Below are 56965 nucleotides of genomic sequence, written 5' to 3' on the forward strand. Positions count from 1 at the left end.
CGCATCGCGTCGTCGGCGCCGGGCTCCCCGGGATGGAAGTCGAGCCGGTCGAGCTCCTCGCCGAACGCGGTGATGTCCTCGTCGACGACCACCCGCAGCTTCTCCAGCGCGGCCCGCTGCTCCTCCTCGTGGCGGCGCCGGTTGCGGCGGACCATCGCGTAGGCGCCTGCGCCGCCGGCCGCCGCCAGGGCGCCGATGGTGACCAGGCCGCCGACCGGCACGTCGGTGCCCGAGCCGTCGCTCCAGCTGCTCGGCGCCGAACCGCCCACGTTGCGCAGGGCGTCGTCGACGAAGTCGTTCAGCTGGGCCTTGGTGTCACCCGCGCCCTGCACCGCCGTGACCAGGTTGGACACCGCCTGCCTGCTCATCACGGAGCTGTCGGCCCGGGCGTCGAACCGGTCACCGAGGTGGATGCCGTACAGGCCGGTGATGCCGGTCTCCGTGCGGAGGTTCCGGAAGAGGTCCTGCGTGGGGTAGCCGGCCGGGAGGACCGCCACGAAGACGGGCTTGTCGGCGTCCTTGATCTTGTCGGCGAGCGCCTGCGCGTCCGACGCCGCGAGCTGCCCGGAGGCGGCCGGATCGACGTAGACGGGGCTCTCGCGCAGCTCCCGGGCGACCTGGGAGAGGTCGGTGGCCGCGTGCGCGCCCGGCGCACCGGCCAGCAGCACCGCCAGTACGGCGGCGAACGGCACGATCAGCAGACGTACGACGGTACGCACCAGTGCGGCCCTCATATGTTCGAAAGTACCTGAAACGGCGCAGAAAGGGTTATCCGTCGAGGCGGGGATTTGTCGGCGCGGCTGCGCCTAGGATGCCCCTGGCCATCCAGGAGGGCGGGAGCGGGACATGTTCGGACGACGCAGGGCTGCAGACATGACGGTGTCCGAACTGACCGAGCTGGACCGGTCGCGTACGCGCGCCGACCTGCTGTGGGAGCTGTTCCGGCACGCCGAGGCGGAGGTGACGTCGGCGATCGGCTGGTATCTGGCCCGCCGCAGGGGGCCGTCGCTGTGGTCGCGTTCGCTGCGGGCGCTCGCCACACTGCTGGGCATAGTCGGCACGATCACGCCGCTGGTGCACGCGGCCTCGCCCACGACCGTGCAGCCCGAGTGGGGGTTCGTGTTCCTGGCCGGCGGCGCGGGCTGTGTGCTGTTCGACCGGATCTTCGGGTTCTCGGCGTCCTGGACCCGCTACATCCGCGCGGAGATGGCGCTGCAGCAGATCCTGAAGAAGGCGCAGTCCGACTGGGCGCAGGCGTTCCTGAGGACCACCGACTCCCCCAGCGACAAGGAGCAGGCCGCCCTGCTCGGGGTGATCGAGCGGCTGCGGACCGACGCGCAGCGGATCATCGAGGACGAGGGCGCGGCGTGGGTCGGCTATCTGGCCGACGGCGTCGAGGAGCTGACCCGCTCCACCAGTACCGCCACCGGCCAGCGCTCCCACACCGCGGGCCTCTTCCGTCTCGAGCGGACCCCGGGCCGCGACCGCGGCGGCGAGGTCCCGGGGCCGCGATCCCGGGACACCGCGATGTGACACGCGCCCCGGGCTCCCGGCCGGCCCGCTGCTACTGCGCCGGATCGACCCCCGCGCGCAGCAGCCCGTAGGTGTACGCGTCCTCCAGGGCCTGCCAGCTCGCGGCGATGACGTTCTCCGCGACGCCGACCGTCGACCACTCCCCCGCACCGTCGGACGTGGAGATCAGCACGCGGGTCGTGGAGTTGGTGCCGTGCTTGCCCTCCAGGATGCGGACCTTGTAGTCCACCAGCTCCAGCTTGGCGAGCTGCGGGTAGATCTTCTCCAGGCCCACGCGCAGGGACCGGTCGAGGGCGTTGACCGGGCCGTTGCCCTCTGCGGTGGCGACGATGCGCTCGCCCTTGGCCCACAGCTTGACCGTGGCCTCGTTGGCGTGGGAGCCGTCGGGCCGGTCCTCGACGATGGCCCGCCAGGACTCGACCTCGAAGTAGCGCAGCGGCCTGCCCTGGACCTCGGCGCGCAGCAGGAGTTCGAAGCTCGCGTCGGCGGCCTCGTAGGTGTAGCCCTCGAGTTCGCGCTCCTTCACCCGCTCGACCACCCGGCCGACCAGCTCGCGGTCGCCGCCGAGGTCGACGCCGAGCTCCTTGCCCTTGAGCTCGATGGACGCCCGCCCGGCCATGTCGGAGACCAGCATCCGCATGGTGTTGCCGACCGTCTCGGGGTCGATGTGCTGGTACAGGTCCGGGTCGACCTTGATCGCCGAGGCGTGCAGTCCGGCCTTGTGGGCGAAGGCGGAGAGGCCGACGTAGGGCTGGTGCGTGGAGGGGGTGAGGTTGACGACCTCGGCGATGGCGTGCGAGATGCGCGTCATCTCACGCAGACGGCCCTCGGGCAGGACCTTCTTGCCGTACTTCAGCTCCAGGGCCGCCACGACCGGGAAGAGGTTGGCGTTGCCGACGCGCTCGCCGTACCCGTTGGCCGTGCACTGCACGTGCGTCGCGCCGGCGTCGACGGCGGCCAGGGTGTTGGCGACCGCGCAGCCCGTGTCGTCCTGGGCGTGGATGCCGAGCCGGGCGCCGGTGTCGGAGAGGACCGTGGCGACGACCGCCTGGATCTGGGCGGGGAGCATGCCGCCGTTGGTGTCGCACAGGACGACGACGTCCGCGCCGGCCTCCGACGCCGTACGGACGACCGCCTTGGCGTACTCGGGGTTGGCGCGGTAGCCGTCGAAGAAGTGCTCGCAGTCGATGAAGACCCGGCGGCCCTGCTCCTTGAGGAAGGACACGGTGTCGCGGACCATCGCCAGGTTCTCGTCCAGGGTGGTGCGCAGCGCGAGCTCGACGTGGCGGTCGTGCGACTTGGCGACGAGCGTGATCACCGGTGCGCCGGACTCCAGGAGCGCCCTGACCTGAGGGTCCTGGTCGGCGGTGGTGCCGGCGCGGCGGGTGGAGCCGAACGCGACGAGCTGGGCGTGCCGGAAGTCGATCTCCTGCTGGGCGCGGGCGAAGAACTCGGTGTCCCGGGGGTTGGCGCCCGGCCAGCCGCCCTCGATGAAGCCCACGCCGAAGTCGTCCAGGTGCCGTGCGATGGCCAGCTTGTCCGCGACGGTGAGGTTGATGCCCTCCCGCTGGGCGCCGTCGCGCAGGGTGGTGTCGAAGACGTGGAACGAATCGTCGAGCTCGCTGGTTTCGGTCATGGTCTCAAGGCTCCTGAGATGGGATCTCGGTCGTACCGGAATGACCGGCTCCACCGCCCTCACATACTCCCTCGCGCTCTCGCCTCCGGCTGTGGGTGGGCCAGAAATGCGAAAAACCTCTCGCGGGTGCGAGAGGTCTGCGCGCGGGTCGAGGACGACGGTGTCCACCCGTACCTGGTCGTACGTGATGGTCACTGCGGACCGGCGCGCCTGCTGCCAATAATCATGGCGAACGAGAGCACGGGGGAAGTCTGGCACACCCCCCGCGCTCCGCTCACCACCGTCTCAGGATGCGGTCGGTCACCCCAGGTGACGGACGTAGATGTGCGAGGTGTCGTAGGTGTCGCCGGGGACGAGGTCGGGCGAGGAGCTGCCGAAGGCGAGGGTGCGGCCGTCGCGGTCGATCACCGGGGCGGACACACTCTGGTCGTTCGGGCCGCCCTGCGCGTCCGGGCTGGCCAGGGTGGTGCGACCGGTGCGCAGGTCGCGGACGTAGGCCCGGGTCGTGCGGTTGGTGTCGCCCGGGTCGGCCGAGGCGAAGGCCAGGTGGCGGTTGTCGGCGCTGAGCTGCGGATACGCGGTGAAGGCGGCCGGGTCGCCGGCGTCGATCCGGCGCAAAGCGCCCGTCTTCAGGTCGCGTACGAAGACGTTGTGCCCCCGGTTGGTGTCGCCCGGGGTGAGCCGTGAGTCGAGCGAGTTGAAGACCGCGTACCGGCCGTCCGCGCTGATCTGCGGGAACTCGGTCTGCCCGTCGGAGGTCAGGCCGTCCGGGGCACGGTCGGCCTGGATCAGCTCGCCGCTCGGGACGTCGCGGACGTATGCGTCGCTCCAGTCGCCCGAGGCGGGGTGCGGGACGAAGAACTGGTAGCCGACGCGCTTGCCGTCGGCGCTGATGGACGGATTGGTGGCGGCGGTCTTGCGCTCGCCCCCGGCGGGCACCTGGCTGATGCGGACGGCCTTGCCGGTGGTGCGGTCGACGCGGTAGACGCGGCCCCAGCGGTCCTCCCCCTCCGCGGGTGCGGACCGCTCGGCGACGAAGGCGACGTAGCGTCCGTCGGCGCTGATGGCGGGCCGCCGGCCGGCGTCGTAGCCCGGGGCGACGGTGTCCTCGATGCGCTGTACGGCACCGGTCCTGAGGTCCTCGACCCAGATGTGGCTCAGTCCGTCGCCGGGATCGATGACGCTGAACGCCAGGTACCGGCCGTTGCCGCTCAGCGCGACATCGTCGACGGAGCCGTCCACCGAACCGCCGGCCCTCCGGGTCGTGCCGGTCGTCAGGTCGCGTACGAACGCGTCGGCCGCGCCGTCGGTGTCCCCGGCGACGAGGTTGTCGGCGTGGGAGACGAAGGCCAGACGGCGGCCGTCCGCGCTGAGGCTCGGCCCCCGGGACGGGGCGTTGCCGTCGGTGCCGTCCGGGGCGACGCTCGCCTTCTCGGTGCGCGGCGGCGCCGGCGCGGCGGTCGCGGGCAGCGCGGCGGCCATGCCGAGCGTGACGGCCAGGGCCACGCCGAGCACGCCGGACGTGGCCCTCATGGTGCTGGTCATGTGCTGTTTCCCCCTGTTGTTCCCGGGGCGCGCCCGAGGCCTGAGCCCCGGTGTTCCCCGTGGACGCTTCTCCCCCGGCCCCGCGCCGAGGGCTGCACAGAGCCAACATCACCACGGGCCAGAGGGTCAATCCACCGTATTGAGTACAACCCGGGCGTGCGTTCAGCCGTCCGCGAGGAGGCTGTCGGCAAGGAACTCGCCCACGTGCAGGAGGATCTGCGCCCGGTCGGTGCCGCGCAGGCCGATCGCCACGTGGATGGCGAAGCCGTCCAGCAGGGCCCGCAGCCGGGCGGCGAACCGGTCCGGGTCGACGCGGCGGAACTCGCCCCGCGAGATGCCCTCGGCGAGCAGGGCGACCAGGTCGCGGTGCCATGCGCCCTCGATGGCGGCCTGCCGGTCCCGGGCGTCCTCATCGGCGTTCTGCGAGCGGTTCCAGACCTCCAGCCACAGCGTCCAGTGCGGGTCGCGGTGGCCGTCGGGGACGTACAGGTCGACATAGGCGTCGAGGCGTTCGCGGGCGGGCGCGGTCCGGGTGAGCAGCCGCCCCCGCTCGACCCCGAGCCGGCCTTCGCTCCACTCCAGGGTGCGCAGCAGCAACTCGTCCTTGGAGCCGAAGTAGTAGAGCAGGTGGCCGCTGCTCATCCCGACCTCGCGGCCGAGCGCCGCCATGGTGAGCTTCTCCAGGCCGCGCTCGGCGATCATCTCCATGGCCGCGGCGAGAACGTCCTCGCGGGGCGGGGCCTGCCGTCGCCCACCGGCCATGTGTGCTCCTAGATCCTCGGTTGCTGCTGCGTGATGCAGTGGATGCCGCCACCGCCCGCGAAGATCGTACGGGCGTCCACCAGGGTCACGGTGCGCTCGGGGAACAGGCGGCGGAAGATGCCGGCCGCGATCTCGTCGCGCGGGTCGTCGAAGCCGCACAACACCACGCCGCCGTTGCAGAGGTAGTGGTTGATGTAGGAGTAGTCGGCCCAGTGGCCGTCGGCCTCCAGGACGGTGGGGGCGGGGACCTCGACGACCTCCAGTCGCCGTCCGCGCGCGTCCGTCTGCGATCCCAGCAGGCCGATGACGTCCTTGGTCACCTCGTGGTCGGGATGGGCGGGGTCCGGCTGGGAGTGGGCGACGACGACGCCCGGGCGGGCGAAGGCCGCGACGATGTCGACGTGGCCGAGGGTGCCGAGCCCATGGGGAGGATAGTCGCCGGTCAGACCGCGCGGCAGCCAGATCGCCTTGCGGGTGCCGAGCCGGGCGTGGATCTCGGCCTCGACCTGCTCGCGGGACCAGCCCGGGTTGCGCTCCGGGCCGAGCTGGACGGTCTCGGTCAGCAGGACGGTGCCCTCGCCGTCGACATGGATCGCCCCGCCCTCGTTGACGAGCGTCGAGGCGTACGTCCGTGCCCCGGCGAGGTCGGCGACGTGTGCGGCGATCTTCGCGTCGTGCTCCCAGCGGGCCCACTCCTGGGCGCCCCAGCCGTTGAACGTCCAGTCGACGGCGGCTAGTTCACCCTTCCCGTCGGTCAGGAAGGTCGGACCGATGTCGCGCATCCAGGCGTCGTCGAGCTCCCGCTCGACCATGTCGACGCCCTCGCCCAGCAGCGCCCGCGCCTCGCCCGACTGCCCCGGCCCGCACACCACCGTCACCGGCTCGAAGCGGCGCACGGCCCGGGCCACCGCGGCCCAGGCGACCCGGGCGGCGGCCAGCTCCCCGGGGTCGTCGAAGGTCTGGTTCGGGCCCGGCCAGGCCATCCAGGTGCGCTCGTGCGGAACCCATTCGGCGGGCATGTGGTAGCCGTCGGCGGCTGCGGACATCGTTGATCCTCAGAGGAAGTAGAGACGGTTGAGGGAGACGGACTCGGCCGGTTCGGAGCGCAGCGGCTCGCCGTCGAGGGTGACGAGGCCGGTGCGCTGGTCGACGTCGACGGCTCCGGTACGGGAGTTGAGGCGCAGGTCGGCCGGGCCGATACCGCGGGTGCCGCGCACGGCGACCCTGCGCCGCCGGGTCGGCATGGTGTCGTTGCCCTGGTCGAGCGCGGCCTGCGCGACGAACGCCACCGAGATGTCGGCCGGTGTCGCCCCGTGCGCGCCGAACTGCGGCCCGAGGACGAGGGGTTCGCAGGTGTCGGTCGCCGCGCCCGGGTCGCCGACCACGCCGTACGCGGGGAAGCCGGCCTTCAGCACCAGTTGCGGTTTGGCGCCGAAGTACTCGGGCCGCCACAGCACGATGTCGGCGAGCTTGCCGGTCTCGATCGATCCGACCTCGTGCGCGAGGCCGTGTGCGAGGGCAGGGTTGATGGTCAGCTTGGCCATGTAGCGCAGGACGCGCTCGTTGTCGTGCTCGTCGTCGGGGGCGCCGAACTCGGCCTTCATCTTCCCGGCCATGGCGAACGTACGACGGACCGTCTCGCCCGCGCGCCCCATGCCCTGCGCGTCCGACGAGGTGATGCCGATGGCGCCGAGGTCGTGCAGGACGTCCTCGGCGCCCATGGTGCCGGACCGGATGCGGTCGCGGGCCATGGCGGCGTCGCCGGGCAGGTCGGTCTTGAGGTCGTGGACCGAGACGATCATGCCGTAGTGCTCGGCGACGGCGTCCCGGCCGAAGGGCAGGGTCGGGTTGGTGGAGGAGCCGATGACGTTCGGCACGCCCGCCATCTTCAGGACGTTGGGGACGTGCCCACCGCCGCAGCCCTCGATGTGGAAGGCGTGGATGGTCCGGCCCTCCAGCACGCGCAGGGTGTCCTCCACCGACAGGCACTCGTTCAGCCCGTCGCTGTGCAGGGCCACCTGGACGTCGTGCTCCTCGGCGACGCGCAGGGCGGTGTCCAGCGCCCGGGTGTGGGCGCCCATGTCCTCGTGCACCTTGAAGCCGCTCGCCCCGCCCTCGGCGAGGGCCTCGACCAGGGGCGCCTCGCGGGAGGAGGAACCCCGGCCCAGGAAGCCGATGTTGACCGGCCAGGCGTCGAACGCGTTGAACGCGTGCCGCAGCGCCCAGGGCGAGTTGACGCCGACACCCCAGACCGGCCCGAACTCCTGCCCGATGACCGTGGTGACGCCGGAGGCGAGCGAGGCCTCCATGATGCGCGGCGACAGCAGGTGGACGTGGGTGTCGACCGCGCCGGCGGTGGCGATGAGGCCCTCGCCGGAGACGATCGAGGTGCCCGTGCCGACGACGACGTCGACCCCGTCGAGGGTGTCGGGGTTGCCGGCCCGCCCGATCGAGCAGATCCGGCCCTCGCGGATGCCGATGGACACCTTCCGGACGCCCTGCACGGCGTCGATCACCACGACGTTGCTGATCACGACGTCACAGGTCTCCCGGACCGCGGCGGCCTTGAGATGCAGCCCGTCGCGGGCGGTCTTGCCGAACCCGGCGAGGAACTCGTCGCCGTGGAGCTGGGAGTCGGACTCGACCCGGACGACCAGCCCCGAGTCACCGAGACGGAGGCGGTCACCGGCGCGCGGCCCGTGGGTGGCGGCGTACTCGTGCGGGGTGAGGCGGCGGGCCTCGGCGGGGTGGCCTCCCGGGCGGCTCATCGCTCCACCTCCTGATCGGCTGTTCGCGGTACACCGAGGTAGCCGCAGGCGGCGGCCCGCCGCAGCGCCTCCTCCTTCACGCCAGGCGCGTCCAGCGGCCCGTCGACGAGCCCGGCGAACCCGATCGCGATCCGCGCGCCCCCGATCGGCACCAGTGCGACCTCGGCGCTCTCCCCCGGCCCGAACCGCACGGACGACCCTGCGGGCACGGCCAGTCGCATGCCGAAGGCCCGGCCGCGGTCGAAGTCGAGACGGGGGTTGGCCTCGAAGAAGTGGAAGTGGGAGGTCACCGAGACGGGCACGGTCGCGGTGTTGGTGACCGTGAGCCGCTCGGCCGGCTCGGTCTCGGGACGGTCCGGCCCGGGCAGCAGGGCGCCCGGGGCGTCCGGCCCCGAGCCGCCGCCGATGGGGTCGGAGACCACCGCGAGGCGGGAACCGTCGTCGAAGACGGCCTCGACGTGCACCTCGGTGACCACGTCGGCGACGCCGGGCAGCACGTCGTCGGGCCCCAGGACGGACCGGGCCGCCTCGACCGCCTCCGCGAGCCGCCTGCCGTCCCGGGCGGCCTCGCACACCGTGTCGGCGATGAGCGCGGTCGCCTCGGGGACGTTGAGCCTCAGCCCTCTGGCCCTGCGGGCGCGGGCGAGCTCGGCGGCGCCGAAGAGCAGCAGCCGGTCGCGTTCGGTCGGGGTCAGCCGCATGTCACTCCCTCCTTTTAGAGCAACACTCTAAACATAAATTTCCCACGCCCGGAAGGTTGACGCCAGACCTGCTCGCCCAGCACATTGAACGTCGCTCTAACCGAGGGAGACCAGCATGCCGATCGAACAGCGCGGAGTCGACACCATCCCGGAGGGGGAACGCACGAGCGGGCCGCGGGATCTCGTCTCGATCCTGCTCGGCTCCAACCTCTGCCTGGGCGTGATCGTCTTCGGCTGGCTGCCGCCGTCCTTCGGCCTGGACTGGTGGTCGTCGGTCGGCGCGGTGCTCGCGGGCACGGTGGTGGGCGTGCTGTTCACGGCCCCGCTGGCACTGGTCTCGCTGCGCACCGGCACCAACCTGTCGACCTCCTCCGGCGCCCAGTTCGGGGTGCGCGGGCGGCTGGTGGGATCGGTGGTCGGGCTGCTGCTGGCCCTCGGCTACACCGCGCTGACGGTGTGGATCGGCGGGGACGTGATGGTGACTGTGCTGGGCCGGCTGGCCGGACTGCCGCAGGGCGGGATCTCGTACGGCGTGATCTACGGGCTGCTCGCCGCGGCCACCGTCGCGGGCGCCGTCCACGGCTACCGGGTCCTGCTGGCGATGTCACGCGTGCTGGCGTTCGGCATGACGGCCCTGCTGGCGCTCGGCGTGATCGCCTACGCCCCCGGCTTCACCGCCGCCGCACTGCCGGAGACCGGCGGCTATCTGCTCGGCGGGTTCTGGCCCACCTGGCTGCTCGCGGCCGTGGTCGCCACGGTGTGTGTCTTCGCCGGGCACTACTACTCGACCGCTCAGGACGCGATGACGTCCTTCGTGCTGCTCCTGACCGCCATCGGCACGCCCTGGGCGGTCATCACCCTCATCGGCTTCGCCCGCTGCGGCGGGGTCTACGACGCGGACGCCCTCCAGGTCTTCAACCGCCGCGCCCGGGGCGGCGTCTACTGGTACCGCTCCGGCTGGAACGTCCCGGCGACCCTCTCCTGGGCGGCCGGGGCGACGGTGGGCGTCCTGGCGGTGTCCCTGCCGTCGTACGAGGGGCCGCTGCTGGCACTTACCGGCGGGGTGGACTGCAGTTTCCTGCTGTCGGGGGTGGTGGGAGGGGTGGCGCACGCGCTGACGGCCCCGGGCTCGCCCGTGGAGGAGCCCGGGGCCGGTGAGGCGACGGCCGCTTCTCGCCCGATCGATTCGCGCCCCGCGTCCTGACGGACCGGGTTTCCCGACGTGGCGAAGGTCCGGCTTCCTGGCCGACCGAGTCGCGCGGTGGGTGGGCATAGGCCCGGGGGTCCGGGGGCGGAGCCCCCGGGGGCCAGGGGCGCTCACCCCAGTCGGTGCATCCAACCGTGGGCGTCCGAGGCCGTACCCCGCTGAATGTCCAGCAGTGCGCGGCGCAGCCGCAGCGTGACCTCGCCCGGCTCTCCCCCGCTCTGCTTCCACTCCGCCCCGGCCCGCTTCACCGTACCGACCGGAGTGATCACCGCGGCCGTACCGCAGGCGAAGACCTCGGTCAGCGAGCCGTTCTCCGAGTCCCGCTGCCACTGGTCGACCGAGACCCGGCCCTCCTCGGCCTCGTACCCGAGGTCACGGGCGACGGCGAGCAGGGAGTCGCGTGTGACGCCCTCCAGGATCGACCCGGTGAGGGACGGCGTGACGATCTTGTTCCCGTACACGAAGTACAGGTTCATGCCGCCCAGCTCCTCGACCCAGGTGTGCTCCACGGCGTCGAGGTAACAGACCTGGTCGCAGCCCTTCGTCGCGGCCTCGGCCTGCGCGAGCAGGGACGCCGCGTAGTTGCCGCCCGTCTTCGCGTCGCCCATGCCGCCGGGGACGGCGCGGACGCGGTCCTCGGAGACCCAGATGGACACAGGCTTCACACCACCGGGGAAGTACGCCCCGGCCGGAGAGGCGATCACCAGGAACAGGTACTCGTTGGCCGGCTTCACACCCAGCCCGACCTCAGTGGCGATCATGAAGGGGCGCAGGTAGAGGGACTCCTCACCGCCGTGCGCCGGCACCCATGCCTTGTCCTGCTGCACCAGGACGTCGCACGCCTCGATGAACATCTCGACCGGCAGCTCGGGCATCGCGAGCCGGCGGGCGGAGCGCTGGAACCGCTCGGCGTTCTTCTCGGGGCGGAAGGTGGCGACGGATCCGTCGGGCTGCCGGTAGGCCTTCAGTCCCTCGAAGATCTCCTGTGCGTAGTGCAGGACGGTGGTGGCGGGGTCGAGGGAGATCGGCGCGTACGGCACGAGCTGACCGTCGTGCCAGCCCCGGCCTTCCGTCCACTTGATCGTCACCATGTGGTCGGTGAAGTGGCGGCCGAACCCGGGGTTGGCCAGGATCTGCTCGCGTTCGGCGGCGGAGAGCGGGATGGCGGAGGGCTTGAGCTCGATCGTGGGCGTCGTCATGGGTTGATGTCCTTCACCGGTTGTAGTGACGGGCCGCGCTCGGTACTGCTCTGATGGTGACCAGTGCTAGGACGTCCGAGCATTCCCTCATGTCGCGGCCTCGCGTTCGATTATCGCCCGGGGGCGGCGGCGGAAGGAACGGGGTGACTGCGGCCCGGTGGTCGATGGTGGCACCCGGCGGGAACATGCGGAAGCCGCCGGGCGCGGTTGCGACCCGGCGGCCTGCGGAAAGCAGCGGCGGGTCAGCCGGCTACGCGTACGGCGAGCGCGTCGCCGATCTCCGAGGTGGAGCGGGCGGGCTTGCCGGTGCGCTCGCCGAGGTCGGCGGCGACCGCCTCGTCGATGCGGGCGGCCTCGGCCTCGTAGCCGAGGTGGCGCAGGAGCAGGGCGACGGACAGCACGGTGGCGGTCGGGTCGGCCTTCCCCTGCCCGGCGATGTCCGGGGCCGAGCCGTGCACGGGCTCGAACATGGACGGGAAGTCGCCGGAGGGGTTGATGTTGCCGGAGGCGGCGACGCCGATGCCGCCGGAGACGGCCGCGGCCAGGTCGGTGACGATGTCGCCGAAGAGGTTGTCCGTGACGATCACGTCGAAGCGCTCGGGCTGCGTGACGAGGTAGATCGTCGCCGCGTCCACGTGCATGTACTCGGTGGTGACCTCGGGGAACTCCTCGGCCACCTTGTTGAAGACGTTCGTCCACAGGTGACCCGCGAAGGTCAGCACGTTGTTCTTGTGGATCAGCGCGAGCTTCTTGCGGGGGCGGGCCTGGGCACGGGCGAAGGCGTCGCGGACCACGCGCTCGACACCGAAGGCGGTGTTCACGGAGACCTCCGTGGCGACCTCGTGCTCGGTGCCCTTGCGGATGGTGCCGCCGTTGCCGGTGTACGGGCCCTCGGTGCCCTCACGGACCACGACGAAGTCGATCTGCGGCTCGCCCGCGAGCGGGGTGGCGACACCCGGCAGGAGCTTGGAGGGACGCAGGTTGACGTGGTGGTCGAAGGCGAAGCGCAGCTTGAGCAGGAAGCCGCGCTCCAGGACGCCGGAGGGCACGCTCGGGTCGCCGATCGCGCCGAGCAGGATGGCGTCGTGCCGCTTCAGGGCGTCGAGGTCGGCGTCGGTGAGGGTCTCACCGGTGGCGTGGTAGCGCCGGGCGCCGAAGTCGTACTCCTCGGTCTCCAGCTTCACATCCTGCGGAAGGACGGCGGAGAGGACCTTCAGACCTTCGGCCACGACCTCCTGGCCGATGCCGTCACCGGGAATCACTGCGAGATTGATGCTGCGAGACATGCGGGCACCCTACTCCTCGTCCCATGGGATGACACACGATGTCCGTGATGCGGACAGACCCGAGGCGCCCACTCGGGGGACGGCACGCGGCCGTCGGGTGCCGTTCACCCGTACGTGGTGCGGTCGTCGGCCTTTGCTGGGAAGTTCTCGGGACATGGAGATCCCCCACTTCGGCATCCCGCCCGAGCTCGCACGCCGGATGAGCATGGCGGAGCAGCACGAGTACCTGCGGACCCGGCTGTCGCGGCGGCGCACCCTGGTGACCGCGGGCGCGGTGGCGAGCGGGCTGCTGACCGGCTGCGGCTCCGGCTCGGGCTCCCGTTCCGGGCAGGGCGGCGCCACGGCGTCCGGGAGCCCGTCGCCCGCCACGTCGAAGGCACCTGGCTCCCTGGTCATCCCCTTCGGTCGTCATCTGGCCTTCGGCGCCGATCCGAAGACTCAGATGCGGATCTCATGGCAGGTGCCGCTCGCGGTGAAGAAGCCGTACGTCCGGGTCGGCCTGCGCCCCGACGACCTCGGCCGCAAGGTCGAGGCGGAGCTGCGCGACCTGCACACCCCGGAGCTGAAGGGCATCCGGGCGGCGGTCGAGCAGTACTACCTGCACGCGGCGCTGGACGGGCTGCGCCCGGGCACGACGTACTACTACGGCGTCGGCCACGAGGGCTTCGACCCGGCCTCCCCGCGGCACCGGTCGACCGTCACGTCCTTCCGCACGGCACCGGCGAGCCCGCCCGAGCGTTTCGTGTTCACCGCGTTCGGCGACCAGGGCGTCGGTGACGAGGCGGCCCTCAACGACCGTACGCTGCTGCGCCGCGAGCCCGCCTTCCATCTGCACGCCGGCGACATCTGCTACGCCGACCCCACCGGCAAGGGCAAGGAGTCGGACGTCTTCGACGCGAGCCAGTGGGACCGGTTCCTCAAGCAGACCGAGTCCGTGGCCCGGTCGGTGCCGTGGATGGTGACGACCGGCAACCACGACATGGAGGCCTGGTACTCACCGGACGGCTACGGCGGCCAGCTCGCCCGGTTCTCCCTGCCGGACAGCGGCTTCGACGCGCGTACGGCACCGGGCGTGTACGCCTTCACCTACGGCAACGTCGGTGTGGTCGCGCTGGACGCGAACGACGTGTCGTACGAGATCCCCGCCAACTTCGGCTACACGGAGGGCCGGCAGACGAAGTGGCTGGATGAGAAGCTCGGCGAGCTGCGGTCCTCGAAGGACGTCGACTTCATCGTCGTCTTCTTCCACCACTGCGCGTACTCGACGTCCACGCACGCCTCCGACGGCGGGGTGCGCGCCGAGTGGCTGCCGCTGTTCGCCCGGCACGAGGTGGACCTGGTGATCAACGGACACAACCACGTCTACGAACGCACCGACGCGATCCGGGGCGGTGAGGTGGGCAGGCCGGTGCCGGTCGGCGGGACGACGGATCCGAGGCGGGACGGGATCGTGTACGTCACCGCGGGCGGCGGCGGCAAGGAGCTGTACGGCTTCCCCGACGGCGTGAAGGAGAGCTACGAGGGCAACACCGCCGACCACGAGCCGGTCGCCACGTTCCGGTGGACCAAGTCCCAGGACACGAGGGCGGAGTCGGCACAGTGGTCACGGGTGCGCTACCGCGGTTTCTCGTTCCTCTCGGTGGAGGCGGTCAGCGGCGCCGGTCCGAGGCTGAAGGTGTCGGCGCTGGCGTCGAACGGTGAGCGGATCGACCACTTCGAGGTGCGGCGCGGGGCGTGAAACCCCGCACCGCGCCTCGTCGGGCGGCTCCCGGTCTGCGGTGACGCTGCGGCTCAGTGGCCGCTGGATCCGCCGTTGTCCCTGCGGTCGAGGGCGCGCTGGAGCGCGGCTGCGGCGTTCTTCCGGTCGGACTCGGTCGTACGGGAGACGTGACGGACTCGGCGGCGGACGGTCGTCTCGGCCATGGGAAATCGACTCCTTCGACAGCACGGAGTGCACAGGGAGGGTTACGAGACGCCGGAAGGGGCGGGGAGCGGTGCCGCAGGGGTTGCCTGCACGGGGCCCGGCTCACGACCGCCATTCGCTTGGTCGAGCGAGACGTTCGGCTCCTACAAAGCTAAGGGAGCGCGGAGCGTCTGTCTCCACAATTACTCGGACTTCCTACTATCTGAGACGGTGGATTGGGTCACACCGCGCTGACCTGCGGTGATTCCTAAAGCACGTCGCCGTCACGCCAGTCGAAGACCAGCTCGTGCCCGGGGTCGAGAGAGCCGGCCAGGGCCGCACGGACGTAGCAGTCGCCCTCCTCGTCCGGCAGGCGGACGATGCCGTCCCGGGGGCTCAGGGCGTGCACCTGACCGGTCCACCGCTCCCAGCCGCGGGAGGTGTAGAGCCGGGCCCCGTCGTCGCTCGCGGACAGGGCGCCGAGGTCGTAGGCCCGGTCGACGGCACGTTCCAGCTCCGCCATGACCCGCCCGCCGAGACCGCCGCGACGGACATCGGCACGGACTGCGACGTTCTCGACGTACCCGGCCCGCAGCCACCGCCCGCGATACCCCACCCGGCGCATCACGACCGCCCCGTGCGCGGCGAGCCCGGATCCGTCGTGCACGAGGACGTGCAGCCCGCCGAGACCGTGGTCCCAGTCCTCGTCGCCGAAGTCCCCCTCGAACGCGGCCTCCAGCAGGCCACGCACGGCGCCGAGTTCGGCGGGGGTCAGATCGGCGGTGTGGGCGGTGCGCACGCGGATGGTCATCGGCCCAGTCTTCCCCCGGGCATGCCGACGGGCCAGGTCTTTTCGGCCTGGCCCGTCGGTTCACCCAGCGGGATGTCAGCCCATGTGCGGGTACGTGTAGTCGGTCGGCGGGACCAGCGTCTCCTTGATGGCGCGGGTCAGGGTCCAGCGCATCAGGTTCTGCGGGGCGCCGGCCTTGTCGTTGGTGCCGGAGGCACGGCCGCCGCCGAAGGGCTGCTGGCCGACGACGGCGCCGGTCGACTTGTCGTTGATGTAGAAGTTGCCGGCCGCGTAGCGGAGCTTGTCGGCCGTGTAGGCCGCCGCCGCGCGGTCGTTCGCGATGACCGAGCCGGTCAGGGCGTAGTCGGAGACGGACTCCATCTGGGTCAGCATCTCGTCGTACTTGTCGTCCTCGTAGACGTGTACGGCGATGATCGGGCCGAAGTACTCGGTGCGGAAGACCTCGTTCTCCGGGTCGGTGCACTCGATGACGGTCGGGCGGACGAACCAGCCCACGGAGTCGTCGTAGGTGCCGCCCGCGACGATCGTGCAGGAGGCGTCCTCCTTGGCGCGGTCGATGGCGGCCTTGTTCTTGGCGAAGGCACGCTCGTCGATGACGGCGCCGATGAAGTTCGACAGGTCGGTGACGTCACCCATCTTGATGCCGTCGACCTCGGCGGCCAGCTCCTCCTTGAAACCGGAGTTCCAGATCGAGGCGGGGATGTACGCCCGGGAGGTGGCACTGCACTTCTGGCCCTGGAACTCGAAGGCACCGCGGGTGAACGCCGTCTTCAGGATCGCCGGGTCGGCCGACGGGTGGGCGACGAGGAAGTCCTTGCCGCCGGTCTCGCCGACCAGACGCGGGTAGGTGCGGTACTTCTCGATGTTGTTGCCGACCGTCTTCCACAGGTACTGGAAGGTGGGCGTCGAGCCGGTGAAGTGGATGCCGGCGAGGTCGCGGTGCTCCAGGGCGACCTTGGAGACCTCGATGCCGTCACCGGTGACGAGGTTGATGACGCCCTTGGGCAGGCCCGCCTCCTCCAGCAGCTGCATCAGCAGCACGGCGGCGTGGGTCTGCGTCGGGGAGGGCTTCCAGACGACGACGTTGCCCATCAGGGCGGGGGCCGTCGGGAGGTTGCCCGCGATGGCGGTGAAGTTGAAGGGCGTGATCGCGTAGACGAAGCCCTCGAGCGGGCGGTGGTCCAGACGGTTCCACACACCCGGGGAGTTCGCCGGCGGCTGCTCGGCGAGGAGGTTGCGGGCGTAGGAGACGTTGAACCGCCAGAAGTCGATCAGCTCGCAGGGCGTGTCGATCTCGGCCTGCTGGGCGGTCTTGGACTGGCCGAGCATGGTGGAGGCGGCGAGCGTCTCGCGCCAGGGGCCGGACAGCAGCTCGGCGGCGCGCAGGATGATCGCCGCGCGGTCGTCGAAGGACATCGCACGCCAGGCGGGGGCGGCGGCGAGGGCCGCGTCGATGGCGTCCTGGGCGTCCGCCTGCGTGGCGTTGCGGTACGTGCCGAGCACCGCCTGGTGGTTGTGCGGCTGGACGACCTTGAAGGCCTCGCCGCCGCCCATCCGCTTCTCGCCGCCGATGGTGCAGGGCAGGTCGACGGGGTTGTCGGCCAGCTCCTTCAGCCGGGCCTCCAGCCGGGCCCGCTCGGGCGAGCCGGGGGCGTAGCCGTGCACCGGCTCGTTGACGGGGGTGGGGACCTGGGTCACAGCGTCCATTTTTTCCGTAACTCCTAACTGAGCGGTGTTTCGGTCTCGGCCCTTGACGGGCTCTCGTCCCTGGTCGGGCTCTCAGCCCGTGACGGGCTCCGGGCCCTTGAGGGCTCTCAGCCCTTGGTGAGCATCGAACGGGCGAAGAAGCGCAGGTTGGCCGGCTTCTCCGCGAGACGGCGCATGAAGTAGCCGTACCAGTCGGTGCCGTACGCGGTGTACACGCGCATCCGGTGGCCCTCGGCGGCCAGCCGCAGGTGCTCCTCGGTGCGGATGCCGTAGAGCATCTGGAACTCGTACTCGTCGAGCTTGCGCCCGGCCTGGCGGGCGAGTTCCTGGCCGATCGCGATCAGGCGCGGGTCGTGGGACCCGATCATCGGGTACCCCTCCCCCTTCATCAGCGTCCGCAGAATGCGGACGTACGCCCGGTCGATCTCGTGTTTGTCCTGGTACGCGACCGAGGCGGGCTCCTTGTACGCGCCCTTGACCAGGCGGACCCGGCTACCGCTCTCCGCGAGGCGGCGGGCGTCGGCCTCGGTGCGGAACAGGTAGGCCTGGATCACACAGCCGGTCTGCGGGAAGTCCTTCCGCAGCTCCTCGTGGATGGCGAACATCGAGTCGAGGGTGGTGTTGTCCTCGGCGTCGAGCGTGACCGTGGTGCCGATCTCGGCGGCGGCCTCGACGACCGGGCGGACGTTCTTCAGGGCCAGCTCGTGGCCGTCGTCCAGCGCCTGCCCGAACATCGACAGCTTCACCGACATCTCGGCGCGGGTGCCGAGCTCCAGCGGCTTGAGGCGGTCGACGAGCTCCAGGTAGGCATCCCGGGCGGCGGCGGCCTGCACGGGGTTGGTGATGTCCTCGCCCACGACGTCCATCGTGAGTTCGAGGCCGTTGTCGGCGAGGTTCCGGACGACGGGGACGATGTCGTCGACGTCCTCGCCCGGGATGAAGCGGTCGACGACCTGCTTGGTCACCGGGGCCGCCGAGATCAGGCGTCGCATCCGGTCGCTGCGAGACGCGGCGAGAATCACGGGACCCAGCACGGGGCACCTCCAAGCACCAGCAACGTGAAGGCCGGACCCCTCGCGGACGACGCGTCGGGTACGGCACGGAGAACCACCGTGAAACCTAAGGATCCCTCCGATCGTGGGCCATCGACAGCTGTCACGCATCCGTGCCGCAGATCTCAGACAGATGTATGAAGGGCTCCGGGAAGTGCGCGACAATGCCCGGGTGACGTCGGAACACAGGGGCGACTACGAGGAGCTGGTCGACGAGATCTCGGAGCTGCTCGGCGCGCCCGCGACCCTGGAGAACCGGGACTTCGAGCTGATCGCCTTCGGGGCCTACGACAGTGAGGGCGACCTCGATCCGTCGGCCCTGGACCCGGTGCGCACCCGCTCGATCCTCACCCGCCGTTCGACGGCGGCGGTCCGGGCCTGGTTCGAGGGCTTCGGCATCACCCGGGCGACGGCCCCGGTCCGTATCCCTCCGACACCGGAGGCCGGGGTCTACCGGGGCCGGATCTGCCTCCCCGTCCGCCACCGGGGCGTGGTGCACGGCTATGTCTGGCTTCTGGACGACGATCCCGGCCCGAGCGAGCGCCAGCTCACCGCCGCCATGCGGGTCACGCCCCGCATCGGCGCCCTGCTCGCGGACGAGGCGCAGCACGGCGCCGACCTCAGCCGCGAGCTTCGGGCCGTCCTCACCGCCGAGCCCGGCTGGCAGAGCGACATGGCCGTCGCCGAGCTCCGCACCGCCCTCGGTCCCCGCGCCGACGGCCTCCACGCCCTGATGTGCGTCGCCCCCTGGCCCTCGGCCGATCCGGACGACGCTCCGTCGGTCCGCGCGGTCCCCGGTGCGACGGCGCTGTGCACCCTGCCGTGGGGGGCTACGGCCCAGTGCCTGGCGGTGCTGATCCGGCTGCGCTCCCCGGACGTCCTGACTCCGGCGACCACGGCGGCGGGGCGGCTGCTGGAGAGGGCGCGCGGCGCAAGCGGCCCGGAAGGCGGGAGGAGCGGAGCGAGCGGGACCAGCGCAGCAAGCGGAGCGAGCGGGGCGAGCGGGGCGAGCAGGCCGAGCGGGACCAGCGGGGCGAGTGGGAGAAGCGGGAGTGGGCCGAGCGGGGCAAGCGCACCGAGCGGGACCAGGTCAGCGAGCGCACCGAGCGGGAAGAGCGGCGGCCCGGGCTCGGCCGTTGCCGGTATCGCCACCCCCCGCTCCGGCCTCGCCGAGTCGGCGACCGCCTGGCGGGAGGCGTCGGCGGCCGCTCGGGCGGCACTGGCCGAGGCGCGTTTCGGGCCGGTCGCGCAGTGGGCGTCGATCGGTCCGTTCCGGCTGCTCACGGCCCTGCCTCCCGAGGTCGCTCACGACCCCGTCGCCCGCGCACTGCTCACGCCGGTCCACCAGGAACTCGCCCGGACCGCCGAGGTCTACCTCGACTGCGCCGGCCAGGCCGCCCGGGCCGCCGCCGAGCTGGGCATCCACCGCCAGACCCTGTACTACCGCCTGTCCCGGATCGAGAAGCTCACGGGCCTCGACCTGGATGACGGTGAGGACCGTCTGCTGCTGCATATGGCCCTCAAGGCACACCGACTGTGAGGACGGCCCGTTCATGCCCCTGCTGCTGCTCGACCTCGACAACACCCTGATCGACCGGGACGCCGCCTACCGCGCCACGCTGCTGGACTTCCTGGCCGAGCACGGGCTGCCCGAGGACGAGATCGAGTGGCTCATGACCGTCGACGCCAGTGGGTACACGCCGCGCCCGGAGGTCGCCCGGGCCATGCACGGGCGGTACGGCGACCGCGTCCCCCGGGACGCGGTCCGCGCTCTGCTCGATGGGGGCGCGGCCGATCGTGCCGTGCTGTCCACGCCCGTCCGCACCGCACTCGAGGAGGCCACCGCCGCGGGCTGGACCCTCGCCATCGTCACCAACGGCCGTACCTCCCAGCAGGAGAGGAAGATCCGCACCACCGGTCTCGACGCGCTGACCCACGGCTGGGCCGTCTCCGAGGCCGTCGGCCACACGAAGCCCGCGCCGGAGATCTTCCACGCCGCTGCCGCCGCCGTCGGCGCCACGCTCGACGGCGCCTGGGTGATCGGCGACTCCCCGCACGCCGACATCGCCGGTGCGGCCGGCATCGGCGCCCGCAGCGTCTGGGTGTCGGCGGGCCGCCCCTGGACCGGGACGGCACTCACCCCCACCCGGACCGCCCCCGACACCGCGTCCGCCATCGACTCGGTCGTCGGCGCACCCGGGTGAGGCGTCACTTCCCCCCGGCTGCCTCGATCACCCGGCGGAGCCCCGCTGTGAGCTGCTCGGCCTCCGGAGCGTGCTCCGGGTCGAAGGTCCACTGGGCCATCAGGCCCATCATCATGGTCAGGTAGAAGTACCCGACGGTGTCCACCTGCTCGTCGGTCACGTCGGCCTCGTGCCCGCCGAGGAAGAGGGGCAGGATGCCGCGCGCGCCCTCGCGCTGGGCCCGTGCGAGATGCTCCCGCACCTCCGGCAACTGGTCCCCCATGGCCACGATCTCCAGGCTGAGCCGCCACATCGAGCCGGGCTCCCGCATGGTCCCGATGATGTTCGCCCAGACGTCGGTGAAGCGCTCCAGCGACCCCGGCTCCCCGCGCAACTCACCGCCGCCCTCGAAGGCGTCGGACATGCCCTCCACCATCTCCACGTACGCCTGTGCCAGCAGCGCGTCCTTGGAGCCGTAGTGGTAGCCGATCGACGCCAGGTTGGTCCCCGACTCCTTGACGATGTCGCGCGCGGTCGTGCGCAGGAAGCCTTTCGCCAGCAGGCAGCGCTTGGCGCCCTCCAGCAGATCCTCACGGTGTCCCATGGCACGCCACCCTAACCCGGAATCCAGACGGACGTATTAAACAGACGTACTAGACAAGCGTTTAATACGCTCGTACAGTCCTGCCCATGACGACGAACCCACCACCTCCCTCCCTCGCCGGCCGCCGCGAATGGACGGCCCTCGGCGTGCTGATGCTCCCGCTGCTGCTGGTCTCGATGGACGTCTCGGTCCTCTACTTCGCGATCCCCGCGATCAGCGCCGACCTGGAGCCGAGCGCCACCCAGCAGCTGTGGATCTTCGACATCTACGGCTTCGTGCTGGCCGGCCTGCTGATGACGATGGGCTCCCTCGGCGACCGCATCGGCCGCCGCAGGCTCCTGCTGATCGGCGCCGCCGCCTTCGGCACGGCCTCGCTGGTCGCGGCCTACGCCACCAGCGCCGAGACCCTGATCGCCGCCCGCGCGGTCCTCGGCATCGGCGGCGCGACGCTGATGCCGTCCACGATGGCGCTCGTGCGCACGATGTTCACCGACCCCGTACAGCGCACCAAGGCGATCGGTGTGTGGTCGGGGGTGATGACGGCCGGCATCGCGCTCGGCTCGGTGATGAGCGGGGTGCTCGTCGAGCACTTCTGGTGGGGCTCGGTCTTCCTGGTCAACCTGCCCGCGATGCTGCTGCTCCTGGTCCTCGGCCCCGTCCTGCTGCCCGAGTCGCGCACGCCGAACCCCGGCCGCTTCGACCTGCTGAGCGTCCCCCTGTCGATGGCGGCGGTGCTCCCCGTGATCTACGGCCTGAAGGAACTCGCGGCCGAGGGCTGGAACGTGCGGTACGTGATGTCGGTGACCGTCGGCCTGCTCTTCGCCGCGTTGTTCGTCCACCGCCAGCGCACGGCGGCCTCCCCGCTGATCTCGCCGGACCTGTTCCGGGCCCGCGGCTTCAGCCCGGCCGTCGTCCTCAACCTCGCCGCCGCCTTCGGCATGATGGGCTCGGCGTACTTCACGACCCAGTACATCCAGTCGGTCCTGGACAAGGGCCCCCTCGAAGCGGCGCTGTGGAGTCTGCTGCCGTCGGTGCCCATCGGGCTCGCGGCCCCGATCTCCGCACAGCTCGTGCAGCGGGGCGTTCCCCGCGCGCACGTCGTCGGCGGCGGCTTCGCGGTCGCCGCGTGCGGCTACGTGATGCTGGCCCTGGCCGGTACGGACTCCCTCTGGCTGCTGCTGGCCGCGTGCGCCGTCCTGGCCTGCGGCATCGTGGCCGTCATGTCGCAGGTGGCGGACCTGGCCCTGAGCGCGGCTCCCGTGGAGAAGGCGGGCGCCGCGTCGTCCCTGCTGGAGACGGGCACGGAGTTCGGCGGCGCGCTGAGCATGGCGTTCCTCGGCTCCATCGGCACGGCCGTCTTCCGGCACGAGATCCCGGCCTCGGCGCCCACACCGGCGCGCGAGACCCTGGGCGGCGCCCTGGCCGTGGCCGACCGGCTCCCGGGGCGCGCGGGGGACGCCCTGGCGACGGCGGCGCGCGAGGCCTTCACCAGCGGCATGCACGCGGCGGCCGTCACGGGCGCGGTGCTGCTGGCCTGCGCGGCGGCAGCGGCGGTGCCGACCCTGCGGCGGGTGGGGGTAGGGAAAAACGCCGGACGGGCTGATCAGCTCAGCCCGTCCGGCGTCTGAGGACGAGCCCGTTCAGGACGAACGGGCGCCCCGGGGGCGCGGCCCCCCGGGAAGGTCAGGCCAGGTTCACCGACCGGGCCGAGGTCGCCCCGATCTCCGCGGCCACCTCGGCCAGCACGTTCGCGGTCACCGTGTCGTCCACGGTCAGTACCGCCAGCGCCTCGCCGCCGGCCACCGAACGCGACACCTGCATGCCGGCGATGTTGAGGCCCGCCTCACCGAGGATGCGGCCGACCGTGCCGACGATGCCGGGGCGGTCCTCGTAGTTCAGGACCAGCATGTGGTCGGCGAGCGCGAGGTCCACGTCGTAGTCGCCGACCGCGACGATCTTCTGGATGTGCTTGGGGCCGGCCAGCGTGCCGGACACCGACACCTCCTCGCCGTCGGCGAGGGTGCCGCGCACCGTGACGACGTTGCGGTGCTCGGTCGCCTCGGAGCTGGTGGTGAGGCGCACCTCGACGCCGCGTTCCTGCGCGAACAGCGGCGCGTTGACGTAGGAGACCGTCTCGTCGACGACGTCCTCGAAGACACCCTTGAGCGCGGACAGCTCCAGCACCTTCACGTCGTGCTGGGTGATCTCGCCGTAGACCTCGACGTCGAGGCGGACGGCGACCTCACCGGCGAGCGCGGTGAAGATCCGGCCCAGGCGCTCGGCGAGCGGCAGACCCGGCTTGACGTCCTCGGCGATGACACCGCCCTGCACGTTCACCGCGTCCGGAACGAGCTCACCGGCGAGCGCGAGGCGCACCGAGCGGGCCACGGCGATACCGGCCTTCTCCTGCGCCTCGTCGGTGGAGGCGCCGAGGTGCGGGGTGCAGACGACCTGGTCGAACTCGAACAGCGGGGAGTCCGTGCAGGGCTCCTTCGCGTACACGTCGAGACCGGCACCGGCGACCCGGCCCTCCTTGAGGGCGGAGTACAGCGCCTCCTCGTCGACGATCCCGCCGCGCGCGGCGTTGACGATGCGCACGCTCGGCTTGACCTTGCGCAGCGCCTCGTCGCCGATGAGGCCGACGGTCTCGGGGGTCTTGGGGAGGTGCACGGTGATGAAGTCGGAGACCTCGAGCAGCTCGTCCAGCGACAGCACCTTCACGCCCATCTGGGCGGCGCGGGCGGGCTGGATGTAGGGGTCGTAGGCGACGACCTTCATGCCGAACCCGGACATGCGCTGGGCGACCAGCGCGCCGATGCGGCCGAGGCCGACGACACCGAGGGTCTTCTCGGCCAGCTCCACGCCCGTGTACTTGCTGCGCTTCCACTCGCCGTTCTTCAGCGCGGCGTTGGCCTGCGGGATGTGGCGGGCGGTGGCGACGAGGAGACCGCAGGCCAGCTCGGCGGCGGTCACGATGTTCGAGGTGGGGGCGTTGACGACCATCACGCCGGCCTTGGTGGCGGCGGAGACGTCCACGTTGTCCAGGCCGACGCCGGCTCGTGCGACGACCTTCAGCTTGTTCGCGGCGGCGATCGCCTCGGCGTCGACCTTGGTGGCCGAACGGACCAGGATCGCGTCCACATCGGCGATGGCCGGGAGCAGCTCGGCCCGGTCCGCGCCGTTGCAGTGGCGGATCTCGAAGTCCGGGCCAAGGGCGTCGACGGTGGCGGGCGACAGCTCTTCAGCGATGAGTACGACGGGTTTCGAGCTCACGTGAGTCCTCACAAGTCCAGTGCTGCGGACGGCCGTCCCGACGGCCGCAGGCGGTGGAGGGGGGCTAGCCGCGGAAGACGCACGACGCTGTGGGCCTGACGCGTATGTGTGCAGCAGTCTAGTGGCGCCTGAGGCGTCGTCCTGTGCCGCTGCGGAAGGATCACCCGTCCGTGGCCGGACGGGATGGACAACGCCGTACCACCGACGTTACCCGGGGTTCGCCGAGGGGGCCGGAGCGGGTCCGCTCCGGCCCCCTCGGGCGGCGGCTTACGCCTCCTCGTCGACCCAGCTCATGAGCTTGCGCAGCTCCTTGCCGGTGGTCTCCAGCAGGTGCTCGGAGTCCTGCTTCTTGTACTCGTTGTACTTCTTCAGACCGCCGTGGTACTCGTCCATCCACTGCTGCGCGAAGGTGCCGTCCTGGATCTCGCCGAGGACCTTCTTCATCTCGGCCTTGGTGGCGTCCGTGATGATCCGCGGGCCGGTGACGTAGTCGCCCCACTCGGCGGTCTCGGAGATCGACCAGCGCATCTTCTCCAGGCCGCCCTCGTACATGAGGTCCACGATCAGCTTCAGCTCGTGCAGGCACTCGAAGTAGGCGATCTCCGGCTGGTAGCCGGCCTCGGTCAGGGTCTCGAAGCCCGCCTTGACCAGCGCCGCGGTGCCACCGCAGAGGACGGCCTGCTCACCGAACAGGTCGGTCTCCGTCTCCTCGGTGAAGGTCGTCTTGATGACGCCGGCGCGGGTGCCGCCGATGCCCTTCGCGTACGACAGGGCCAGCGCGAAGCCGTTGCCCGTGGCGTCCTGCTCGACGGCGGCGATGCAGGGAACGCCGCGGCCCTCCTCGTACTGGCGGCGGACCAGGTGGCCCGGGCCCTTCGGGGCGACCATGCAGACGTCCACGCCGGCCGGGGGCTTGATGAAGCCGTAGCGGATGTTCAGGCCGTGGCCGAAGAACAGCGCGTCGCCGTCCTTCAGGTTGTCCTTGATGTGCTTCTCGTAGACCTCGGCCTGGATCGGGTCCGGGACGAGGATCATGATGACGTCGGCCTCGGCGGCGGCCTCCGACGGGCTCACCACGCGCAGGCCCTGCTCCTCGGCCTTGGCCTTGGACTTGGAGCCCTCGTGCAGACCGACGCGGACGTCGACACCCGAGTCACGGAGCGACAGCGCGTGGGCGTGGCCCTGGCTGCCGTAACCGATGACCGCGACCTTGCGGCCCTGGATGATGGACAGGTCGGCGTCGGCGTCGTAGAACAGCTCGGCCACTTTGGGTTCTCTCCTCGGGAGTGCAGGTGTTGCGTCCCACCGTATGACGGGGGGCGGAAGGGAAGTCTGCGGGTCTCGGAATACGGGCGGCCGACGGCACGCCGACCGCCCGCTTCAGGGTCTTAGGCCGACCGGTCCAGGGCGCGCAGCGACCGGTCCGTGATCGAACGGGCACCGCGGCCGATCGCGATCGTGCCGGACTGGACGAGCTCCTTGATGCCGTACGGCTCCAGCATCTTGAGCATCGCGGTCAGCTTCTCGCCGGATCCGGTGGCCTCGATGGTCACGGCCTCCGGGGAGACGTCGACGGTCTTGGCGCGGAACAGCTGGACGATCTCGACGATCTGGGAGCGCGTCTCGTTGTCGGCGCGCACCTTCACCAGGACGAGTTCGCGCTGCACCGCCTGCGCCGGCTCCAGCTCGACGATCTTCAGCACGTTGACGAGCTTGTTGAGCTGCTTGGTGACCTGCTCCAGCGGCAGGTCCTCCACGCCGACGACGATGGTGATGCGGGAGATGTCGGGGTGCTCGGTGACGCCCACCGCGAGGGAGTCGATGTTGAAGCCGCGGCGGGAGAACAGGGCGGCGATCCGGGCGAGGATGCCGGGGGTGTTCTCCACCAGGACGGAGAGCGTGTGCTTGGACATGATCTTTTACGTCTCTCTCGCTCAGTCGTCTTCGTTGTCGCCGAAGTCGGGGCGGACGTCCCGGGCGGCCATGATCTCGTCGTTGGAGGTGCCGGCGGCGACCATCGGCCACACCATCGCGTCCTCGTGGACGATGAAGTCGACGACGACCGGGCGGTCGTTGATCGAGTTCGCCTCTTCGATGACCTTGTCGAGGTCGTCCGGGGACTCGCAGCGGATGGCGTAGCAGCCCATGGCCTCCGACAGCTTCACGAAGTCGGGGACGCGGGTGCCGCGGGCCGTGGGGTTGACGTCGTCCGGGCCGGAGTGCAGGACGGTGTTGGAGTACCGCTGGTTGTAGAAGAGGGTCTGCCACTGGCGGACCATCCCGAGGGCGCCGTTGTTGATGACGGCGACCTTGATCGGGATGTTGTTCAGGGCGCAGGTGGTCAGTTCCTGGTTGGTCATCTGGAAGCAGCCGTCGCCGTCGATGGCCCAGACGGCCCGCTCGGGCGCTCCGGCCTTGGCGCCCATGGCGGCCGGGACGGCGTAGCCCATCGTTCCGGCGCCGCCGGAGTTGAGCCAGGTGCCCGGCTTGTCGTACTCGATGAAGTGGGCGGACCACATCTGGTGCTGGCCGACGCCCGCCGCGAAGATCGTGCCCTCGGGGGCGAGCTGTCCGATGCGCTCGATGACCTGCTGCGGGGAGAGCGAGCCGTCGCCGGGCTGGTCGTAGCCGAGCGGGTAGGTGTCGCGCCAGCGGTTCAGGTCGTTCCACCAGGCGCTGTAGTCGCCCTGGTGACCTTCAGCGTGCTCCTTCTGGACGGCCTGGATCAGGTCGGCGATGACCTCGCGGGCGTCACCGACGATCGGCACGTCGGCGGCGCGGTTCTTGCCGATCTCGGCCGGGTCGATGTCCGCGTGGACGATCTTGGCGAGCGGGGCGAAGCTGTCCAGCTTGCCGGTGACGCGGTCGTCGAAGCGGGCGCCGAGGGCGACGATCAGGTCGGCCTTCTGCAGTCCGGTGACGGCGGCGACCGAGCCGTGCATGCCGGGCATGCCCAGGTGCTGCGGGTGCTTGTCGGGGAAGGACCCGAGCGCCATCAGCGTGGTGGTGACGGGGGCGCCGGTGAGCTCGGCGAGGACCTTCAGCTCGGCGGTGGCCTTGGCCTTGAGCACGCCGCCGCCGACGTACAGCACGGGCCGCTTGGCCTGGGTGATCAGCTTGGCGGCCTCGCGGATCTGCTTGGCGTGCGGCTTGGTCACCGGGCGGTAGCCGGGCAGGTCCATGGCGGGCGGCCAGAAGAAGGTGGTCTTCGCCTGGAGGGCGTCCTTGGCGATGTCGACCAGGACCGGGCCGGGGCGGCCCGTGGAGGCGATGTGGAACGCCTGGGCGATGATCCGCGGGATGTCCTCGGCCTTGGTGACGAGGAAGTTGTGCTTGGTGATCGGCATGGTGATGCCGACGATGTCCGCCTCCTGGAAGGCGTCCGTGCCGATCGCCTTCGACGCCACCTGGCCGGTGATCGCGACCAGCGGCACGGAGTCCATGTGCGCGTCGGCGATCGGGGTGACCAGGTTGGTGGCGCCGGGGCCGGAGGTGGCCATGCAGACACCGACCTTGCCGGTGGCCTGGGCGTAGCCGGTGGCGGCGTGACCGGCGCCCTGCTCGTGGCGGACCAGGACGTGGCGCACCCGGGTCGAGTCCATCAGTGGGTCGTAGGCCGGGAGGATCGCACCGCCGGGAATGCCGAATACCGTGTCGGCGCCGACCTCCTCGAGAGAGCGGATGAGGGACTGCGCGCCCGTCACCTGCTCGGGGGCGGAGTGTCCTCCGGATCGGGGCCGGGGCTGCGGGTGGTGGGCCCCGGTGGCCTGCTCGGTCATCGGCATTCTCTTCTCAGATGCTGAGGGTTTTTGCGAGGTTTATGCGGTCTTCGGCTGTTGCACGAAAGGCGCCTGTGCAACAAAAAACCCCTCGTGCCATAAGGCAAGCGAGGGGAGCGCGCCGGGTGGGGTCGCTGAGCGGTCGAGGCTCAGCGTCAGCCGACGCGCTTTCCAAGTACGAGAATTCGGGTGCGCATGGCACTGACCCTCCCCCCGGCACGCACTCACTGTCAAGTGGGTGGGACGGGAGTCTCATTATGTGAGCGCAGTGTCGCGCCGCCTCCGATGACGGCGGACACGCCCGAGCTGTACACCCGCGGGGCGCCGCCCGCGAACGCCGGTTCGGACGGCCCGTTCGGCACCGGATAGTGGCCGGCGGCGAGCGCCCGGCGCAGCCGGTACTCGTCGAGCGGCCCGGAGAACGCCATGCCCTGCCCGTGCGTGCAGCCCATCGCGCGCAGGGCGATGACCTGCTCGGGCAGATCCACCCCCTCCGCCACGGACTTCAGCCCGAGGTCGCCCGCGATGCGCAGCAGCCCGCTGGTGATCTTGTGCAGGCGCGCGGACTCGACGACGCCCTCGACCAGACCGCGGTCGAGCTTCAGCACGTCGACGGGGAGCCGCCGAAGGGCCGTGATCGCCGCGTAGCCACTGCCGAAGCCGTCGAGCGCGATCCGCACACCGACGCGCCGCAGGGCGCCCAGACGCCGCTCCAGCTCGTCCAGCGAGACCCTCGGGTCGGCGTCCGACAGCTCGACGATCAGCGAACCCGGCGGCAGCCCGTGCCGCGTGAGCAGTGCCTCGATCGAGCCGAGCGGCATCGAGCGGTCCAGCAGCCGGCGGGCGCTCATCCGCACGACGACCGGCACGGACAGCCCGGTCGCGTGCCGCTCGGCGGCCTGCTCGACGGCCTCCTCGATCATCCACCGGCCCAGCTCGGCGGTCTTGTCGCCGTCCTCGGCCACGCGCAGGAACTCCGCCGGGGTGAAGAGCACCCCCTGCGAGGAGCGCCAGCGCGCCTGCGCGGACACCGACGAGATCCGGCCGTCCTCCAGGGACACCACCGGCTGGTGCAGCAGGGCGAACTCCCCGTCGTGCAGCGCGGCCCGCAGCCGGGTGGCGAGCTCGGCCTTGCGGACGACGTCCTGCTGCATCTGTGGCTTGTACAGCTCGACGCGGCCCTTGCCGCCGGCCTTGGCCCGGTACATGGCGAGGTCGGCGTTGCGCAGCAGTTCACCGGCGCCGAGGCCGGACTCGGCGAAGGCCACGCCGATGGAGGCGTTGACACGGACATCGTTGCCGTCGATGAGGTAGGGCTGGGACAGCGTCGTCCTGAGGCGGTCGGCGAGCTCCACTATGTGCCGCTCGCGCGCGTCCCGGTCGCGCGTGTTGTCCCCGGCGATCAGGGCCGCGAACTCGTCTCCTCCGAGCCGGGACGCGGTGTCGCCGTGCCGGACGGAGTCCTGGAGCCTGCGGGCGGCCTGGACCAGCAGCTCGTCCCCGGCCTGGTGCCCGATCGTGTCGTTGACGGCCTTGAAGCCGTCGAGGTCGATGAACAGCACGGCCGTGTTCCGCAGGGCCACGCCCCGGTCGGAGGCGCGGCGACCCGAGAGGGCGTGCTGGACGCGCTTGGTGAACAGGGCGCGGTTGGGCAGGTCCGTGAGCGGGTCGTGCTCGGCGTTGTGCTGCAACTGGGCCTGCAGGCGCACCCTTTCGGTCACGTCGCGGCTGTTGAAGATGAGGCCGCCGTGATGACGGTTGATGGTCGACTCCACGTTCAGCCAGCCTCCCCCACTCTCGGCTTCGCTCGAGCGGGAGGTGCCCCCACCGCCCGAGCGGAAGCGGCACTCGATGCGTGTGGTGGGTTCCTCGACCGGGTCGGCGGCGAGGAACCGGCGCACCTCGTGCACGACGCAGCCCAGGTCCTCGGGGTGGATGAGGTTGGCCAGTTCCGTACCCACCAGCTCCTCCGCCGAGCGGCCGTACACACCGGCGGCGGCCGGGGAGACGTACCTCAGGACGCCACTGGGTGCGGCGATCATGATGACGTCGCTGGAGCCCTGCACCAGGGAGCGGAAGTGGTTCTCCTTCTGCGCCAGTTCCTGGGTGAGGGTGATGTTGTCGAGCAGCATGATGCCCTGGCGCACGACGAGCGCGAGGACCACCGTGCCCCCGGTGAGCAGGACCACGCGGTCGACGCTGCGGCCGTTGAGGACGTTGTAGAGGATCCCGAGGGTGCACACGGCGGCCGCGAGATACGGCGTGAGGGCGGCGAGGGAGCCGGAGATGGGCCGGGCGGTCGGATACCGGCTGTGCTCGGCGCCGGGCAGGGGGGCGTGGTGGTGGGTGCCGCCGCGCTGCCCCGGCACGTGCTCGTGCACCACGCGGGTGTGCCCGGCGGCGTGCCGCTCGGAACCCTGCCGGTCGCCCTCCGCGCGCGTCCCCGCCCACGGGGCGTACGCCAGGAGCAGCGAGCCGGCGAACCAGCCCGCGTCGAGCAGCTGTCCGGAGCGGTAGTCGTGGTGCATGAGCGGTGAGGTGAACAGGGCGTCGCACATCACGGTCAGGGCGAGGGCGCCGATGGCGGTGTTCACCGCGGAGCGGTTCACCGCGGACCGCCTGAAGTGCAGGGCGAGGACCATGCTCACCAGGGCGATGTCGAGCAGCGGGTAGGCCAGCGACAGCGCGATGTGCGCCACGCCGGGCCCTTCGGATTTCGCGGCCTGGGCGAGGGCGAGGCTCCAGGCCAGCGTCAGCAGCGAGCCGCCGATGAGCCAAGCGTCCAGCCCGAGGCAGACCCAGCCCGCCTTGGTCACCGGCCGTTTGGCGAGCACGAGCAGTCCGACGATCGCGGGCGGCGCGAAGCAGAGGAAGAACAGGTCGGCGTAGCTGGGACTGGGCACGGGCAGGCCCAGCACCACCTCGTACCACCCCCAGACGAGGTTGCCCAGGGACGCCATGGCCGAGGAGAGGCCGAACAGCAGCCAGGCGGATCGAAAGCGGGTGCGGCGGCTGCGGGCGTACAGGAGGCACGAGACGGCGGCGGTGCCGGCTGCGGCGCTCAGCCCGAAGTCGCCCATGAACAGGGCCACTTCGTAGGAACCCCAGCCGAACGCGGCACCGACGGCATAGCCCGCGCAGGCCAGGGCGAGGACGAGTTGGAGGGCCAGGCCCGGCCGGCGGCCGGTGACCGGCGTGCGGGGCAGCAGCGCGCCCGTGGAGGGAGGCTGTGCCCGCAGCGCTCCGTCCAGCGTGGGGGTGGGGGGCGCGCTCACCTGGCCCTCCCGGTTCGCGCGGCTCCCGGGTCCCGCGGGCCCCGGTGGACCTGCTGGGCATGCCTCCCGCCCCTGCCGGACCTGCCGGCCCTACCGGACCTGCGGTGAGGGTGACTGTGATCGGTGTGGTGTTCGCCGTGGTGGGTGTGGTGGCCGACGTGATCGGCGTGCTGACCGCGTCCGCTCGCGGCCTTCCGCCAGGGTCGCCGCCGGCAGCCCCGCCCCGTCGGATCGCTCGTCCATAGGCCGTGCATCGCCTGTCGCCCCCCTCACAGTCCGAAGTGTCCGTCCCCGGCGCCGATTGGTCCCCGGCGCTGCCCCTGTCGGGACGATACACCAGTCTCGTCACTCAGGGACATAGGTTCTCTACGCTCCGTGACGATCAATAGATATATGAGTACCCACCGCACCCGGGAGATTGCGGACGGTGCTCGAAGGTCTCTCAGTCGGTTGATGCACCCGTCGTGAGGATCACGTTGCGGAGCGGCTCCCGGTTCACATAACGGTTCAACTGGTCCACCAGGAGCCGCTTGGCGCGCGGAAGGAACGCGGAGGTGGGTCCGCCGACATGGGGGCTGATGAGTACCCCCGGCGCACGCCACAGGGGGTGTTCGCGCGCCGGCGGCTCCGGGTCGGTGACGTCGAGGGCGGCGGTGATACGGCCGGTCTCCAGCTCGGCGAGCAGGGCCTTGGTGTCGACGACGGGGCCGCGGGCGACGTTCACCAGGAGTGCGCCGTCCTTCATCCGGGACAGGAAGTCGGCCCCGGCCAGGCCGCGGGTGGCTTCGGTGAGGGGGGTGGACAGGATCACGACGTCCGCTTCCGGCAGCAGCGCGGGAAGGTCGGTGAGCGGATGCACCGGACCGCGCGCCGTGGTGCGCTCGGAGCGCGCGACGCGCGCCACCCGCGCCACCTCGAACGGAACGAGCCGGTCCTCGATGGCCTCGCCGATCGAGCCGTATCCCACGATGAGGACGTTCTTGTCGGCGAGCGCGGGCCGGAACCCGCCGAGCCACTCCCCCCGGTCCTGTGCGCGGACGAAGTCGGGGATCCCGCGCAGCGAGGCCAGGATCAGCGCGAGGGTGAGCTCGCCGGTGCTGGCCTCGTGCACTCCTCGCGCATTGCACAGCCGCACACCCGCGGGCAGCTGCCCGAGCCCCGGCTCCACGTGGTCGATCCCGGCGGAGAGAGTCTGCACGACCCGGACGTTGCTCATCCGCCCCATGGGCCGCACGCACAGCGGGCTGGGCTTCATGTAGGGGACGACGTAGAAGGCGCAGTCGGCCGGGTCCGCGGGGAAGTCGTCCTCACCGTTCCAGAAACGGTAGTCCGGGCCCTCGGGGAGTCCGTCGATGTCGTCCGGCGGGATGGGCAGCCACACGTCAGCAGTCATGCTCTGGAGGCTATGTCAGGAGTGTGTGACGGCAGAGGTTAGGTTGGGGTGGCTCGAACAGGGAGGGTCACGACCAGGTGGAGCGCAGGACGATCGGCGCGGCGGCGCTCGCGGTGGGGGCCGTCGGACTCGGGTGCATGCCGATGAGCTGGGCCTACAGCGCGTCGCGGCGGCGGGGCGACGAGTCGCTCAGGGCGGTGCACCGGGCGCTCGACCTGGGTGCGTCCCTGCTGGACACGGCCGACATGTACGGCCCCTTCACCAACGAGCTGCTGGTGGGGCGGGCGTTGAAGGAGCGGCGGTCCGACGCGTTCGTGTCGACGAAGGTCGGGCTGCTCGTCGGCGACCAGCACATCGTCGCCAACGGCCGCCCCGGGTATGTCAAGCGGGCCTGCGACGCGTCGCTGCGGCGGCTGCAGACGGACGTCATCGACCTCTACCAGCTGCACCGGGCCGACCCCGAGGTGCCGGTCGAGGAGACCTGGGGCGCGATGGCGGAGCTCGTCCAGGCCGGGAAGGTACGGGCGTTGGGCCTGTGCGCGGTGGGCGCGCGGGCCGGTCGCCGTGCCGGGGCCCGGCTGCACGACGGAACGATTCGGCAGCTGGAGCGGGTGCAGCAGGTCTTCCCGGTGAGCGCGGTGGAGGCGGAGCTGTCGGTGTGGTCGCCGGAGGCACTGGAGGCCCTGCTTCCGTGGTGCCGGACGCGGGGCGTCGGTTTCCTCGCCGCGATGCCGCTGGGCAACGGCTTCCTGACCGGCAGGCTGCGCCCCGGCGCGGGCTTCGAGGCGGACGACCCGCGTGCCCGGCACCCCCGCTTCACGGCCGAGATGATGGCCGCGAACCAGCCGTTCGTCGCGGGTCTGCGCCGCGTGGCCCGTCGGCACGGCACGGGGGTCACGGCCGCCCAGGTCGCCCTCGCGTGGGTGCTGGCCCAGGGCCCGCACGTGGTCCCGGTCCCCGGCGCGAAGCAGGAGCGCTGGGTCACGGAGAACACGGCGGCGACGGACGTGCGCCTGACCCCGGACGATCTCAGGGAGATAGCCGCGCTGCCGCCGGCCCAGGGGTCGTGGGACTGAGGACCCGTTTGCACCCTGGTGTGTTCCGGGCAAAGTACGTGTTCCCGCTACGGCGTTCGGCGATCGGGAACCCTGGAGCCGCCGGCGGTGTATGACAGGGAGAAGGACCTGCCCCGTCGAAGGGACCATGATCGTGCAACGTCGAGCCGTCCCGGCCGTGCTGGCCGCCGCCGCGCTCCTGCTGACGGCCGGTTGCTCCTCCGACGAAGGAGGCCCGTCCGGCAAGGACGACAGCGCCTCCCCGAGCCGCACGGCACCGGGATCGTCCGGACCGCCGCGCCAGGCCGCCGAGGAGACACCCCCCGCCCGGGGATCGGTGAAGGTGGTGCGCACCGTCGCCGGAGGCCTGGACTCCCCCTGGGGGCTCGCCCCGCTGCCGGGCGGCGGCCTGCTCGTCGCCTCCCGTGACGAGGGGACGATCGTCCGGGTCGACGAGAAGACCGGCAAGAAGACCGAACTGGGCGAGGTGCCGGGGGTCTCGGCGGCCGGCGAGGGCGGCCTGCTCGGGATCGCCCTGTCCCCCGACTACGCCTCGGACCGCATGGTCTACGCGTACTTCACCTCGGCGTCCGACAACCGCATCGTGCGCATGATCTACGACGGGCAGAAGCCCTCCGGCGAGCAGCTCGGCGCTCCCGACACGGTCTTCAAGGGCATCCCCAAGGGCTTCATCCACAACGGCGGGCGTATCGCGTTCGGCCCGGACAGGATGCTGTACGTGGGTACCGGCGAGAGCGGCGACACGGGCCTGTCCCAGGACAAGGACTCCGTGGGCGGCAAGATCCTGCGTCTGACCCCGGAGGGCGAGCCGGCGCCGGGCAACCCGTTCCCGGACTCGCCGGTGTACTCCTACGGCCACCGCAATGTGCAGGGCCTGGCCTGGGACGGCAAGCAGCGGCTGTTCGCCTCGGAGTTCGGGCAGGACACCTGGGACGAGCTGAACGCGATCAAGCCGGGCGGCAACTACGGCTGGCCGGAGGCGGAGGGCCGGTCCGACGACAAACGGTTCCGCAACCCGGTCGACCAGTGGACCACGGCGGAGGCCTCCCCCAGCGGCATCGCCCACGCCGAGGGGTCGATCTGGATGGCCGGCCTGCGGGGCAAGCGGCTGTGGCGCGTCCCGCTGAACGGCACGGCGGCCTCGGCGGAGCCACAGGCGTTCCTGGAGGACGAGTACGGGCGGCTGCGCACGGTCGTCGCGGCGGGCGGCGACAGGCTCTGGCTCGTCACCAGCAACACGGACGGCCGGGGCAGCCCGAAGGACGGCGACGACCGGATCCTGGAACTGCGGGTGACGTAGCCCCGGGAACCCGGGGGGCTACTCCCCCGCGCCGTCCTCGTCCTCATGCTGCGGGCGTACGACGACCTTCCCGGACGCGAGATCTATCGGTCCGCGTCCGGGATCGCCGTCCCCGACGTCCTCACGGGTCAGTTCCAGGCGGTTCTGCTCGTCGCGGGTGTGCTTGCGCCCGGGCGAGAACAGTTCCTCGAACATGTTGAACAACGGTGCCTCCCTGGGCCGCGGGATCCGCGACGTCCCTTACAGCGTATGCCTCAGCGTGTGGGACCGGGCATGGCCATCTCGGCCGGGAACAGCCCCATCCGGTGCGCCACCGCCGCCGCCTCGCCCCGCCCGGAGACGCCGAGCTTCCCCAGGATGTTCGAGACGTGCACGCTCGCGGTCTTGGGCGAGATGAACAGCTCCTCCGCTATGCGGCGGTTGGTGTGACCCGCGGCGACCAGGCGCAGGACGTCCCGTTCCCGGCTGGTGAGGCCGAGGGCGTCGGCGGGGTCGGCGTGGCCGGGTTCCGTGGCGTGCGTGAGCGGGAGACGGGCGCGCCGGGCGAGCGCGGTGGCGGCGTCCTCGAGCGGCCGGGCGCCGAGGTGGCGGGCGACGGTGTGGGCGAGCCGCAGCAGCTCCGTGGCACGGTCGCGCTCGTCCTCGCCGCCGCCCGTCAGCAGGGACTCGGCCAGGCGGTACCGGACGCGGGCGAGGTCGTAGGGCCGGTCCAGGGCTTCGAAGGCGGTGACCACGTCCGACCAGGTGGCCGGGGTGCTCCGGCCTTCGGCGCGATGGAGTTCGGCGCGGACCCACCGCTCGTGGGCGAGCCAGACGGGGGCGTGGGTGGTGAGGCGCTTGACGGCGCAGAAGATGGCCTCCAGGACCTGCTCGCGGCCGTCCCGGGCGGCGGGCAGCGCCCGGGCGTCGGCCTCGGCGGTGGCCGCCTGGAGCAACAGCGGCCAGGCGTAGCGCTGGGTGCCGAGCGGGAAGCCGGAGGCGAGGGCGCGGGCCAGTTCGGCGCGGGCGTCGGCCAGGCGGCCCTCGGCGGCGGCGACTGCGGCGGTGAGGCAGGAGACCGGCAGGTCGTGCTGCGGCATGGGGTCGTGCGGGCCGTAGGAGGCGCGGGCCTCGGCGAGGTGGCGGGCGGCCTCGGACACCTCACCGCGGGCCAGGGCGAGGAACGCCTGGCTGTTGGCGCCCGACCCGTACGGCCCGGCCGTCTGCCCCAGCCGCTGGGCGCTGACGGCCGCCTCGGCGGCCTCGTCCCAGCGGCCGAGGGAGATGAGCGACTCGGCGAGGTTGCCGTGGACCCAGCCCTCGGACTCGGTCAGTCCCATCCTGCGGGTGAGTTCCAGGCCTTCGCGCAGGATGGCCACGGCCTCCTCGGAACGGCCGATGCCCTCCAGCGTGGAGGGCAGGTTCACATGGCTGCGGCCCACGACGACCGCGAGACCCCGGGTCACCACTTCGTCCCGGACCTCGTACATGTGGGCCAGCCCGGCTTCGATCTGCCCGGCCTCGACCATGAGCCCGCCGAGGGTGAGGCGGGCGTTGGACTCGATCTCGTCGGCACCCACCATGCGCGCGTACTCGACGGCCCGCTCGGCGGCCGTCAGGGTCTCCGGGCCGGGTTCACGGAGCATCGACCAGTGGGCGGCCGTGGCCAGTACCTCGGCGTGCACCTCGGACGGCGGCAGGCCGCGGACCAGCTCCTGCGCGGTGGCGATCTCCTGCCAGCCGTCGCCCCGGGCGAGCCGCTGGACCAGCCGGGAACGCTGGATCCAGAACCAGGCGGCGCGCTGGGGGTCCCTCCTGCTCGAACGCAGTTGAGAGCTTGGGGAAGGGTCGTCCTCGTCCTCCAGCAGGCGCAATGCCCGCTTGGTGATCTTCAGGGCGCGTTCGCGCTCCCCGCAGAGCCGCCCCGCCACTGCCGCCTCGGCGAGCAGGTCCAGGTGGCGCAGCGCGGTGGTGGCGGGGTCGCAGCCGCAGGGGGGATAGACCTCGGTGTAGTCGACGGGGCGCAGGGCTGCGCGTACGGCCTCGGGAGCGGAGTCCCACAGTTCCATCGCCCTCTCAAGGAGCCGGAGTTGCTCGGAGTAGGCGTGGCGGCGGCGGGCCTCGACGGAGGCTTCGAGGACGGCGGGCAGGGCCTTGGCGGCGTCGTGGGCGTGGTACCAGTAGCTGGCCAGGCGGGTCGCCCGCTGGTCGGCGGGGACGAGGGAGGGGTCGGCCTCCAGGGCTTCGGCGTAGCGGCGGTTGAGGCGGGAGCGCTCGCCGGGGAGCAGGTCGTCGCTGACGGCCTCGCGGACCAGGGAGTGGCGGAAGCGGTAGCCGTCGCCGCCGGGTGCGGGGGCGAGGATGCTCGCGTTCACCGCACCCCGCAGCGCCTCGATGAGGTCGTCCTCGGCGAGCCGGGCGACGGCGGCCAGCAGCCGGTACTCGACGGTGGAGCCGCCCTCGGCGACGATCCGGGCGACCTGCTGGGCGGACTCCGGCAGCCCCTCGACGCGGACGAGCAGCAGGTCGCGCAGGGAGTCGGTCAGTCCCGTCCGGCAGCCCTCGTGATCGGCGACGGCGAGTTCCTCGACGAAGAAGGCGTTGCCGTCGGAGCGCTGGAAGATCGCGTCGACCTGGTCCGGCTCGGGTTCGTGGGCGAGGATGCCGGCGACCTGGCGGCCCACCTCGTCGCGGTTGAAGCGGGCGAGTTCGAGGCGGCGGATCGTGCGGAGCCGGTCGAGTTCGGCGAGCAGGGGCCGCAGCGGGTGGCGGCGGTGGATGTCGTCGGAGCGATAGGTGGCGAGGACGACGAGGCGGCCGGTGCGCAGGGTGCGGACGAGGTAGGAGAGCAGGTGCCGGGTGGAGGCGTCGGCCCAGTGCAGGTCCTCCAGGGCGAGGACGACGGTGTGCTCGGCGGCGACGCGCTCCAGCAGGCGGGCGGTGAGCTCGAAGAGGCGGGCCATGCCCTCCTCGTCGTGCCGCCCCGCCCGCGACTCGCCCAGCTCGGGCAGCAGCCGGGCCAGCTCCTCCTCCTGGCCGGCGGAAGCGGCGGCCAGCTCGCCGGGAAGTTCGCGGCGCAGGGCGCGCAGCGCGGTGGAGAAGGGGGCGAAGGGCAGCCCGTCGGCGCCGATCTCCACGCACCCGCCGAGTGCGACCACCGCCCCGCGCCGGCGGGCGGCGGCGGCGAACTCCTCGACGAGGCGGGTCTTGCCGACCCCTGCCTCCCCGCCGATGAGCAGCGCCTGCGGCTCGCCCTCGCAGGCGCGCGCGAGGGCGTCGTACAGCGTGCCCAGTTCCTCGGCACGGCCGACGAAAACGGGGCTGACGGACCTGGTCTCCACAGGCCCGAGCATCGCATGCGGTTCCGGCGGTGTGGCACCGGTTTTGAGTCGAACGGCCGGATCAGCGGCCGCCGTTCCTCTGCGAACGGCGGCCGCTGCTCTCCGGACGGCGACAGCGGCGGCCGCGGGCGCCGTCCCGGTGCCCCCGGCGGCGACCGGTCTCGCCCCGGTGTTCACGCCGTCCGGGCGGACCGGAGCCGGCGGAAGCGGCGGCTATGGCTCTCGTGCTCGGCGGAGTCCCCGCCTCCTTCCTGGCGGGCCGCGCGGCGGGCCCGGGCGGCCTCGCGGACCAGACGGGCGTGGTCGGCCCGGCGGATGAGGTCGGAGGTGCGCAGCTGCTGGAGCTCGTACTCGTACATGGTGTGTCCTTCGAGGAGAGGTGGGTCGCGGTGTGTTTTCCGCGATGACCTCACTCTCGTCTCCCAGGCGGGGCCGCCACATCGGGAGAGTTCCGCATCTTCGGCGGCGCACGGTGCCTTAGACGCGGCTGAGGGGCCTCAGGGACTCCGTAAGGTGCTCACGGAACCGCCTGAGGCCCCTCAGGACCTGCGGGCTTGCAGCCGGCGGGCGCTCAGCTCGCGGACGGCAGTCCGAGCAGGATGCCGGTGTACTTGAGGACGGCCAGGAACAGGCCGATGACGCCGAGCGCGACTCCCGCCCAGGCCACGGACTTGATCCAGGGGGCCTGGATCCTGCCCGGCGTGCCGAAGGCGGGCCGGGCCAGCGTCACGACGCCGACGACGAGCGCGATCAGCGCGAACAGGCCGCCCCACAGGGCGGTGGTCTGCCAGGCGTCGCCGTAGACCGCCTGGATCTGCTGGGCCACGCCCGCGTTCTGCGCGGTCTCCAGCTGGCCGACGAGGTTCTGGCGCGCGGAGGCGACGGTGCCGATCCAGCTGCCGGTGAGCGAGACGACGCCCAGCGCGGCGGAGACCACGGCTGCGGCGCCCTGGCCGACGCCGGAGGGGCTTCCTTCCTTGGCCGGCGCGCCGTCGGCCGCGGAGGAGCTCTCCTCCTCGACCGGCGCATCGTCTGCCGCGGCCGGGACCTCGGTCTGGGGCACCTCGTCGGACGTGGTGGTGTCCACCGCCTTCTCATCGGTCGTGGCCTTGGTGGCCTCGGTCTCGTCCACTGCGTTCGTTGCCATGTCTCGCACCGTAGGGTCGCTGTCTGAGAAGTCTCTTAATGATCGTTGTGAGCCGCACGCGCGCGTGCGGCGCGCCACTCGGGCGCCAGCACGGACCAGACTTCGAGATCGTGCCGTACGCCACCATAGGGGTGGGCCTCGCGTCGCACACCGTCGCGGGTCATCCCGAGTCGGCGCGCCACGTTCAGGCTGGGCTGATTGAGTGACGCGGCGACCCACTCGACGCGGTGGATGCCGCGCTCTTCGACCGCCCAGTCGATGAGGACCCGCATCGCGCGCGTGACCAGGCCCCGGCCCGTGACGGCCGGCTCCAGCCAGCAGCCGACCTCGCAGTTGCCGCTCGCGGCGTCGAAGTTCAGGAACAGCACGCCGCCCACGAGCTTGCCGTTCAGCCACAGTCCGTGCAGCGAGCGGGTGTCGGCGGCGCGCATGTCGGCGTACCGCTGGAGCATGGCCCGCGCGGACTCCACGTCCGTCTCCTGCGACCCGAAGTTGATGAACCGCCCGATGAACTCCCGGCCCCGCTCCAGGTGCGCGAAGAACTCCTCGGCGTGCCAGGGCTCCAAGGGCTTCAGCTCGGCGTCGTCACCCAGGGATATCGCGTACATCCCGCTGCCGCTCCTCCTCCGCCAGGACGTCCGCCACCTCGGCGTCCGTCGCGGCGGCCAGCCTCTCATGGGCGGCGCGGCTCTCCGGCGGTTCGATGCTGATGCGCGGCATGCGCTTGTCCAGCCAGCGGGGCAGCCACCAGTTGGCCCCGCCCAGCAGGTGCATCAGGGCCGGAACGAGGAGCGTGCGCAGGACGAAGGCGTCCAGGGCGACGGCGGCGGCCAGGGCGATGCCGAACATGGCGATCACCCGGTCGCCGCTGAGCACGAAGGCGAGGAAGACGGAGATCATGATGACGGCCGCCGAGTTGATCACCCGGCTGGTCTCGGCGAGGCCGACGCGCACCGCCCGCCGGTTGTCACCGGTCTCCAGCCACTCCTCGTACATCCGGCTGACCAGGAAGACCTGGTAGTCCATGGAGAGGCCGAAGAGCACCGACACCATGATCACGGGCAGGAAGGGTTCGATGGGGCCGGCGCTGCCGAGGCCGAGCAGTTCGCTGCCCCAGCCCCACTGGAAGATCGCGACCACCACCCCGAAGGCGGAGGCCACGGCGGCGACGTTCATCGCGGCGGCCTTCAGCGGTATGCCGATGGACCGGAAGGCCAGCAGGAGCAGCAGGCAGCCCAGGCCGATGACTACCCCGACGAACACCGGCAGCTTGGAGACGATGACGTCGGCGAAGTCGTCGTAGCCGGCCGTCATGCCGCCCACCTGGACATCGAGCGAGGTGCCCGACTCGGCGCGCGGCAGCACCTCGTCGCGCAGCCGGTCGACGAGGTCGCTGGTCCGCTGCGACTGCGGGGAGGACTCAGGTACGACGGTGAGGTACGCGGTGTGGCCGCCGGAGTCGAACGTCACCGGGGTCACCGAGGCGACGCCGTCGGTGGCGCGGAGGGTGCCGTCGAGGTTGTCCAGGGCGAGCTTGTCGTCGGCTCCGTCGACCTTGGTGACGAGGGTGAGCGGGCCGTTCACGCCCGGGCCGAAGCCCTCGGCGAGCAGGTCGTAGGCCTGGCGGGTGGTGGCCGTCTTCGGATCGTTGCCCTGGTCGGAGGTGCCCAGGTGCAGGGAGAAGGTGGGCAGCGCGAGAACGGCCATGACGACCAGGGCGACCGCGCCGAGCACCTTGGGGTGGCGTTCCACGAAGGCCGACCAGCGGGCCGCGAAGCCGGTGGGCACCTCGGGTTCGGGGCCGTGCTCGGCGAGGCGGCGGCGCTCACGGCGGCTGAGGGCGCGCATGCCTATGAAGGAGAGCAGGGCCGGCAGCAGGGTCACGGAGGCGGCGACGGTGAGGATCACGGTGAGGCTCGCCGCTATGGCGACGCCGTTGAGGAAGCTCAGCCGCAGGATCAGCATGCCCAGCAGGGCGATGCAAACGGTGGCACCCGCGAAGACGACCGCCCGTCCCGTGGTCGCGACGGCGTTCGTGGCGGCCTCGGTGACGGACAGCCCGCGTTTCAGCCCGCGCCGGTGCCGGGTGACGATGAACAGCGCGTAGTCGATGCCGACGCCGAGCCCGATGAGCATGCCCAGCATGGGGGCGAAGTCGGCGACGGTCATGGCGTGCCCGAGCAGCACGATGCCGGCGTAGGCGGTGCCGACGCCGACCAGCGCGGTGGCGATGGGCAGCAGGGACGCGGCGAGTGAGCCGAAGGCGAGGAACAGCACCACCGCGGCGACGATCACGCCGACGATCTCGGCGACGTGCCCGCCGGACGACTCGGTGAGCGCGACGGCGCTGCCGCCCAGCTCCACCTGGAGCCCGTCGGTCTCGGCGCTCTTCGCGGTGTCGACGACGGCCTGTGCCTCACCCTTGGCGATGTCCTCGGCCTGGTCGTCGAAGGTGACCGAGGCGTACGCCGTGCGGCCGTCCTCGCTGATGCGGCCCGTGCCCGGCCCGTCGTAGGGGCTGGTGACCGAGGCCACGCCGGGGAGGTTCTCGATCCGGTCCAGGGTGCGGGTCATCGTCTGCTCGACGTCGGCGGCACGGACGCTGCCGGACGTGGTGTGCCAGACGACGGTGTCGCTGTCACCGCCGAGCCGCGGGAAGCCCTCGTGCAGCAGCTCGGTGGCGCGGCCCGACTCGGTACCGGGGACCTGGTAGTCGTTGGAGTACGTGGTGCCGGCGACGGCGGCGCCCGCGGCGACCCCCGCGAACGCGAGGAGCCACAGCAGGACGCTGAGCAGACGGCGCTGGACGCACCAGCGGGCGAGGGCTGCCACGAAACGTGCTCCCGGAGTTGCCTTGTGTGGATCTTTGACCGGGAACAGTCGTACCTGAACTGAACGGCCAGCAAAGAACGCATGAGCAATGCGCTGCCACTCTTACAAACCGACGAGATCATTTGTCGGTTTCGTGGGGTTATTCACAGCGGCCGGTCTCAGTCGAACTGATCCCCCAGCGCCATCACCATCACGCCCGCGATCAGCAGCCACAGGGCGCGCCGGGTGCGGCCGCGGGAGCCCAGCACGGCGGCGGCAGCGCATACGGCGGCCCCGCCGGCGTAGGCGGCCGGGACGAGTGCCGGAGCGGAGCGGATGAGGCGGAGCAGCGCCGCGGCGAGACCGGCCAGGGTCAGCGCGGCGCCGGTGCCCGTCGCCGTCCAGCGGGCCCGGCGCGCGTCCGCCTCGGTCTCTGCCGGGTCGTCGGTCCCGTCCCGCCCGGCGTCCGCCTCCGAGTCCGCTGTCTCCGGATCGGTCTCGGAATCAGGACGTCCACTCATGGCCGAGACGGTAGCGCGCCGTGTGGGGAAAACCGGGTGCGGGGCCGCCGGGCCGCCTGTTAGCGTCCGTCGGTCCCGAGGAAACGCCCGCGGCCTCTCGCCGCCCGGCCGAAGCAGGTGCATTGTTTGACGGTCCGACCGAGCTCCTCCGCATCCCTTTTCTTCCTCAAGGACTCAAGGAGCCCGTTCACCGATGTCGGACATCACTTCCCGGCCCTCGAACGACCCCCTCGCTGATCGTGTGAGCCACCCCGGCTACCCCCGCAGCAACGGCTACGACGCCCGCTGGACCATCGACAACCAGATGGGCCCGCACGCGCTGTGGCTGCTGGAGTGGCTGGCCCCCGCCCTGGGGCTCGACACCCTGAGCCCCGGCTCCCGCGTGCTCGACCTGGGCTGCGGCCGCGCCATGACGTCGATCTTCCTCGCCAGGGAGTACGGCGCCCAGGTCGTCGCCGCCGATCTGTGGATCAAGCCCGACGAGAACGCCGGGCGCATCGCCGAGGCGGGCGTCGCCGACCGCGTCCTGCCCGTGTTCGCCGAGGCGCACGACCTGCCGTTCGGCGAGGGCACCTTCGACGCGATCGTGAGCATCGACGCGTACCAGTACTTCGGCACGAACGACCTCTACCTGCCCACTCTGACCCGGCTGCTGAAGCCGGGCGGGCGGATCGGAGTCGTGATGCCGGCGCTGCGGGAGGAGCCGGAGGGCGACGAGCCGCCGGCGCACCTGAAGAAGTACTGGGAGAAGGATCCCGGCTTCTGGGCGTTCCACTCCCCCGCCTGGTGGCGGCGGCTGTGGGCCCGCAGCGGGGCCGTCGAGGTCGAGACGGCCGACTGGCTCGACGACGGGTGGCGCGACTGGCTGCTGTGGAGCGAGGTGTGCGCCGAGGAGAGCACCAGCGAGTTCATGGCCGACATGGCCCGCTGGTCGGTCGAGCTGATGCACGCCGACGTGGAGCACGTCCTGGGCTTCACCCGGGTCGTCGGCCGCCGCTTGTAGACGCCTGAGGGGGGATGCACCGGACTCGATGCATCCCCCCTGGGGTTCACACGTGTGGTGCTCAGCCCTCGCTGACGCCCAGCTTCTGGAGGATCAGTTCCTTCACCCGGGCCGCGTCGGCCTGGCCGCGCGTGGCCTTCATGACCGCGCCGACCAGGGCGCCGGCCGCGGCCACCTTGCCGCCACGGATCTTGTCCGCGACGCCCGGGTTGCCGGCGATGGCCTCCTCGACGGCGGTGGTCAGGGCGCCCTCGTCGGAGACCACCTTCAGACCGCGCTGGTCGACGACCTCGTCCGGGGTGCCCTCGCCCGCGAGGACGCCCTCGATGACCTGCCGGGCCAGCTTGTCGTTCAGGTCGCCCTTCGCGACGAGCTCGGTGACCCGGGCGACCTGCGCCGGCGTGATCGCCAGCTCGTCGAGCGCCTTGCCCGACTCGTTGGCGCTGCGGGCCAGCTCGCCCATCCACCACTTGCGGGCGGAGGCTGCGTCGGCCCCGGCCTCGATCGTGGCGACGATCGGCTCCAGCGCACCGGCGTTGAGGATCGCCTGCATGTCGGTGGCCGTGACGCCCCACTCCTCGCGGAGCCGGTTGCGGCGGACCAGCGGCAGCTCGGGCAGCCCGGCCCGGATCTCCTCGACCCACTCGCGGGACGGGGCGACCGGGACGAGGTCGGGCTCCGGGAAGTACCGGTAGTCCTCGGCCTCCTCCTTCACACGGCCCGAGGTCGTCGACCCCGTGTCCTCGTGGAAGTGCCGGGTCTCCTGGATGATCGTGCCGCCGGAGGACAGCACGGCCGCGTGCCGCTGGATCTCGAAGCGGGCCGCGCGCTCCACGGACCGGAGCGAGTTGACGTTCTTCGTCTCGGAACGCGTGCCGAACTTCTCCCGGCCGTGTGGGCGCAGCGACAGGTTCACGTCGCAGCGCATCTGGCCCATCTCCATCCGGGCCTCGGAGACGCCGAGCGCCTTGATGAGCTCGCGCAGCTCACGGACGTAGGCCCGCGCGACCTCGGGGGCACGCTCGCCCGCGCCCTCGATCGGCTTGGTGACGATCTCGATGAGCGGGATGCCGGCGCGGTTGTAGTCCAGCAGCGAGTGCGAGGCGCCGTGGATGCGGCCGGTGGCACCGCCGACGTGCGTCGACTTGCCGGTGTCCTCCTCCATGTGGGCGCGCTCGATCTCCACACGGAAGGTCTCGCCGTCCTCCAGCTGCACGTCGAGGTAGCCGTTGAAGGCGATCGGCTCGTCGTACTGGGAGGTCTGGAAGTTCTTCGGCATGTCCGGATAGAAGTAGTTCTTCCGGGCGAAGCGGCACCACTCGGCGATCTCGCAGTTGAGCGCGAGGCCGATCTTGATCGCGGACTCGACGCCGGTCGCGTTGACGACCGGGAGCGCGCCGGGCAGGCCGAGGCAGACCGGGCAGGTCTGCGTGTTGGCGTCCTGTCCGAGGGCGGTCGAACAGCCGCAGAACATCTTGGTCTTGGTGCCGAGTTCGACATGGACCTCAAGGCCCATGACGGGGTCGTACGACGCGAGTGCGTCCTCGTACGACACCAGGTCGGTCGTGGTGGTCACGGTGAGTACTTCCCTCTCAGCCCAGCAGGACGTCGTCGTCGCCCAGCCGCTTCAGCTCGCGGTAGAGAATGGCCAGGTTGGTGACGACCGCGGCGCCGGTGACGACGGCGTCGAGCAGCCGCAGCGTGTCGTTGTCTCCGCGGGCCTTCTTGATCTGCTTGTAGACGCCGACGGCGCCGAACGCCGACGTGGCCATCGACACGTACAGACCGGACTTGGACTTCTTGAAGCCCTTGGCCTTGGACAGTGCGCTCACAGCGACGGAGCCTCCTCGATCAGCGGGTGGCCCCACTTTTCCACGAAGGCGGCCTCGACGGCGGCACCCACCTTGTACAGGCGGTCGTCCTTCATGACGGGGGCGATGATCTGCAGGCCGACCGGGAGGTTGTCCTCCGGGGCGAGACCGCACGGCAGCGACATGGCCGCGTTGCCCGCCAGGTTGGTCGGGATGGTGCACAGGTCGGCGAGGTACATCGCCATCGGGTCGTCGGCGCGCTCGCCGATCGGGAAGGCGGTGGTCGGGGTCGTCGGGGAGACGATCACGTCGACCTGCTCGAACGCCTTGTCGAAGTCCTGCTTGATGAGCGTGCGGACCTTCTGGGCGCTGCCGTAGTAGGCGTCGTAGTAGCCGGAGCTCAGCGCGTACGTGCCGAGCATGATGCGGCGCTTGACCTCGGGGCCGAAGCCGGCCTCGCGGGTGAGCGAGGTGACCGCCTCCGCGGAGTTCGTGCCGTCGTCACCGGTCCGCAGGCCGTAGCGCAGGCCGTCGAAGCGGGCGAGGTTGGAGGAGCACTCCGAGGGCGCGATCAGGTAGTACGCCGACAGCGCCAGGTCGAAGGACGGGCAGTCCAGCTCGACGATCTCGGCGCCCAGCTCCTTGAGCAGCGCGACCGACTCGTCGAACCGCTGGATGACACCGGCCTGGTAGCCCTCGCCGCGGAACTGCTTGACGACGCCGACGCGCATGCCCTCGACGCTGCCGTTGCGGGCGGCGTCGACGACCGCCGGGACAGGCTCGTCGATGGAGGTCGAGTCGAGCGGGTCGTGCCCGGCGATGACCTCGTGCAGCAGGGCCGCGTCCAGGACCGTGCGGGCGCAGGGGCCGCCCTGGTCGAGGGAGGAGGAGAAGGCGACCATGCCGTAGCGGGAGACCGCCCCGTACGTCGGCTTCACACCGACCGTGCCGGTGACGGCGGCCGGCTGGCGGATGGAGCCGCCGGTGTCGGTGCCGATCGCGAGCGGCGCCTGGAAGGAGGCCAGCGCGGCGGACGAACCGCCACCGGAGCCGCCGGGGATCTTGGTCAGGTCCCAGGGGTTGCCGGTCGGGCCGTAGGCGCTGTTCTCGGTGGAGGACCCCATGGCGAACTCGTCCATGTTGGTCTTGCCGAGGATGACGACGTCGGCGGCCTTCAGGCGCTGGGTGACGGTCGCGTCGTACGGCGGGATCCAGCCCTCGAGGATCTTCGAGCCGACCGTCGTGGGCACGCCCTCGGTGGTGAAGATGTCCTTCAGCGCGAGGGGGACGCCGGCCAGCGGGCCGAGCTTCTCGCCGCGCTCGCGCTTGTCGTCGACGGCGCGGGCCTGGGCCAGGGCGCCCTCGCGGTCGACGTGCAGGAAGGCGTGCACCTTCTCGTCGACGGCCTCGATGCGGGCGAGGTGGGCCTTGGTGACCTGCACCGCGGTGAGCTCGCCGGAGGCGATCTTCGCGGCGGTCTCGGCGGCCGTGAGCTTGATGATGTCCGTCATGGCTGTTAGTCCTCCCCCAGGATCTGCGGCACCTTGAAACGCTGCTGCTCCTGGGCCGGGGCGCCGGAGAGCGCCTGCTCGGGGGTGAGCGACGGACGGACCTCGTCCACACGCATGACGTTCGTCAGCGGGAGCGGGTGCGAGGTCGGCGGTACGTCTTGGTCGGCGACCTCACTGACGCGGGCGACCGCGCCGATGATGTCGTCCAGCTGTCCCGCGAAGTGCTCGAGCTCTTCGGGCTTCAGCTCCAGACGCGCCAGCCGGGCGAGGTGGGCGACCTCCTCGCGCGTGATGCCAGGCATGCAGCGATCCTCTGGGGTGAGTGAATGTGGTGTGGCCCAATCCTATGGGGCGTGGAGCCGTTCCCGTGAAACGGTTTGCCGCCCCGGAGGCTCTCGGGGCCCCCTCAGACCGCGAAGAGCAGTCCGGCACTGATCAGGACGACGACCGCGGTGGCGAAGTGGATCCCGAAGGCCACCGCCTTCGTCCCGCCGTGGCGCAGCACGATCAGCGTGTCGCCCAGCGGCACGAGGGCCACGGCGAGCATGAACCAGGCCTCGGCCCGGGCCCCCGCGAAGGCGAGCAGCGCCAGACCGACCAGCCCGAGCGTGCCGTCCCGCAGGCCCTTGACGGACAGGTAGGCGCCGGCGTCGCCACCGGGGTCGGCCCGGACGCCGTACCCGGCGGCCGCGGCGGCGGGCCGGCACAGGAACCGGTAGCCGAGGAACAGGCAGAACAGGTCGAGCACGACAGCCAGGGCGTACGCGGTGATGGTCATGTCTCTCCTTGGATCCAGCACGGCGATGGCCGGGCAGCCGATGATTTCTAGCAACGCTAGATACCAGAGCGAAGCTAGCAGAGCATCAGCAAGAACACTAGCGCCGCTAGGATTTCTTTCATGACGATCCAGACGCGCCGGGAGCGCGAACGAGCGGAACGCGAGCGGCTGATCGTGACGGCCGCACGGGAACTCGCGGAGGCCGAGGGCTGGGGCGCGGTGACCACGCGTCGGCTCGCCCACCGGATCGAGTACAGCCAGCCGGTCCTCTACAGCCACTTCAAGGGCAAGGGCGCGATCATGGCGGCGGTGGCGGTGCAGGGCTGCGCGGATTTCGCCGCCGAGATGCGGGCGGCGCGCACGGGGGCCGGGAGCGCCCGCGAGACTCTGGCGGCGGTGGGCGGGGCGTACACCACTTTCGCCCGGCGGCACCCCGCGCTCTACGACGCGATGTTCACGCTCGCCGTGGACCTGCCGTTCGCCACCCCCGAGGCACCGGCGGCCCTTAGGGAAGCCTTCGGCGAACTGCTGCAGGCCGTCCGGCCGATCGTGGCCGAGGGCGAGGACACAGGGTTGCTGACGGAGACGTACTGGGCCGGGCTGCACGGACTGGTGACCCTGATGCGCAGCGGACGGCTGCCCGAGGAGGCACACGAACAACGGCTGGCGCTGCTGATCGGCCACCTCGTGCCGCCCGGCACGAACTGAGCACTTGCCCGAGAGGAACCGGGCCGGGCAGGTCGGCGGCGGTCGTGCTCCCTACCGGCCCGCCGTCCGTGTCGCCCGGCAGTGGCGCGGCCGGCCGAGCGCAACAGCGGGACACGGTCTATTCGTCGGCCGTCGCCGCGGGCAGCGCGGCGCGCGGCCGTTGCCAGCCCCGGGGGCCCCGCGCCCGCAGCCACGCCGTGGTCTCCTCCGGGGGCATCGCCGCGGCGACCAGCCAGCCCTGGACGGCGTCGCAGCCGAGGTCGCGCAGGCGCTCCCAGGTCTCGTCGTCCTCGACGCCCTCGGCGACGACGAGCAGGCCGAGGGAGTGGGCGAGGTCGACCGTGCAGCGCACGATCTCCGCGTCCTCGGCGTCGAACGCGAGCCGGGCCACGAACGAGCGGTCGATCTTCAGCTCGCTGACCGGGAGCCGGCGCAGGTGCACGAGCGAGGAGTAACCCGTGCCGAAGTCGTCGAGCGACATCTTCACGCCGTGCGCGGTCAGTTGGTTGAGGGTGTCGGCGGCGCGCTGCGGGTCCTCCAGCAGCACGTGCTCCGTGATCTCCAGCTGGAGCGCTCCCGCCGGGACGCCGTGCCGGGCCAGCCGGGCGGCGACGGAGCCGGCGAAGCCGGGGGTGTGCACATCGCGCGGGGATACGTTCACCGCGACCGGGACGAACAGGCCCTGGTCCCGCCAGCGCGCGACCTGCCCGAGCGCGGTCTCCAGCACGTACTCGGTGAGGTGGGGCATCAGGCCCGAGGACTCGGCGATCGCTATGAACTCGTCCGGCGGCACCTTGCCCCGCTCGGGGTGCACCCAGCGGACCAGCGCCTCCAGGCCCGCGACCTGCCCGTCGAAGCGGACCTTGGGCTGGTAGTGCAGATGGACCTCGTGGGCGTCCAGGGCGCGGCGCAGATCGCCCAGCAGGCCGAGGCGGTCGGGGGTGTTGGAGTCGCGCTTGGACTCGTAGACCTCGACACCGGTGCGGTCCCGCTTCGCCTGGTACATCGCCACGTCCGCCCGCCGCAGCAGCCCTTCGGCGTCCAGGGCGTGGTCGGGGAAGACGGCGACCCCGGCGCTGGCCTCCAGCACGAGGGTGAGGCCGTCGAGGTCGAGGGGAGAGCTGAGGGCGGCCACGAGGTTGCGGGCGACCCGGGTCGCGGAGGTCGTGGAGTCGGCGACCGGGAGTAAGACGGCGAACTCGTCCCCGCCGAGCCGGGCGGCCTCCGCCCCACGCGGCAACGCCACCCGCAGCCGGTCGGCGATCTGCAACAGCAGCCGGTCACCGGCGAGATGACCGAGCGTGTCGTTGACCGACCGGAACCGGTCGAGGTCGATCAGCATCAGGGCGGCTCGGGCGTCGATCCGCTCCGCGTCGTCCAGCGCCGTCCAGATGCGCTCCAGCAGCCACTGACGGTTGGGCAGACCGGTCAGCGGGTCACGCAGCTGCTCCTCCGCCCGGGCCCGGGCTATCCACAGGGTGGAGTCCAGGGCGATCAGGGGGATCGAGAACAACGGCAGCAGGATGGGCTTGGCCACGGCGACCACGCAGAGCAGCGGCGCGATGCCCAGTAGCGCGACGGCGACCAGGCCCTGTCTGACCAGGGCGGTGCGGGCGACGGTGGGCAGGCCGGGGCGCGGGGCGTGCAGGTACCAGAGCAGGACGCGCGTGACCATCAGGTAGGCGACGGCGACCAGGACGACCTGAGGCGCGGTGGTGAGGGTCCAGGTGGCGGGCTCCGCCGGGGACTCGACGGACGGCACGGTTCCGAAGACACCCAGCACGAGCGCGCCGGCGCCGATGCCGAGGAGGTCGACCGCGCCGTGCAGCACGCCCTGGCGCCAGCGGTTGCGGCGGGCCGTGCCGACCAGCACGACGACCGTGAGGCTGACCATGCCGGCCGGAACCCAGCCGTAGAGCAGCAGCACGGCGAGGGTGAGGGCGGCGCCCGAGCCGGTGCCGCCCCACCAGCGGGAGCGGCCCAGCATCACGAGGTGACCGACGATGATGCCGGTGAGCACGGCCAGCGACCAGCCGGCCGTGCCGGCCGGGAAGAGCGCGTGGCCGCCGGTGAAGGCCCGGTAGAAGCCGGCGCCCAGGACGAAGCCGGCCGCCGCGACGACAGCCGCGGGCAGCGCGGGCCAGGACTGGTGCCGCTCGCCGTCCTCGTCATCGGCGCCGGCCGGCCCGGGGGTGTGTTCGACGGCCGGCTGTGCCCCGGGGCCGTCCGCGGCGCGCCCTGCGCCGCCGCGCCCGCCCGGGGTGTACTGTCCGACGGCGCGCACCTCCGCACCCGGACGCCCCGCCGACCACACGGCCTCACGAACCACACGCCATGCGACCGCCATGCGGCGCAGGTGCAGCCGTGAGCCCGTCGCGGCGCTCTCGGTCGGTTCCATTCCCGTCCCTCTCACAGCCGGCGGTGCCCCGCGCCCCGCGGCCCGGTGCCCGACAACCCTTGGGCGGCCCGCGTCGGAAAAACCTTCCCCGCGCTCTGCCCGAGCACGAAGATGCCCCGACCGCAGCTGGGCACGGCAGGCGCACATCTCAACAGTAGGCCGCAGAAGGCTTCCACGGGCAGCGGTCGCCGACGGTTGCCCGAATGCGCCCCGGCCACCCGTATGCATCTGGTATGCGCCGAACGGGTGGCCTTCAACCGCTACTCCTCGGCCGAAAGGGCGACTTCGGCGGCCGCGTCCGGTCCCTGCTCCAGCAGGACGCCGAAACCCTCCTCGGTCAGGACCGGAACCTTCAGCTGCATCGCCTTGTCGTACTTCGATCCGGGGCTGTCACCGACCACGACGAACGACGTCTTCTTCGAAACCGAGCCGGTCACCTTCGCTCCGCGGCTCTGCAGTGCCTCCTTGGCGCCGTCCCGCGTGAAGTGTTCGAGCGTGCCGGTGACGACGACGGTGAGGCCTTCGAGGGGGCGCGGCCCTTCGTCCTCGCCGGTGCTCTCGGCCTCCATGCGGACGCCTGCGGCCTTCCACTTGCGGATGATGTCGCGGTGCCAGTCCTCGGCGAACCACTGCTTGAGGGAGGCGGCGATGGTGGGGCCGACGCCCTCGGTGACCGCCAGCTCCTCCTCCGTGGCCTGGTCGATGCGCTCGATCGAGCGGAACTCGCGGGCCAGTGCCTCGGCGGCGACGGGCCCGACGTGACGGATCGACAGGCTGGTGATGACGCGGGCCAGGGGGCGTTCCTTGGCCGCCGCGATGTTCTCCAGCATGGCGACCGCGTTCTTGCGGGGCTCGCCCTGCTGATTCGCGAAGATCGTGGCGATCTTCTCCTCGCCCGTCTTCGGGTCGCGCTTGGGCAGGCCGCTGTCCGGGTCGAGGACGTACGCCCTGATGGGCAGCAGCTGCTCGATGGTGAGGTCGAAGAGGTCGCCCTCGTCGACCAGGGGCGGGGTCTCGGGCTCCAGCGGGGCGGTGAGGGCGGCCGCGGCGACATAGCCGAAGTGCTCGATGTCGAGGGCCTTGCGGCCCGCGAGGTAGAACAGGCGCTCGCGCAACTGGGCCGGGCAGGTGCGGGCGTTGGGGCAGCGCAGGTCGACGTCGCCCTCCTTCATGGGCCGCAGCGCCGTGCCGCACTCGGGGCACTCGCTCGGCATCACGAACTCGCGCTCGCTGCCGTCGCGCAGGTCGGCGACGGGGCCGAGGATCTCCGGGATGACGTCACCGGCCTTGCGCAGCACGACCGTGTCCCCGATGAGGACGCCCTTGGCCTTGACCACGTCCTGGTTGTGCAGCGTGGCGAACTCGACCTCGGAGCCCGCGACCGTGACCGGCTCGACCTGGGCGTACGGGGTGACGCGGCCGGTGCGGCCCACGCCCACGCGGATGTTGACGAGCTTGGTGTTGACCTCCTCCGGCGCGTACTTGTACGCGATCGCCCAGCGCGGGGCGCGCGAGGTGGAGCCGAGGCGGCCCTGGAGGGGGATCTGGTCGAGCTTGACGACCACGCCGTCGATCTCGTGCTCGACCGAGTGGCGGTTCTCGCCGAAGTGGGCGATGAACTCCCGGATGCCTTCCAGCCCGTCGACCACCTTGTTGTGCCGGGAGGTGGGCAGGCCCCAGGTCCCCAGCAGGTCGTAGGCCTGGGAGAGGCGGGTCAGGCCGGTGAAGCCCTCCAGGGCGCCGATGCCGTGGACCACCATGTGCAGGGGCCGGGTGGCGGTGACGCGCGGGTCCTTCTGGCGCAGTGAACCGGCCGCGGCGTTGCGCGGGTTGGCGAAGGGCTTGTCGCCGGCCTCGACCAGGCGGGCGTTGAGCTCCTGGAACTTCTCCATCGGGAAGTAGACCTCGCCCCGGATCTCCACCAGGTCGGGGACGTCGTCGCCCTTGAGCCGGTCGGGGATCTCCGCGATCGTCCGCACGTTCGGGGTGATGTCCTCGCCGGTGCGGCCGTCACCGCGGGTGGCCGCGCGGGTGAGGCGGCCGTGCTCGTAGGTGAGGTTCACGGCGAGGCCGTCGACCTTCAGCTCGCACAGGAAGTGGTACTCCTGCTCGCCCAGTTCCCTGGCGATGCGCTCCGTCCAGGCGGCCATCTCCTCGTCGTTGAACGTGTTGTCGAGGGAGAGCATCCGCTCGCGGTGCGCGACGGCCGTGAACTCCGTCTCGTAGGCCCCGGAGACCTTCTGGGTCGGCGAGTCCGGCGTGCGCAGCTCGGGGTGCTCCTCCTCCAGCGCCTCCAGGGACCGCAGCAGCCGGTCGAACTCCGCGTCGCTGACGACGGGAGCGTCCTTCACGTAGTAGCGGAAGCGGTGCTCCTCGATCTGCTCCGCGAGGCGCGCGTGCTTCTCCCGTGCCTCGGCGGGCACCGTCGTCGTCTCCGCTTGCTTGTCGCCGGCCACCGTGTCGTCCTCCCGTTACTCTGGGTTGTCCGCGAGGGATCTCGCCGCCCGGGCGCAGTGCGCGAGAGCCCTGCGCGCGTACCCCGGGGAGGCCCCCGCGAGTCCGCACGCCGGGGTGACCGTGACCGCCTCCTCGAGAAGCCCCGGAGACAGCCCCAGCCTGCGCCACAGCGTCCTGACACCCATGACGCTACCGGCAGGGTCTGACAATGGGCCCTCCGCGGACGGGACGACACCGGTGAAGAGCCGGGTGCCGCCCTCCACGGCCTCCCCGATCGCCTCGTCGTCACGCTCGGTGAGCAGCGAGAAGTCGAAGGAGACAGCGGCCGCGCCCGCCCGGCGGAGCAGCGCGAACGGCACGTCGGGAGCGCAGGAGTGGACGACGACCGGGCCGTCGGTGTGCGTCCCGACGAGGTCGCGCAGCGTCTGCTCGGCGAGCTGCCGGTCGACGGCCCGGTGGGTGCGGTAGCCGCTGGCGCTCTTCACCTGGCCGCGCAGGACGGCGGTGAGGGACGGCTCGTCGAGCTGGAGGACGAGCTGCGCACCCGGGATCCGCCGCCGCACCTCGTCGAGATGCAGTCGCAGCCCCTCGGCGAGGGAGCCGGCGAGGTCGCGGCAGGCGCCGGGGTCGGAGAGGGCGGCCTCGCCGTTGCGGAGCTCCAGGTTGGCCGCGAGGGTCCAGGGACCGACGGCCTGCACCTTCAGCGGCCCCTCGTACTCCTGCGTGAACTCCTCCAGCGCGTCGAGGTCCTCGCCGAGCCAGGAGCGGGCCCGCTTGGTGTCCCGGCCCGGCCGGTCCCCGAGGCGCCAGCCGCTGGGCTCCACGCGCGCGTACAGCTCGACGAGCAGGCCGGCGGTCCGTCCGATCATGTCCGCGCCGGGCCCCCGGGCGGGCAGTTCGGGCAGAAAGGGGAAGTCCTCGAAGGTGCCGGTGACGGACTTGGCGGCCTCACGGGCGTCGCCGCCCGGCATGGAGCCCACGCCGGTGGCGGCGCCGAACCTGAACTGGCTGTTTTCACTCACCGGAGAAGCCTACGCAGCGCCTGAGCCGGGGTCAGCCTCCCGGGCGCACCGTCAGGTCGTTGACCTCCGCGTCGCGCGGCAGGTCCAGGGCCATGACGATGGTCGTGGCGACCGACTCCGGGTCGATCCACCGCGAGGCGTCGTACTCCTTGCCCTCCTGCTGGTGGACCTTGGCCTGCATGGGGCTGGCCGTGCGGCCGGGGTAGACCGAGGTGACGCGGACCCCGCCCGCGTGCTCCTCGTGGCGCAGGGAGTCGGCGAGCGCCTTCAGGCCGTGCTTGGAGGCGGCGTACGCGGACCAGTCGGCGTGGGCGTTGAGGCCGGCGCCGGAGTTGACGAAGAGCACGTGGCCGCGGGAGGCGCGCAGTTGGGGCAGGAAGTGGCGGGTCAGCTCGGCGGGGGCGATCAGGTTGACGTTGAGCTGGTGGCGCCAGGTCTTCGGGGTGAGCTCGCCGACCGGGCCGAGGTCGACGACGCCGGCGATGTGCAGCAGCGAGTCCACGCGGTCCGGCAGCGACTGGTGGGAGAAGGCCCAGGAGAGCCGGTCCGGGTCGGCGAGGTCTCCGACCAGGGTTCCCGCCCCGGGGAACTCGGCCGCCAGCTCCTTCGCACGGCCCGCGTCGCGCGCGTGCAGCACCAGCTCGTCCCCGCGCGCGTGCAGGCGGCGGGCCACGGCCGCGCCGATGCCGGAGCCGGCTCCGGTGATCACATGAGTAGCCATGCCCGCCATGCTCGCATCACGGCGGGGTCACTCGACGCCCCGGCACCGTCCGCGCTGCTCGCATCGGCATCGGCCTACTCGATGCCCCGGCTCTCCTCCAGGTACGCCATCGCACCCACCGGCTCCTCGGCGAAGAACACCAGGTCGGTGAGCGGCCGGGGCAGGAAGCCCTCGGTGTCCATGCGGCGGAACTGCTCCTTCAGGCCGTCGTAGAAGCCCGCGGTGTTGAGCAGGACCACCGGCTTGTCGGTGTGCCCGTGCTTCTTCAGCTCCAGGATCTCGGTCGCCTCGTCGAGCGTGCCCGTGCCGCCGACCATGATCACCACGGCGTCGGCCCGCTCCAGGAGCAGCCTCTTGCGCTCGGCGAGGTCCTTGGCGACGACCATCTCGTCGACGCCCGGGCGGGCCTTGGCCGCGAGGAACTGCACGGAGACGCCGGCCAGCCGGCCTCCCGCCTCCTGCACCCCGTCGGCGACCACCTTCATGAGGCCGACGTCGGAGCCGCCCCAGACGAGCGTGTGGCCGCCCTTGCCCAGCAGCGTGGCGAACTCCCGCGCCGGGCGGGTGTAGCGCTCGTCGAGGTCGGCGGCGGACAGGAAGACACAGATGTTCATGCACCCACCGTACGGGCCCGGTCCCGCGTGGCGGTGACCCGCATTTTGGACTGCCGGTGCGGCAGGCGCTCCCAGTCGTCCATGAACCGGGCGTCCAGGCCGTGCTTCGCGGCGAGGTCGGTGAGAGTGCGGGTGCGGTAGTAGAAGTCCTCGTGCAGGACCTGGTGCTCCTCCCCCTCGGTCCGGTCGAAGGTGAAGTCGAAGAACCCGCCGGGCGCGAGGATCCGGCCGACGTGGGCGAAGCACTCCTCGATGACGTGCAGCGGCGAGTGCGAGAAGACGCTGTGCGCGTGCACGACGTCGAAGTGGGCGTCCGGCAGGAAGGCGAAGGTGAGATCGCCGGCGAGCGCCAGGTACGGCAGTTTTGGCTGGAGCTTTTCGGCCACGAGGGTGTCCTGGGCGGCGAGCAGGATGTGCGGCGAGATGTCGATGCCGTAGTAGTGCCCGGTGTCGAGGTGGTCGATGAACAGGCGCCCGGCGCGCAGGTTGCCGCAGCCGATCTCCAACATCCGGTGGTGCGGCCGCAGGCCGTGGCCCACCAGGTAGTCGAACTGCATGCGGCCGATCCGCGCCCACTGTTCGCGTGAGGGGTTGTGCCCCACCGCCGCCTCGGTGCTGCGGGCCGCGTCCGAGGCCATGACGGCCCGGTAGTAGGAGATGTGGTCGGGGTGGCGCAGCCGCAGCCAGGCGTCCCGCACCGCGCGCCGGGCGTGCGCGGGCACCCGCTCCGGGTGGCGCACGGCGTACCGGACCTGGTGGAGCAGGCGGGAGCGGTTTCCGGCCGGTTCCTTGGCGCGCATCGGGGGCCTCCTGCGGCGAGGGAAGAACTCCGCTTCAGCCTGCGCTGTACCGGTGGAGTCGGCTACCCGAGGAGGGGCGATCGTGACCCGAGGACATCGCATCACCATCGAGCGCAGCGACGGGCACGTGCGCGTGGTGCACGGCGGGCAGGTGCTGGCCGAGAGCGACCGGTCGCTGGTGCTGCGCGAGACGGGCTGTCCCGAGCGGTACTACATCCCGCCCGAGGACGTGCGCCTGGACCTGCTGACACCGTCCGGCACACAGACGTACTGCCCGTTCAAGGGCACCGCCTCCTACTGGTCGCTGCCGGACGCGGCGGACCTCGTCTGGGCGTATCCGGACCCCAAGC

At 71.6% G+C, this 56965-nt stretch carries 49 protein-coding genes (2 of these 49 running past the window's edge); 11 read left to right on the plus strand and 38 right to left on the minus strand.

Going from position 1 to position 56965, the window contains the following annotated elements; genetic code table 11:
* Positions 1–734, minus strand: partial view of a hypothetical protein gene (locus FDO69_RS21465; protein WP_104781473.1) — the 5' portion only. The gene continues 616 nt to the left of window position 1, outside the view; only the first 734 of its 1350 coding nucleotides appear in the window; it begins with the start codon at positions 732–734; its stop codon lies off the left edge, out of view.
* A gap of 139 nt (positions 735–873) precedes the next feature.
* On the opposite strand from FDO69_RS21465, the gene FDO69_RS21470 reads away from it, so the two are divergent.
* The gene (locus FDO69_RS21470) at positions 874–1533 is read left to right on the plus strand and encodes an SLATT domain-containing protein (RefSeq protein ID WP_104781474.1); all 660 of its coding nucleotides are present in this window, start codon (positions 874–876) and stop codon (positions 1531–1533) included.
* A 31-nt stretch (positions 1534–1564) separates the two neighbouring features.
* On the opposite strand, the gene cimA is transcribed toward FDO69_RS21470, so the two are convergent.
* The 6 genes from cimA to ureA form a co-directional block, all read right to left on the minus strand.
* The gene (cimA, locus tag FDO69_RS21475) at positions 1565–3169 is read right to left on the minus strand and encodes a citramalate synthase (RefSeq protein WP_104781475.1); all 1605 of its coding nucleotides are present in this window, start codon (positions 3167–3169) and stop codon (positions 1565–1567) included.
* A gap of 300 nt (positions 3170–3469) precedes the next feature.
* Entirely contained in the window at positions 3470–4714 is a 1245-nt protein-coding gene (locus tag FDO69_RS21485; protein ID WP_104781477.1) for a TolB-like translocation protein, read from the minus strand.
* A gap of 162 nt (positions 4715–4876) precedes the next feature.
* On the minus strand, positions 4877–5476 hold the full coding sequence (locus FDO69_RS21490; RefSeq protein WP_104781478.1) for a TetR/AcrR family transcriptional regulator: 600 nt from the start codon (positions 5474–5476) through the stop codon (positions 4877–4879).
* 8 nt (positions 5477–5484) lie between these two features.
* Positions 5485–6522 carry an agmatine deiminase family protein gene (locus FDO69_RS21495; RefSeq protein WP_104781479.1) on the minus strand — a complete coding sequence of 346 codons (1038 nt, stop codon included), beginning with the start codon at positions 6520–6522 and terminating at the stop codon, positions 5485–5487.
* 9 nt (positions 6523–6531) lie between these two features.
* The gene (locus tag FDO69_RS21500; RefSeq protein WP_104781480.1) at positions 6532–8244 is read right to left on the minus strand and encodes an urease subunit alpha; all 1713 of its coding nucleotides are present in this window, start codon (positions 8242–8244) and stop codon (positions 6532–6534) included.
* Positions 8241–8945 carry an urease subunit gamma gene (gene ureA, locus FDO69_RS21505; protein ID WP_104781481.1) on the minus strand — a complete coding sequence of 235 codons (705 nt, stop codon included), beginning with the start codon at positions 8943–8945 and terminating at the stop codon, positions 8241–8243. Before ureA ends, FDO69_RS21500 begins: the two co-directional genes overlap by 4 nt.
* 115 nt (positions 8946–9060) lie before the next feature.
* On the opposite strand from ureA, the gene FDO69_RS21510 reads away from it, so the two are divergent.
* Positions 9061–10149: a cytosine permease gene (locus tag FDO69_RS21510; protein WP_104781482.1), complete on the plus strand. Its 1089-nt coding sequence runs from the start codon at positions 9061–9063 to the stop codon at positions 10147–10149.
* Between the two features lie 113 nt (positions 10150–10262).
* On the opposite strand, the gene FDO69_RS21515 is transcribed toward FDO69_RS21510, so the two are convergent.
* Positions 10263–11351 carry a branched-chain amino acid aminotransferase gene (locus FDO69_RS21515; RefSeq protein ID WP_104781483.1) on the minus strand — a complete coding sequence of 363 codons (1089 nt, stop codon included), beginning with the start codon at positions 11349–11351 and terminating at the stop codon, positions 10263–10265.
* 242 nt (positions 11352–11593) lie between these two features.
* The gene (locus FDO69_RS21520) at positions 11594–12637 is read right to left on the minus strand and encodes a 3-isopropylmalate dehydrogenase (RefSeq protein ID WP_104781484.1); all 1044 of its coding nucleotides are present in this window, start codon (positions 12635–12637) and stop codon (positions 11594–11596) included.
* Between the two features lie 154 nt (positions 12638–12791).
* Between FDO69_RS21520 and FDO69_RS21525 the strand changes: the two genes are divergently transcribed.
* A complete protein-coding gene (locus FDO69_RS21525) occupies positions 12792–14375 on the plus strand; it encodes a purple acid phosphatase family protein (protein ID WP_104781485.1) in 1584 nt (527 codons plus the stop codon).
* A gap of 53 nt (positions 14376–14428) precedes the next feature.
* Here FDO69_RS21525 and FDO69_RS42730 read toward each other — a convergent pair whose 3' ends face one another.
* From FDO69_RS42730 to FDO69_RS21545, 4 genes are all read right to left on the minus strand, one after another.
* Complete coding sequence (locus FDO69_RS42730; protein ID WP_104781486.1) at positions 14429–14560, minus strand: hypothetical protein; 132 nt, start codon at positions 14558–14560, stop codon at positions 14429–14431.
* A gap of 248 nt (positions 14561–14808) precedes the next feature.
* Positions 14809–15351: a GNAT family N-acetyltransferase gene (locus tag FDO69_RS21535; protein WP_104781487.1), complete on the minus strand. Its 543-nt coding sequence runs from the start codon at positions 15349–15351 to the stop codon at positions 14809–14811.
* A 75-nt stretch (positions 15352–15426) separates the two neighbouring features.
* Entirely contained in the window at positions 15427–17058 is a 1632-nt protein-coding gene (gene pruA / locus FDO69_RS21540; protein WP_104781488.1) for an L-glutamate gamma-semialdehyde dehydrogenase, read from the minus strand.
* Positions 17059–17165: 107 nt separating this feature from the next.
* Complete coding sequence (locus FDO69_RS21545) at positions 17166–18092, minus strand: proline dehydrogenase family protein (protein WP_104781489.1); 927 nt, start codon at positions 18090–18092, stop codon at positions 17166–17168.
* A 151-nt stretch (positions 18093–18243) separates the two neighbouring features.
* On the opposite strand from FDO69_RS21545, the gene FDO69_RS21550 reads away from it, so the two are divergent.
* Together FDO69_RS21550 and FDO69_RS21555 are read left to right on the plus strand one after the other, a co-directional pair.
* Entirely contained in the window at positions 18244–19650 is a 1407-nt protein-coding gene (locus FDO69_RS21550; protein ID WP_420878526.1) for a PucR family transcriptional regulator, read from the plus strand.
* 13 nt (positions 19651–19663) lie between these two features.
* Positions 19664–20314: an HAD family hydrolase gene (locus tag FDO69_RS21555; protein ID WP_104781490.1), complete on the plus strand. Its 651-nt coding sequence runs from the start codon at positions 19664–19666 to the stop codon at positions 20312–20314.
* A gap of 4 nt (positions 20315–20318) precedes the next feature.
* Here FDO69_RS21555 and FDO69_RS21560 read toward each other — a convergent pair whose 3' ends face one another.
* Entirely contained in the window at positions 20319–20897 is a 579-nt protein-coding gene (locus tag FDO69_RS21560) for a TetR/AcrR family transcriptional regulator (RefSeq protein ID WP_104781491.1), read from the minus strand.
* Between the two features lie 86 nt (positions 20898–20983).
* Between FDO69_RS21560 and FDO69_RS21565 the strand changes: the two genes are divergently transcribed.
* The gene (locus FDO69_RS21565) at positions 20984–22525 is read left to right on the plus strand and encodes an MFS transporter (protein WP_104781492.1); all 1542 of its coding nucleotides are present in this window, start codon (positions 20984–20986) and stop codon (positions 22523–22525) included.
* 55 nt (positions 22526–22580) lie between these two features.
* Here the strand turns inward: FDO69_RS21565 and serA are convergent, their stop codons facing one another.
* The 6 genes from serA to FDO69_RS21595 form a co-directional block, all read right to left on the minus strand.
* The gene (serA, locus tag FDO69_RS21570; protein WP_104781493.1) at positions 22581–24170 is read right to left on the minus strand and encodes a phosphoglycerate dehydrogenase; all 1590 of its coding nucleotides are present in this window, start codon (positions 24168–24170) and stop codon (positions 22581–22583) included.
* 267 nt (positions 24171–24437) lie between these two features.
* Positions 24438–25436 (minus strand): ketol-acid reductoisomerase, encoded by a 999-nt coding sequence (gene ilvC, locus FDO69_RS21575; protein WP_104781494.1) that lies wholly within the window; start codon positions 25434–25436, stop codon positions 24438–24440.
* Positions 25437–25558: 122 nt separating this feature from the next.
* Positions 25559–26083 carry an acetolactate synthase small subunit gene (gene ilvN, locus FDO69_RS21580; RefSeq protein ID WP_030851453.1) on the minus strand — a complete coding sequence of 175 codons (525 nt, stop codon included), beginning with the start codon at positions 26081–26083 and terminating at the stop codon, positions 25559–25561.
* A gap of 21 nt (positions 26084–26104) precedes the next feature.
* On the minus strand, positions 26105–27949 hold the full coding sequence (locus FDO69_RS21585) for an acetolactate synthase large subunit (protein WP_170320919.1): 1845 nt from the start codon (positions 27947–27949) through the stop codon (positions 26105–26107).
* Between the two features lie 230 nt (positions 27950–28179).
* The gene (locus tag FDO69_RS21590) at positions 28180–31224 is read right to left on the minus strand and encodes a putative bifunctional diguanylate cyclase/phosphodiesterase (RefSeq protein WP_104781496.1); all 3045 of its coding nucleotides are present in this window, start codon (positions 31222–31224) and stop codon (positions 28180–28182) included.
* Between the two features lie 442 nt (positions 31225–31666).
* Positions 31667–32617, minus strand: a complete 951-nt coding sequence (locus tag FDO69_RS21595; RefSeq protein ID WP_104781497.1) for a 2-hydroxyacid dehydrogenase — start codon at positions 32615–32617, stop codon at positions 31667–31669.
* 77 nt (positions 32618–32694) lie between these two features.
* Here FDO69_RS21595 and FDO69_RS21600 point away from each other — a divergent pair, with 77 nt between their 5' ends.
* On the plus strand, positions 32695–33693 hold the full coding sequence (locus FDO69_RS21600; RefSeq protein WP_104781498.1) for an aldo/keto reductase: 999 nt from the start codon (positions 32695–32697) through the stop codon (positions 33691–33693).
* A 127-nt stretch (positions 33694–33820) separates the two neighbouring features.
* Complete coding sequence (locus FDO69_RS21605; RefSeq protein ID WP_234388023.1) at positions 33821–34993, plus strand: PQQ-dependent sugar dehydrogenase; 1173 nt, start codon at positions 33821–33823, stop codon at positions 34991–34993.
* An 18-nt stretch (positions 34994–35011) separates the two neighbouring features.
* On the opposite strand, the gene FDO69_RS21610 is transcribed toward FDO69_RS21605, so the two are convergent.
* The 7 genes from FDO69_RS21610 to FDO69_RS21640 form a co-directional block, all read right to left on the minus strand.
* Positions 35012–35197, minus strand: a complete 186-nt coding sequence (locus FDO69_RS21610; RefSeq protein ID WP_104781500.1) for a DUF6191 domain-containing protein — start codon at positions 35195–35197, stop codon at positions 35012–35014.
* A gap of 50 nt (positions 35198–35247) precedes the next feature.
* Positions 35248–38325, minus strand: coding sequence for a helix-turn-helix transcriptional regulator (locus FDO69_RS21615; protein ID WP_104781501.1), 3078 nt, complete (start codon positions 38323–38325; stop codon positions 35248–35250).
* A 161-nt stretch (positions 38326–38486) separates the two neighbouring features.
* Entirely contained in the window at positions 38487–38672 is a 186-nt protein-coding gene (locus tag FDO69_RS21620) for a hypothetical protein (RefSeq protein WP_104781502.1), read from the minus strand.
* Between the two features lie 212 nt (positions 38673–38884).
* Positions 38885–39469: a hypothetical protein gene (locus FDO69_RS21625; RefSeq protein ID WP_420878527.1), complete on the minus strand. Its 585-nt coding sequence runs from the start codon at positions 39467–39469 to the stop codon at positions 38885–38887.
* A gap of 26 nt (positions 39470–39495) precedes the next feature.
* The gene (locus FDO69_RS21630; RefSeq protein ID WP_104781504.1) at positions 39496–40068 is read right to left on the minus strand and encodes a GNAT family N-acetyltransferase; all 573 of its coding nucleotides are present in this window, start codon (positions 40066–40068) and stop codon (positions 39496–39498) included.
* Positions 40046–42292, minus strand: a complete 2247-nt coding sequence (locus FDO69_RS21635; protein WP_104781505.1) for an MMPL family transporter — start codon at positions 42290–42292, stop codon at positions 40046–40048. The genes FDO69_RS21630 and FDO69_RS21635 overlap by 23 nt, the downstream gene beginning before the upstream one ends.
* Positions 42293–42450: 158 nt before the next feature.
* Positions 42451–42792, minus strand: coding sequence for a hypothetical protein (locus FDO69_RS21640; RefSeq protein WP_104781506.1), 342 nt, complete (start codon positions 42790–42792; stop codon positions 42451–42453).
* A gap of 193 nt (positions 42793–42985) precedes the next feature.
* Between FDO69_RS21640 and FDO69_RS21645 the strand changes: the two genes are divergently transcribed.
* Entirely contained in the window at positions 42986–43795 is an 810-nt protein-coding gene (locus tag FDO69_RS21645) for an SAM-dependent methyltransferase (protein ID WP_104781507.1), read from the plus strand.
* Positions 43796–43856: 61 nt separating this feature from the next.
* On the opposite strand, the gene gatB is transcribed toward FDO69_RS21645, so the two are convergent.
* The 5 genes from gatB to FDO69_RS21670 form a co-directional block, all read right to left on the minus strand.
* Complete coding sequence (gene gatB / locus FDO69_RS21650) at positions 43857–45371, minus strand: Asp-tRNA(Asn)/Glu-tRNA(Gln) amidotransferase subunit GatB (protein WP_104781508.1); 1515 nt, start codon at positions 45369–45371, stop codon at positions 43857–43859.
* 16 nt (positions 45372–45387) lie between these two features.
* Positions 45388–45627, minus strand: a complete 240-nt coding sequence (locus tag FDO69_RS21655; RefSeq protein WP_019329755.1) for a hypothetical protein — start codon at positions 45625–45627, stop codon at positions 45388–45390.
* Positions 45624–47117, minus strand: coding sequence for an Asp-tRNA(Asn)/Glu-tRNA(Gln) amidotransferase subunit GatA (gene gatA / locus FDO69_RS21660; RefSeq protein ID WP_104781509.1), 1494 nt, complete (start codon positions 47115–47117; stop codon positions 45624–45626). The genes FDO69_RS21655 and gatA overlap by 4 nt, the downstream gene beginning before the upstream one ends.
* Before the next feature lie 5 nt (positions 47118–47122).
* Complete coding sequence (gene gatC / locus FDO69_RS21665) at positions 47123–47419, minus strand: Asp-tRNA(Asn)/Glu-tRNA(Gln) amidotransferase subunit GatC (RefSeq protein ID WP_031485327.1); 297 nt, start codon at positions 47417–47419, stop codon at positions 47123–47125.
* Positions 47420–47523: 104 nt separating this feature from the next.
* Positions 47524–47895 (minus strand): DUF4267 domain-containing protein, encoded by a 372-nt coding sequence (locus tag FDO69_RS21670; RefSeq protein WP_104781510.1) that lies wholly within the window; start codon positions 47893–47895, stop codon positions 47524–47526.
* 120 nt (positions 47896–48015) lie between these two features.
* Between FDO69_RS21670 and FDO69_RS21675 the strand changes: the two genes are divergently transcribed.
* On the plus strand, positions 48016–48603 hold the full coding sequence (locus FDO69_RS21675) for a TetR/AcrR family transcriptional regulator (protein WP_104781511.1): 588 nt from the start codon (positions 48016–48018) through the stop codon (positions 48601–48603).
* A gap of 118 nt (positions 48604–48721) precedes the next feature.
* Here the strand turns inward: FDO69_RS21675 and FDO69_RS21680 are convergent, their stop codons facing one another.
* The 6 genes from FDO69_RS21680 to FDO69_RS21705 form a co-directional block, all read right to left on the minus strand.
* Positions 48722–51001 carry a putative bifunctional diguanylate cyclase/phosphodiesterase gene (locus tag FDO69_RS21680; RefSeq protein WP_104781512.1) on the minus strand — a complete coding sequence of 760 codons (2280 nt, stop codon included), beginning with the start codon at positions 50999–51001 and terminating at the stop codon, positions 48722–48724.
* 260 nt (positions 51002–51261) lie between these two features.
* Positions 51262–53457, minus strand: a complete 2196-nt coding sequence (ligA, locus tag FDO69_RS21685) for an NAD-dependent DNA ligase LigA (protein ID WP_104781513.1) — start codon at positions 53455–53457, stop codon at positions 51262–51264.
* A gap of 15 nt (positions 53458–53472) precedes the next feature.
* Complete coding sequence (locus FDO69_RS21690) at positions 53473–54480, minus strand: methionine synthase (protein WP_234388024.1); 1008 nt, start codon at positions 54478–54480, stop codon at positions 53473–53475.
* Between the two features lie 31 nt (positions 54481–54511).
* On the minus strand, positions 54512–55210 hold the full coding sequence (locus tag FDO69_RS21695) for an SDR family oxidoreductase (RefSeq protein WP_104781514.1): 699 nt from the start codon (positions 55208–55210) through the stop codon (positions 54512–54514).
* Positions 55211–55275: 65 nt separating this feature from the next.
* Positions 55276–55815, minus strand: coding sequence for an LOG family protein (locus FDO69_RS21700; RefSeq protein WP_104781515.1), 540 nt, complete (start codon positions 55813–55815; stop codon positions 55276–55278).
* Positions 55812–56615 (minus strand): class I SAM-dependent methyltransferase, encoded by an 804-nt coding sequence (locus FDO69_RS21705; protein ID WP_104781516.1) that lies wholly within the window; start codon positions 56613–56615, stop codon positions 55812–55814. The genes FDO69_RS21700 and FDO69_RS21705 overlap by 4 nt, the downstream gene beginning before the upstream one ends.
* Positions 56616–56697: 82 nt before the next feature.
* Between FDO69_RS21705 and FDO69_RS21710 the strand changes: the two genes are divergently transcribed.
* Positions 56698–56965, plus strand: the 5' portion of a protein-coding gene (locus tag FDO69_RS21710; protein WP_104781517.1) for a DUF427 domain-containing protein. 56 nt of this gene lie beyond the right edge of the window; 268 of the gene's 324 nt are visible here — the first part of the coding sequence; it begins with the start codon at positions 56698–56700; the stop codon falls past the right edge of the window.

It is taken from the genome of Streptomyces tibetensis (assembly GCF_007655005.1).
Classification (GTDB): Bacteria; Actinomycetota; Actinomycetes; order Streptomycetales; family Streptomycetaceae; genus Streptomyces; species Streptomyces tibetensis.

Bases quoted from the DNA above. Each gene is read 5' to 3' on its own strand.
- FDO69_RS21555 (WP_104781490.1), top strand. From the start codon at position 19,664: ATGCCCCTGCTGCTGCTCGACCTCGACAACACCCTGATCGACCGGGAC.
- FDO69_RS21535 (WP_104781487.1), bottom strand. From the start codon at position 15,351: ATGACCATCCGCGTGCGCACCGCCCACACCGCCGATCTGACCCCCGCC.
- FDO69_RS21510 (WP_104781482.1), top strand. From the start codon at position 9,061: ATGCCGATCGAACAGCGCGGAGTCGACACCATCCCGGAGGGGGAACGC.
- FDO69_RS21585 (WP_170320919.1), bottom strand. From the start codon at position 27,949: ATGACCGAGCAGGCCACCGGGGCCCACCACCCGCAGCCCCGGCCCCGA.
- FDO69_RS21485 (WP_104781477.1), bottom strand. From the start codon at position 4,714: ATGACCAGCACCATGAGGGCCACGTCCGGCGTGCTCGGCGTGGCCCTG.
- cimA (WP_104781475.1), bottom strand. From the start codon at position 3,169: ATGACCGAAACCAGCGAGCTCGACGATTCGTTCCACGTCTTCGACACC.
- FDO69_RS21470 (WP_104781474.1), top strand. From the start codon at position 874: ATGACGGTGTCCGAACTGACCGAGCTGGACCGGTCGCGTACGCGCGCC.
- FDO69_RS21560 (WP_104781491.1), bottom strand. From the start codon at position 20,897: ATGGGACACCGTGAGGATCTGCTGGAGGGCGCCAAGCGCTGCCTGCTG.
- ureA (WP_104781481.1), bottom strand. From the start codon at position 8,945: ATGCGGCTGACCCCGACCGAACGCGACCGGCTGCTGCTCTTCGGCGCC.
- pruA (WP_104781488.1), bottom strand. From the start codon at position 17,058: ATGGACGCTGTGACCCAGGTCCCCACCCCCGTCAACGAGCCGGTGCAC.
- FDO69_RS42730 (WP_104781486.1), bottom strand. From the start codon at position 14,560: ATGGCCGAGACGACCGTCCGCCGCCGAGTCCGTCACGTCTCCCGTACG.
- FDO69_RS21520 (WP_104781484.1), bottom strand. From the start codon at position 12,637: ATGTCTCGCAGCATCAATCTCGCAGTGATTCCCGGTGACGGCATCGGC.
- FDO69_RS21515 (WP_104781483.1), bottom strand. From the start codon at position 11,351: ATGACGACGCCCACGATCGAGCTCAAGCCCTCCGCCATCCCGCTCTCC.
- FDO69_RS21620 (WP_104781502.1), bottom strand. From the start codon at position 38,672: ATGTACGAGTACGAGCTCCAGCAGCTGCGCACCTCCGACCTCATCCGC.
- FDO69_RS21670 (WP_104781510.1), bottom strand. From the start codon at position 47,895: ATGACCATCACCGCGTACGCCCTGGCTGTCGTGCTCGACCTGTTCTGC.
- FDO69_RS21595 (WP_104781497.1), bottom strand. From the start codon at position 32,617: ATGACTGCTGACGTGTGGCTGCCCATCCCGCCGGACGACATCGACGGA.
- gatA (WP_104781509.1), bottom strand. From the start codon at position 47,117: ATGACGGACATCATCAAGCTCACGGCCGCCGAGACCGCCGCGAAGATC.
- FDO69_RS21565 (WP_104781492.1), top strand. From the start codon at position 20,984: ATGACGACGAACCCACCACCTCCCTCCCTCGCCGGCCGCCGCGAATGG.
- FDO69_RS21640 (WP_104781506.1), bottom strand. From the start codon at position 42,792: ATGAGTGGACGTCCTGATTCCGAGACCGATCCGGAGACAGCGGACTCG.
- FDO69_RS21615 (WP_104781501.1), bottom strand. From the start codon at position 38,325: ATGCTCGGGCCTGTGGAGACCAGGTCCGTCAGCCCCGTTTTCGTCGGC.
- FDO69_RS21705 (WP_104781516.1), bottom strand. From the start codon at position 56,615: ATGCGCGCCAAGGAACCGGCCGGAAACCGCTCCCGCCTGCTCCACCAG.
- FDO69_RS21490 (WP_104781478.1), bottom strand. From the start codon at position 5,476: ATGGCCGGTGGGCGACGGCAGGCCCCGCCCCGCGAGGACGTTCTCGCC.
- FDO69_RS21680 (WP_104781512.1), bottom strand. From the start codon at position 51,001: ATGGAACCGACCGAGAGCGCCGCGACGGGCTCACGGCTGCACCTGCGC.
- FDO69_RS21525 (WP_104781485.1), top strand. From the start codon at position 12,792: ATGGAGATCCCCCACTTCGGCATCCCGCCCGAGCTCGCACGCCGGATG.
- FDO69_RS21630 (WP_104781504.1), bottom strand. From the start codon at position 40,068: ATGTACGCGATATCCCTGGGTGACGACGCCGAGCTGAAGCCCTTGGAG.
- FDO69_RS21700 (WP_104781515.1), bottom strand. From the start codon at position 55,815: ATGAACATCTGTGTCTTCCTGTCCGCCGCCGACCTCGACGAGCGCTAC.
- FDO69_RS21495 (WP_104781479.1), bottom strand. From the start codon at position 6,522: ATGTCCGCAGCCGCCGACGGCTACCACATGCCCGCCGAATGGGTTCCG.
- FDO69_RS21605 (WP_234388023.1), top strand. From the start codon at position 33,821: ATGATCGTGCAACGTCGAGCCGTCCCGGCCGTGCTGGCCGCCGCCGCG.
- FDO69_RS21500 (WP_104781480.1), bottom strand. From the start codon at position 8,244: ATGAGCCGCCCGGGAGGCCACCCCGCCGAGGCCCGCCGCCTCACCCCG.
- ilvN (WP_030851453.1), bottom strand. From the start codon at position 26,083: ATGTCCAAGCACACGCTCTCCGTCCTGGTGGAGAACACCCCCGGCATC.
- FDO69_RS21645 (WP_104781507.1), top strand. From the start codon at position 42,986: ATGTCGGACATCACTTCCCGGCCCTCGAACGACCCCCTCGCTGATCGT.
- gatC (WP_031485327.1), bottom strand. From the start codon at position 47,419: ATGCCTGGCATCACGCGCGAGGAGGTCGCCCACCTCGCCCGGCTGGCG.
- FDO69_RS21550 (WP_420878526.1), top strand. From the start codon at position 18,244: ATGTATGAAGGGCTCCGGGAAGTGCGCGACAATGCCCGGGTGACGTCG.
- FDO69_RS21695 (WP_104781514.1), bottom strand. From the start codon at position 55,210: ATGGCGGGCATGGCTACTCATGTGATCACCGGAGCCGGCTCCGGCATC.
- FDO69_RS21675 (WP_104781511.1), top strand. From the start codon at position 48,016: ATGACGATCCAGACGCGCCGGGAGCGCGAACGAGCGGAACGCGAGCGG.